This is a genomic window from Myxococcus sp. AB056, from assembly GCF_006547365.1.
Lineage (GTDB): Bacteria > Myxococcota > Myxococcia > Myxococcales > Myxococcaceae > Myxococcus > Myxococcus virescens.
Genome location: NZ_VHLB01000053.1, coordinates 1 through 57,671, shown reverse-complemented (window position 1 = coordinate 57,671; position 57,671 = coordinate 1). Strand labels below are relative to the sequence as shown.

Below are 57,671 nucleotides of genomic sequence, written 5' to 3'. Positions count from 1 at the left end.
GCGGAAAAGGCAGGCACCGCCGCGAGCATCACCAGGAAGGTGGCGGTGAAGAGCCAATCCAAGCCCTTCACGCTGCCCGCCGTGCCCATCTCGTTGCGGATGGGCCGGAGGATGGCATAGCCACACATCAGCGTGAAGAAATACAGGAACGACCAGCGGACGGCGCCGACTTCCTCGTCCCGAACGTCCACGAATCGCCTGAGCATGGAGGAATTCACGTGAGCGGCCCAACGAGGCCCCGGGCAACGTATTCCCAGGGCCTCCATGATGGAACGAGCGCGGCGGGAAGATGTCGCAAGGATTACGCGCCGGAAGAGAGGACCTCGCGGAGCGCCGCCTCCACCCGGGGCAGCGCCTCCTCGATTTCCTTCACCGACGTGGCCCCCACCGACAGGCGGAACCAGCCCGTGTCCGCGTCCAGTCCGAAGGCCTGGAAGGGCACCACGCCCAGGTTCGCCTTCTCCAGCAGGAGCTTGCGGATGTCATTGTTGGAGCGCAGGCCCCCCTTGCCCACCAGGTCGAAGCGCACCGACAGGTAGATGGCGCCCTGGGGCGCGATGTGCTGCACCGGCAGCCCCGCCTCGCGCATGCGCGTGAGCCCCTTGTGCAAGGCCTCCAGTCGCGCTTCCACGGACTTGCGCATCCCCTCCAGGAAGGTCTCCGTCGCCGCCGTGTCGTCGAGGTAGCGCGCCACCGCGACCTGCTCCGCCTTGGGGGCCCAGGCGCCCACGTGGCCGAGCACGTCCCGCATGCGAGCGATGATGGTCGGCGGCCCCACGCCCCAGCCCACGCGCACGCCCGTGGCGGCGAAGGCCTTGGAGATGCCGTCCACGAACACCGTGTACGGCGCCACCTCCGGCACCAGCGACACCGGCGTGACGTGCTTGGCCGCGCCAAAGCTCAGCACCCAGTAAATCTGGTCGTACATGAGAATGAGCGGCTTGCGGCCCTGCTTCTCGCGCTCGCGGTTCTCCGCGACGACGCGCTCGCAGATGGCGCCCAGCGCATCCGGCTCAATCATGGTGCCGGTGGGGTTGAGCGGGCTGCACAGGCACAAGAGGCGCGCGCCGCCCAGGTGCGGCGCCAGTTGCTCCACGGTGGGCATGAAGCCCCGCGCGGCGTCCGTCACCACCACCGCGCTCTTCGCGTCCATCATGTGCGCGTAGTGGTTGTTGTTCCACGAAGGCACCGGGTAGACGACCGTCTCCCCCGCATCCAGCACGCTGCGGTACGTGCCGTAGATGATGGGCCGCGCGCCTCCCGCGATGACGATGCCCTCCAGCGGGTACTTCAGGCCCAGCGAGCGCGCATAGAAGCGCTGCACGGCCTGACGGAGCTCCAGCACGCCATCCGACGGCGGGTAGTTCGTCTCGCCCGCCTGGAGCGCGGCGGTGATGTGCTCCCGCAGCGGGTCGGGGATGGGGAACTCGCGCGGGTTGAAGTCGCCCACGGTGAGGTTGCACACCTTCTGTCCCTTGGCGACCCGCTCGCGAATCTCCGCCGCGATGCGGAGGATTTCGCTGCCGACGATGCCACGCGCCATCGTTCCCACGGTGGCGTCGTCCTTGGAGGGGCGGGGAAGAGAGGTCAGGTCGAGGGGGGCCATGGGAGGATGCTCTCCGGTTCGTGCGCGTTCGGGGGCCGCGCGGACGACTTGCGGCGCGGACGATAGTCGCGGCCCCACCGTCCTGTGTCATCCATTCGTGGTGACGGTGGCCCTCCGGGGCAACCGGTCCTCCGTGGAAATTTCCAGCGCTCCCGGGGCCATCCACGGGTGTTATCTTTGCCCGCTTTCCCCTCGTGACACTGGCCCCCGGGCCGCCGCCCGTGCGAGACGAGGGGCCGCAGTCCCGAACTCGCAGGCCCTGGCAGGAGGGGAATGATGACGCGGTCCGGACGCAGGATGACGTCGCTGTGGTTGGCCGGGTGTCTGGCGTTCGCCGGGTGCTCCAAGAAGGAGGAACCCGCCGCGGCGCCCACCGGCGCGCAGCCCCAGCCCGAGGTCCAAGCGCCGCGCACCTCGCCGCCCCTGGGCACCATTCCCCGCGAGGGCGAGGCCGCCGCCAAGCCCCCCGTGCACACGGCCTCCATGGGTGATGAGGAAGTGGCCGGCGCGCCTCCAAGTGAGACAGAGCCGCCTTCGGACGCCCCCGCGGGAGACGCTCCCGCCGAGGACCCGAAGAACCGCGAGTGGACCACCACCCCGGTGTCGATGAAGCGGCGCCCGGCCCAGTCGGTGACGCTGCGCTCGGTGCGCGCTGGCACGCATGCCGACTTCGACCGCGTGGTGTTCGAGTTCGACGGGCCGCAGGTCCCCGGCTACCAGCTCCAGTACGTGGACAAGCCCATCATCCAGTGTGGCTCCGGGGACGAGACGCCGCTGGCCGGCAAGGGCTTCCTCCAAGTCACGCTGACCCCCGCGCGTGGCCATGACGACCAGGGCCGGGCCACCGTGGCCGCGCTGGAGATGAAGCCCAAGCTGCCCACCTTGCTGGAGCTGGTACGCACGTGTGACTTCGAGGCCGAGGTGACGTGGGTGCTGGGAAACAAGGCCCCCACCGACTTCCGCGTCATGGAGCTGCGCGACCCGACTCGCCTCGTGGTGGACGTGAAGCACTGAGGGCCCAGGCGTCACCCGGCCCGCAGCTCGCGGGCCAGCGCGTCCAGTCCTTCCAGCAAGCGCTGGTGCCGCGCGCGCGCCGGAGCCCCCTGCGCCCGCAGCGCCATGGCGAGCGCCGCGGGCAGGTTCACCGCGGCGTCCCCCTTCAACCGCTCGCGGTACTCCCGCGCCCAGTCCTGGGGCACGCGCAGGGACCAGTTGCGCTCATCCACCGTGCCGGGCGCGTTGTACGTCTCCGGCATCCCGAGCAGGTCGGTGAAGAACATCATCACGTTGCGCGCGCGGCTGGCGAACAGGTCCGCCACCTTCGCCTGCGCCAACCGTCCCGGGCTCGTGGACAGCTCGCGCGCGAAGGCCTCGCGCTCCGCGGGCTCGGGGCACAAGCGCGCGGCCAGGTACTCCGCCTGCGCGCGCAGCGTGCCCTTCCATTGCCAGTCCGCCACCAGGCGCCACAGGGACTTCGTGTCGTGGTTGCCCACCATCACCCAGTCCTCCGGGCCCACGTTCTCACTGCGGTACACATCCGACGGGTTGTGCAGGTCCGCCTTCTGCGTCACGCGGAAGCGGCCCAGGCCGTACTGCGCCAGCACGCGCTCCAGCGGGTACGGCAGCGTGCTGAGCACCTCCGCGAGCAAGTCGCCCACTTGCCGCCCGTTGCGCCGGGACGCCTCCACCACCGTGTCGAAGAGGACGCTGTAGCGGCGCACCTGTTCAGGCGTGAGGTCCTTCACCCAGCGGTCCGCGTAGCGCGGCACGGCGCGGTCCACCTGCTCCGGGCGCACGAGCGCGAAGTGCGCCAGCTCCGGGTGGTCCGGCAGGTCCGGTGACGAGAAGAGCCGCGCGCCATGTTGCACGGACCACAGCGCGTCCGGCAGGTCCGCGCGGTACACCCACGGGCACACCAGCCCGTGCGGATGGTCCAGCCGCAGCCCGTCGTATTCGCCGAGCATCTTGTCCATGCGCGCGTTCATGAAGCGCAGCACGGGCCCGTTGCGGCTCCCGGCGTTCGTTCCGGCGTCGTCCGGCTCGAAGTACTGCTCCGGGTCCATCACCGGATAGTTCCACGGCTGGCCGTCCGGGTTCGTCCGGCTGGGCGGCGCGCCCATGAGGTAGGTGCGCAGGAAGAGGCCCTGCCAGGCCCACGCGTCGCGCGGCGACAGGCCAATCTGGAGGTCGCCGTACAGCTTCAACCGCCATGCGCCCACGCGCTCGCGCAGCCCTTGGTGCTGCGCATGGACCAGGAACTGACAGAAGGCGTAGCGCTCCAGCGTGTCCGCGTAGCGCAGCTCCAACTGCGTCAGGCGCGCGACGGCCGCCGCCTCCTCCTCCGGACGGGGGTTCCACAGCCGTCCGTCCAGCGAGTCCGCCCAGCGCCGCCAGTCCGGCTCGCGCTTCTCCTCGCACAGCACGTCGAAGAGGGCGTCCCGCACCAGCCAGGCCCGGTGCTGCCGACGGAAGGTGTCGAAGCGCGAAGCCAGGGCCCGGATGGACGGAGCGGCGTCCGGCGCCGCACGCTTCTGTTGGAAGGTGCGCCACGCTTCGTTCAGCAGGGTGGTCTGCGCGCGGAAGGCGTGGCGGAAGCGCTCCCCGGGGGGCAGCGCCGAAGGGCGGCTGGCGGCGAGCTGCGCCACGCGGCCCGGTGGCAGCAGCGCGCCCCAGGGCTCGGGGGCCTCCAGCGGCGCGAGCGCCACGTTGAGGAGGTTTCGCGAGAAGAGCGTGCCGTCATACGGCGAGGCGTTGAACTCCGTCACCTGCCCCTGCGGCCCCAGTTGGATGCCGTTGAAGCCCAGCTCCCGGGAGAACGCGAGGAAGCGCGCCGCCCCTTCTGAGTACGGCGAGCCCCAGCCCGTGTCCTCTTCTGGAAGGCTGGGGAAACTCGGGTCGTGGATGCTGAGCACCCAGTTGCGGACGTCGAGCGCGGCCAGGGCTTCGGTGACGAGTCGGTGGTGGTTTTCAGGCAGCAAGGCGCGAGACATGGCGGAAGGGGCTGACCCTACGGCCCCTGGTGCGATGCGCCAACCGTCCTGTCGTCCCTAACGCGCCCGTTCGTTGTCGAGCCCTCAATCGTGCCGCGCCTGAGGAGCGGGCCGGGGCTCTCCACGGCCGCCGCCTCCGCCCGGAACGTGAGGCCGCTGTTCGGGAGGCTTCATCCGGAAGAGCTTGCGCAGCATGCGGGTGGACCATGTCCGGCCGTCCACCAGGATTTCGTACACCGTGGGAATCACCAGCAGTGTCAACAGCGTGGACGTCAGCGTGCCGCCAATCACCGCGCGTCCCAGCGGCGCGCGGAAGTCGCCGCCCTCGCCCGCGCCGATGGCCACCGGCACCATGCCCGCCACCAGCGCGAAGGTCGTCATGATGATGGGGCGCAGACGGATGCGGCCCGCTTCGATGAGCGCCTCGCGCAGGGGCATGCCCTTCTCGTGCGACCACTTGGCGAAGTCGATGAGGAGGATGGCGTTCTTCGCGACGATTCCCATCAGCAGCATGATGCCGATGAGGCTCATGAGGTTGAGCGTGTCACCGGTGATGAGCAGCGCCAGCACCACGCCGATGAGCGACAGCGGCAGCGAGATGAGGATGGCCAGCGGGTCCAGGAAGGAGCCGAACTGGATGACCAGGATGAGGTACATCAGCATCAGCGCCATGCCGAGCGCGATGAACACGCGCATGAACACCTCGGCCTGGTCCGCGGACTCGCCGCCCGTCGTCAGCGTGTAGCCCGGCGGCAGCTTCACGCCGTCCAGCCGCTTCTGGATGTCCGCGCCCACCTCCGACAACGAGCGCCCCTGCACGTTCGCCTGGACGTTGATGACGCGCTCACGGTTCAAGTGTGTGACCTGCGCCGGACCCAACGTTTGACGGATGTCCGCCACCTGCCCCAGCGGCACCAGCCGGGGCGGCCCACCCGCCGCCGCGCCCACGGAGACGGGCAACTGCGACAAGTCATTGGGGTTGTCACGCGCCCCCGGAGCCAGCCGCACCATGACGTCTCGCGTCTCCCCAATCGGGTCCACCCAGTCGCCCACGTCCAGGCCCGCGAAGGCCGGCCGCAGCACCTGGGCCACCTGCCCCACCGTCACGCCCAACTGTCCGGCGAGCCCGCGATTCAGCTCCACCTCCAGCTCCGGCTTCTGCCCTCGCGTGGACAGGCCCACGTCCACCGCTCCGGATACCTGCGCCACTTCCTTCTGGACCTGCTGCGCCAGTTGCGTGAGCACCCGCTGGTCCGGTCCGCGCAGCTCATACTGGAGCTGCTTGAAGGCCCCACCGAAGCCCGAGGTGAAGACGGAGACGGTGGCGCCGCCGATGCGCTTCATCTCCTCGCGGAACTGGACGCCCAATGCGTCCTGGCTCATGTCGCGCTCCGCCTTCGGCTTGAGCCGCACGTACACCAGGGCCTGGTCCACGCCGGGCGCGCTGAGCGCCAGGGGCACGCCGATGGTGGCGTAGGTGTAGTCCACCTCCGGGTGGGCGCGCAGGGTGCGCGTCACCTCGTCCACCTTGCGCCGCGTGTACTCCAGGCTGGAGCCCGGCGGCGTCTCCACCAGCAGCTCCACCTCCGCGCGGTCGCTCACCGGCACGAAGCCGGCGCCGCCCACGGTACCCTGGAGCACCAACGCGCCCACCAGCGAGCCCACCGCCACCAGCACCATCACCAGCCGGTGGTCCAGCGCCCAGGCGATGACGTGCTTGTAGCGCTCCGCCTGCCGGTCGAACCAGGCGTTGAAGCGGTTCAGCGTCCGGGTGATGAAGCCCGGGTTCTCCTTCCTGGGCGGCTCCGGCCAGTACGCGCTCAGCATCGGGTCCAACGAGAAGGACACGAACAGCGACACCAGCACCGCGCAGGCAATGGTGAGGGCGAAGGGTTTGAACCACTGGCCGGCCACGCCGTACATGAAGGCCACGGGCACGAAGACGGCGACGATGGAGAAGGTGGTCGCCGAAACCGCGAGGCCGATTTCCGAGGTGCCCTCGCGCGACGCCGTGTAGTGGTCCTTCCCCATCTCCACGTGGCGGACGATGTTCTCTCGCACGACGATGGCGTCGTCGATGAGGATGCCGATGGCCAGCGTCAGGCCCAAGAGCGACATGGTGTTGAGCGTGAAGCCGAAGGCCCACACGCTGATGAAGGACGCCAGCACGCTCACCGGTAGCGCCAGGCCGGTGATGACGGTGGAGCGCCACGAGTTGAGGAAGACGAAGACGACCAGCACCGTGAGCAGCGCGCCTTCCACCAGCGCGGACTGCACGTTGTGCACGGCGTTCTCCACGCGGACACCGGCGTCGCGCACGATTTCGAGCTTCACGCCCGCGGGGAGCCGCTGCTGGAGCGCTTGCACCCGCTCACGCACCGCGTCCGCGACCTCGGTGGTGCTGTAACCCCGGGCCTTGAGCACGTCGATGCCCACCGCCTGGGCGCCGTTGAAGAGCGCCAGTGTGCGCGGCTCCTCGGCGCCGACGAAGACGTCCGCCACCTGCTCCAGGCGGATGGCCTGACCGTTGCGCGAGGCCACCACCATGGTCCGGAAGTCTTCCACCTTCTCCAGCCGGCCCTTGAGGCGGATGGACTCCTCCGTCAGCGGCGCGTTGATGCGGCCCACCGGCGCCGCCAGGTTCTGCGCCTGAAGCGCCGCCACCACCTCCGCCACCGACAAGCCCGCGGCCTGGAGCGCCTCCGGCTTGAGCTGCACCGTCATCTCCCGCGCCACGTCACCGACGACTTCTGCCTGGGCGACGCCGGGCACCGAGCGCAGTTCGCCCACCACCGTCGGGTCCGCCACCAGGGACAGCGCCGCGACGTCCAGCCCTTCCGAGGTGAGCGTCAGCGACACGATGGGCTGGTCCGCCGGGTCGAAGCGCGTGAGGATGGGCTCCTCCATCTCCTGTGGCAGATCCGCGCGCTTGCTGGAGATGGCGTCCCGGATGTCTTGCGTCGCTTCCTGGATGTCCTTCTCGAAGTCGAAGAACACCGTGAAGGACGCCAGGCCGTCGGTGGCGATGGACGTCGTCTCCTTCGGGTCCACGCCGCTGATGGCGAAGATGGCATCCTCGATGGGCTCGAGGATTTCCCGCTCCACCGTCTCGGGTGAAGCGCCTGGATAGACGATGGTGACACTCACCACCGGGGGCTGGACGTCGGGAAACTCGTCGGTCTCCAGGAGTCCCAGCGACACGAGACCGAAGACCACCAGCGCCAGCATCGAAGTGATGGTGATGATGGGGCGCTTGATGGCGAAGTCTGAGATGAACACGGACGTGACTCCAGGCTTGGAGCATTAGTGGGACGGCGCAGCGTCCTCCGCCGGTGGTTGCGTGGACGCGGGCCGCGGCGAGGGCTGCATTGCTCCCGACGACGGAGGCGGCGGTGCCTCCGAGCCGCCAACGCCGGGCCCCGCCTCCTCCACGGGCTTCGATTCCGGCCGCGGGGGCGACACCTTCACGCGCCCGCCCTCCGCCACCTCGCTCCGCGCGGCGCCCAGCAGCACCACGTCGCCCTCCTCCAGGCCGGAGCGGACCTCGACCTGCCGCGCCACCTCGTCGCGCAGGCCCAATGTGACGTTCACCCGCTGCACGCGCCCTTCCTGGATGCGCAGCACGGCGGGCTCGGTCCCCGTGTCGTCGATGGCGTCGATGGGAATCGCGACCGCCTGCGTGCCCTTCGAGGCCACGCGCCCCTCCGCGAAGAGGCCGGCCAGCAACTGGAGGTCCGTGTTGGGAATGGCCACGTAGATGCGGACCTGGCCGGTGGCCGAGTCCACCACCGGGTTGATGCGCTCCACCGTGCCGCGGAAGGCGCGGTCCCCGTAGCCCGTCACGTGGAACTCCACCGGCGTGTCCACCTGCACCTGTTCGAGCTGCGCGGCGGGCACGGAGGCCTCCAGGCGCAACGTGCGCGGGTCCACCACCGTGAAGAGCGGCGCGCTGGGCTGGACGACGTCGCCCGCGCTGGCCTGCCGCTCGCTCACCACGCCCGCGAAGGGCGCCACGACGCGCGCGCGGTTGAGCTGCTCCTGCGCCAGGGCATGCCGGGAGCGCGCCTCCGCAAGCTGCCCCTTGGCCTGCTCCATGGAGAGCTCCGCCCGTTCGAAGTCGCGCTGGGTGATGACGCCCGCTTTGGACAGCCTCGTGGCGCGCTCCTGCTCGGCCTCGGCCACCTGGAGCGCGCTGCGGGCCGTGCGGACCGCCGCCGACGCCGCGATGAGCTGGTCCTTCAGCGTGACGTCCTCGATGCGCGCCAGCTCCTCGCCCTTCTTCACCACCTGGCCCTGCTGGGCCTTGATGTCGAGGATGGTGCCGCCCACTTCCGCGCGCACCGCCGCCGCCGTGCGCGCCTGCAGGTTGCCGGAGATGCCAGGGCCGGAGCGCAACTGCCGCACCTCGGCGCGGGCCACGTTCTCCTGGCCCAGCGTCACCTCCAACTCCTCTTGTCGAGGCGCGGGCGCCGCGTCCTCACCCTTGCGGCAACCGGACAGGGCGCAGAGTCCCATCAGAATCCCCGCCGAGGTTCCGCCGAAGACCTGTCGTATTCGAGCCCGTCTCACAGCGCGTCTCCCATCCCCGCCCCCCACGGCGAGCCGGCTAACCATGGTGTCGGCCCCCTGCCCCCGGTAGCCGAGGACAACAAGGCCCACCGCCAGCAAGCAGGCCGGGCTGACGGGCTGGCGAGCCTTCTCAGGCACGCCAAGCGGACGGCGCCTACTGCGCGGGAGGGACCTCGCTCATGATGAGCGTGCCGGCCTGGAAGTGGGCCCACTGGCCGCATTGGGTGAGCTGCGTCTGCCCCGGGCAGCTCACGGCCTGTGCCGCGCGCGTCGTCTGCGTGAAGCAGCGCGCACCGTCGGCGTCCCACTCGGCCTCGTGCAGCCACGCCTCCGTATCCGTCTGCACGTTCACGCCGTCATGAAGGTTCACCCACTGGCCATCCGTGGTGTGCGACGTGCCGTCGCCGCAGAAGTCCGCGCGCACCATGCGCGTGCACGCCTGGTGGTGGTCCGCCAGACTCAAGCCGTCCGCCGTGGTGCCCCAGGGCCGGTAGCCGAAGCGCACGCACTTGGCGATGGCCGCCCCCTCACAGGCGAAGGTGAAGCGCGCGGCGTCATCCACCTTCGCGCCGCCGCCCGCCACGCCCTGGCGGTAGTCCCACCGGCCCGCGACGGGAATGGCGCTCAGCCCGGAGCCGTCCGCCGCCGCGCACGCGGGCTTCCAGAGGGCATCCGCCGCGTCGTAGTAGGAGACGAGGTACGCCCAGACGTCCGAGTCCGCGCCCGCTCCAGGCTCGATGCCGTCAACGCGCAGCTCCACGGTGTCACCACTGCTCAGGTTGCCGATGAAGCGCGCGCCCAGGAAGGACTGGCCGGATACCGGACCGTTGGAGGCGACGCCGTGGAAGACGCTGCCCTCCAGCCGCACCTCGCCGAGCACTTCCTCCGCGATGCGGGCGCCCGCCAGGTCCACGGACACGAGCAGCTGTCCCAGCTCGGGGGTGTTCAGGTTGCGGCCATTCAGGTTGCGGCCATTCAGGTTCCGTCCGTTCGGCGCCACCAGCTCCGCCACGCCCGAGCGCAGCGCCACCGGCTCCGCCTCCGTCACGTTCCCCGCACAGCCCACCATGCTCACCGCGCTGACCAGCGCCGCCACCGTCTGCTTCCAAGCACCCATCACCCACCACCTTCCCGGCCCGACCACGGAATCAATGTCCGCAGCGGCCGCCCGCCCAGCAACTCGCCTGGGGACCCGCAGGCACTTGCTTCGTCCACTGTGCATCACCCGCCCCAGACGCCAGGGCGGACACAGGGTTCCTCCGTCCGGTAGCGCGCGGAGCGGATGTAGGGCAAGCAGGCGGGCTCAGGGGTGCGCGGTGGATGCCACGTCCGCGCACACCCGCATGCCCACCGTCACGTCGCGCAGGGACGGCTCCGGCAACTCGCGGTTGGAGGCGCGCGCCGAGGTCGCCGCGAAGGCGAAGCTGCCCCCACGCGCCACGGCCTTGCCCGGCTCCAGCCAGGAGCGGGTCCACTCCCACACGTTGCCGGACATGTCGTCCACGCCGAAGGGACTGCGCGATGCGGGGTGGCTGCCCACCTCGTCGGGGCCGAAGCCTCCGGGCTGCTTGCCGTAGGTGGTGTCGATGTTGGCGTCGTCCGGGACCAGGGTGTCGCCATGCGGGTACTCACGCCCGTCCACGCCGCGCGCCGCGCGCTCCCACTCCAGCTCCGAGCAGAGCCGAGCGCCGGGGACGCGGCCGCTCTCCGACAGCCACGCGGCATAGGCCTCCGCGTCCGCGAAGGTGATGCCGCTGACGGGGAAGCGCAGCCAGTCCTGCTCCGCGCGCGACGTGCGGTGGGCGTAGCGCAGCGGCTCTCCGGCCCGTGCCATGTAGGGCTCGTTCCCGGGCTGGAAGCGCAACCGCCAGACGCCGTCCACCTGCCCCAGCGTGAGCAGGCCCGCGTAGCCGCCCGTTCCCACGCGAGGCAGCCGCTGTGCACGTTGCGCGGGCGGCAGCGCCTCCACGTAGGCCAGCCACTCGGCATACGTCACCTCGTGCCGGGCCATGAGGAATGCGGGGACGTCCACCGAGTGCAGGGGCACAGCGTTGAAGAACTCGCGCACGCTGGCCTCGGCCGCGCTGCCGAACTTCACCTCGCCCGGCGGCACGAAGACGAAGCCCTCCGGCACACTGCCCATGCGCGGCAGCGGCACGCCGAGCCGCCGCGACTCGCCTCGCCGCAGCAGCACCCACTGCACCACCGGCTCGTAGCCGAGCGAGCGCGCGGAAATCTGGTACGTGCCCGGCGCCACCGCTGCGTTCAGCCAGCGCCCCGGGTCCGCTTGCAGGGGCTCTCCCAGCTGAAACCTGCCCTGCGCATCGCGCGTCAGTGGACGCAGCTCCACCTCCGCCCCTGGGACAGGTGTCTCCAGTGTGAGGCTGGCCGCGGCGTTCCAGCGCCGCCAGCGCGTGCCCGCCGTGTCATAGAGCCGCAGGCGCTGGAGCAACGCGGGCAGCGCCGAGGCGTCTTCGTCCTGCTCGGCCCACAGGGCGCGCTCGTAGAGGAAGTCCGCCAGGGCTTCACGCACGTCTGCGCGGCCGGGCGCCAACGCCAGCGCGCGCTCCAGCCGTCCGGCCACTTCGTCGAAGCGGCCGCGCAGTTGTCCCGCTTGCGCACCGGCCCGGTTCCAGTGCCGGTCCGCGTCGGCGCGGCGGCCGGTGCCGTAGAGGCGGAAGGCCTCGTCACGCTCGGCGCGCAGCGCGCCCCAGTCCTGACGCACGGCGCTCAAGGCCTGGGCCGCCTGGCCCAGCTCCTCGCGCACCTGCCGGTCCAGGCTCCAACGCTCCCTCAGCTTGAGCCCGCCGTAGACGAGCCCCAGGGACACGACGAAGCCCACCACCAGCGCATGCCGCGTCCGCCGGCTGCGCACCATGGTGCGGCGCGAGTCCTTCAGGAAGTCGCGCTCGCGACGGGTGAGCTCTCCCGTGTCGAGCACCCGCGTCTCCTCCAGCTGACGCGGGCCCCAGAGGGATTCGCTCGGGAAGCCCAGCTTCTCCCAGTGCGCGGCGGCGGCCTCCAGCCGGGATTGGACCTCGCGGCGCTCGGAGGCCTCGGCCAGCCAGCGCGCCAGCGTGCCCCAGCCGGAGAGCAGCGCCTCGTGGGCGAGCTCGTAGGACGTGCCCTCCTGGGCCTCGCGCGCCACGAGCAGCCGCGCGTGAACCAGCGCCTCCAGGGCGGCGCGGTAGCGGGCGTCGTCCCCCACCAGCTCGCGGTCCGTCTTCCGCGCGCGGGTGCCGTCCGCGGTGACGAGCCGCAGGAGCACGCCCCGGGCCGCCACCCGCTGGTCCGGTAGCAGCCGGGCCACCGCCGCATCCGCGTGCCGCGCGAGCGCGCCCTCCACGCCGCCCAGCGAGTCGAGCACCGCCTGCGTCATGACACCCGCCGCCGCGTCGCGCGCCTCCCACATCTCGGCCAGCGCGAATTGGAGCACCGGGAGGCCGCCCTCCGCCGCGGACAGGGTGGAGGTGACGAGCGCATCCACCAGCGCGTCGGATTCGAAGCGCACGCCCTTCACGCGAGCGGGGCCCGTCACGGCTTCCCGCGTCTCCTCGGGCGACAAGGCGCGCAGCAGATACAGCGCGCGCGGCACCTCCGCGCCCAGCCCGGGCACGGCGGACAGCCGGGTGAGGAAGTCACTTCGCCCCGTGGCGAGCAGGCGCACGCCACTGGCGCCCTCCGCGAGCGCCCCCAGGGCCTGTCCCGCCAGCTCCGCCTCGACCGGCGGCGCCAGCGTCACCAGCTCCTCGAGCTGATCCACGTAGACGAGCAGCCCCTCCTGGGCCCCCAGCTTCACGCGGAGCCGGCGCACCAGGGACGTGGGCTCGGCGCGCAGGGCTTCGGCCAGGGTCTCCTCTTCCGTCTCCAGCACGGGCGCGAGCGCCGCGACCAGGGCCGCCAGGGGCCTGCGGCCCGGCACCAGCCGCACGCTGCGCCAGCGACGGCCGTCCTCCAGGCCCCCTTCGGTGACAGCGGGGAGCAGCCCGGCGAGGCACAGGGAGGACTTCCCCACGCCCGAATCACCGGTGATGAGCAGGAAGGGCTCCGAGCGCATCCGCTCCAGCACCGCGCGCTGCTCGCGGCGGCGGCCGAAGAAGACGGCGCGGTGCTCCGCCTCGAAGGCCTGGAGGCCGCGATAGGGATTGCCCTCCGGCACCACCTGGACGGTGTCGTCACGCGTCAGTGCGTCCAAGGCATCGAGCAGCTGTGAGGCGGTGGCGTAACGCTCGGACGGCTCGCGACGCAGACACTTGTCGATGACGGCGGCGAGCCCGGCATCCACGCCGGACACCACCTGGGCCAGGGGGCTGGCATCCCGGTGGCGCACCTGAGCCGGAAGTTCGCGCCAGGGCACGTCCCGGAAGGGGCCCTTGCCCGCGCACAACTCGTACAGGACGACGCCCAGTGAGTACACGTCACTGCGCGCCGTCAGCGCCTCGCCCGCCCAGGCCTCCGGGGACATGTAATACGGCGTCCCCACCAGCGAGCCGCGCGGCAGCGATGGAAGGAAGATTCCGTCCAGCGAGCGCGCGCCCAGGTTCGGGCTGGCCTCCGGGTCCAGGTCAGGAGGCAGCTCCGGCGGCGGAGTCCCGGAAGCGGGCGGCGCGCCATCCCCCGCCCCCGCGGCCCGGTCCAGGAGCTTCGCGAGGCCGAAGTCGAGCAGCTTCACCTCGCCAGCCTCGGTGAGCACGGCGTTGCCGGGCTTGATGTCCCGGTGCAACACCCCGCGCCGGTGCGCGGCACTCAGGCCCCGTGCCAAATCCCGCCCCATGGACAGTACGCGCTCCCAGGGCTGGGGCTTGGGCAGCCGGTCCAGGCTCATCCCCCGGATGAACTCGGAGACGAGGTAGGGCTGCTCCTCCAATTGTCCCACCCGGTAGAGGGTGACGACATTGGGGTGCTGGATGCGCGCGGCCGCCCGGGCCTCCACGAGGAACCGCGCCAGGGCGTTGGGCCCCAGGGCGGGGATGAACTTCACGGCGACGGGGCGCTCGAGCAACGTGTCATGGGCCAGGAACACCCGCCCCGTGCGCCCACGTCCGATGGCCCGCACAAGGCGGTACTCGTCGAACTCCTGGGGAGGAGTCCACGCATCAGGAGGCGGCGAGGCGGCCGGAGAGCCCACACCCGGTGCCTATGCATCCGTCCGGCAGGGGTCAACTGAACGGGCCGAGCGGGAGGAGACTCCCGGACGCCAGGGCCGCTGGAGTGTCCGTTGCCGAGCAGTGGTGTTGTCCTTCGGCCTCAGCCGCCCCGGACCTTCCCCTTGCTCGGCTTGAGCATGTTTCGGATCTTGTTCTCCAAATCCTGCGGCAGGCAGGGCTTGGCGACGAACTCGTCCGCGCCGGCGTCCCGGGCATGCTCCGCGTTCCCCGCGAGCACATGGCCGGTGAGCGCCATGACGGGGATGTCCCGGGTGCGGGAGTCCTGCTTGATGCGACGCGTCGCCTCCCAGCCGTCCATGACGGGGAGGGACAGGTCCATCAGGATGATGTCGGGCTCGCCCTCGCTGGCCTTCGCCACCGCTTCCACGCCGTTGCGGGCGGTGTCCACCTCGAAGCCGACGAACTCCAGGTACTCCGCATACATCTCCCGGGCATCGTCGAAGTCGTCCACCACGAGCACGCGCTTCTTGTTCCCGCCCGCCGCGGGCTCCTTGGCGGTTGGCATGTCTTCTGCCGGGACTGTCATCGCCGTGCTCTTCATGGGACAGACGCCTCTCGGGTTGGAACGGGCGTTGAACAATCTATACACGCCCCTCCCGACGTGCCCACCCCACCCGGCTCTTCAACGAATGCGGACCGGAGTGCCAGTGCGTGTTCATTGGAGGACAAGTGGGGTGACAGGTGAAACGTTGACTGTGTATCAGTTGTTGGGACGGTAGACGTAGAGGTGGCGTCGGCTGGGAGTGCCTTCGGACTCCTCGATGCGGGCCAGCACCCATTGCTCGGGGCCCGTCATGAAGAACTTGGCGGGTCCCACGGGCGTAGCGCCTGGGCGGGGAAGCAGCGGCGCGCCCATAGGCAACCAGGAACTCTCGTCCCACCGGCGGACATAGTGGTTCACGGGACCACCCGCGATTTCAGGTTCGGAGAGCAGCGCGACCAACCGGCCCTCGGGGTCGAAGTCGAGGACCTCCACCGTCGCGTCTGTTTCACCGGGATACAGGCCCTCTTGGTAAAAACCGAGGAGCTCGGTCCCCAAGAACGGGTCATAACGGACGACAGAAGGCCGTCTCCCCTCACCGACGCTCTGAGCTGAACTGGCGAGGAGAAGGCGATCCGCTCCATCCAACACAGGTACAACAGGCGGTTCCCCTACCCCAATATCATTCAAAGGGTACATTCCCTCCCAATGTGTCCCCGTCCATCTTTTGACATGAGCGTATGTGGCCCCCCGCTCACCTGACCGAGTGACCCAGAAAACAACCAGACGCCCCAGCGAGTCGAACATCGCCCCAAAGTCAGAATAAACCAGACTCCCATTCAAAGAAAACGAATGCCCCAACTCCTCCCACCGCTCCGCCCCCCAACGAAAACCGTACACAACCATCGACGCCCCAGCAACCTGCGCCAGGACAGTCAGATATCGCTCTCCCTGAGAATTCACGGCAAAGCCGAACGAGACAAACCTAGCGTCCGGATTGACTGTCGTGACGGGGGACCCCAGGAGAGACCAACTGCTTCCATTCCAACGCTGGATATGAATACTGGAAGCCCCATCCACCGTCTCCCTACTCCAAGCCACAAAAATCTCATTCCCTGGCGCGATCAACAAGGAGCACTCTTTGAAGACCGATTCCTCAGCAATGGCCCCAAGTACGCCCCCCAACGGCTCCCACGCCGACCCTGACCACCGCATGACGTAGACACCATGGTCCGAAGGCGTGCGCCCATCGACAAAGGCGACGACAGGCCTTCCTCTGTCATCCAGCACAAGCGAAAACGTCGAGACAGCCGCTCCGTCGGCAGCATCGGAAGAGATTGCCCTGCCGTAGGGCAAGTACCTGGGGATGCTCCACTCCCAGCCAAGTGCCGTTATATCCAGTTCATTCCCCGCAATGTCTGTCACCGAAGGCGCGATGATCACGGATACTTCTGAATCCACGGGGAGTTGCGCAGCAGGCGCCAGCGTCACCGTCGTGCCCTCGGCTGACAGGCGTACCTCCGCGGCGACATCCATTTGATTGACCAAGAGCCTGACGGACTCAGCAGTCACCGTAGTCGGCTCAACGGCCTCGGAGAATACGGCCTGAATGGGGGAATGCACGGAGACTTCCTGGTCTCCGGACCGCGGATTCTGCGTCACCAACCGCGGTGCCGTCCTGTCGACAATGAGTGCGTTCGCCTCACTCACGAATACGCGGTCCCCCTGTAATACCCTTGCTGTGAAGACGTGCTGGCCCTCATCCAGTTCACGGGTGCTCCAACGCAGTTCGTAGGAAGGCCGGGGCAACGTCGCTGCCGGGACGCCATTGACCAACAGCTCGACCGACTCTGGCACCAACTCAGCGACCGAAACGCGTACATCGACATCACCATTCGTGATCGCACGCGACAGCGACAGCGTCACGACGGGATTCGAAGGTCCCGCGTCCGGCGTTTCAGGCACAACTTCGATTCCGGGCACGTTGATGCAAGCCCAGAACAATGAACTGAAACACACTGCAAAAACTCTGATCGAGTCCATAGGCTCGGCTCACGACTGCAGCGATTGTGCCAGGCAATGCCGGTTCTTTCCGAGAGCAATGCCTGGGAATCCAGCCATTTACCTCGCGAAACCAACCGGAACGTAATCCAAGGCATACAGCATCGCGGACCGTGGGTCCAAGCTGATGGACGCCACATGGACTGCGTGACCTTATCGCCTGAAATGCAGAGCCCTCCATGGACAACCATGGAGGGCCCTTGAAACAACTTATTGCCGTGTCAGCGACGCAGGCGCGTCACGGAGACGCAGCAAGTGCGGGCAGCTGAACCAGCCCGGTCTTCGCCAAGTCCAAGACAAGAGGCTGCCCCATGTAGTTCTCGTAGGTCCCATTGATGGAGCGCGACGGCAGGGCGGAGAACTTCACGACAATTTCGAAGTTAGCAAAGCTGGTGCTCGGAATCAGGTTCGTCCCGAAATACGTGAACACCCATCGCGTGGTGTAACCCGACTTGATGATCGAGAAAGCGGGGAGTTCCTGCCGGGTGCCCGTCCGAGGAGGAATAATTGGCTCCTCCTCGATAAGCGGGAATCCCGTCGGATGACCCACCTCTCCCGCGTAGTCTCCAATAACCCCAGGCGTAGTCCCCCCAATATCCCAGTTCACATGAGCATAAACGTGACCACTCACGTTCGACGGGCGTGTAATGGGGTGATTGAAGGACAGGAAGACTCGCTCGCCGGAGTTCAACTGGTCCGCACCAGGGGTGCCCACCGCCGACACCTCTTCATACTTGGACTCCACGATGGACATCTGGCGCACGGCCGACGCGTCACCCGTGAAGAAGTACCCGATCCGCGAGTACATGCTGCCGCCCTCTGCGGACACGGCACGCACGTCGATGTTGTACTCCTTGCCATCCGCAATGGCGCCACCCGGGTTGATGGTCGCGCTGTAGCCACCATTCGCCACGTTGGTCGTCACGGGCAGAAGTTCCGCTGCATTCTCGCCCGTCATCAGAACGGACAGCGACCCCTGCTGGATGGGCTGGTTGAAGAACAGATGGATGGGCTCACCCACACGGACCAGGTTGCGCAGAGGATGGAAGTCAGCGCCGCCGCCCCGGAGGCTGGCCACGTTGCTGCTCTCGATGCTCAACGGCACGTTCTGCGGCCGCGAGTACGGCAGGCTGATGAGCCGCGTGGTGCTGTTGGCCACCACCTCGGCCCCAGAGTACGTGCTGACGTAGCCGCCGGTCTCCGGGACGCCGTCAGCGTTGGCGTCGATGGGCGACACCCACAGCCTGTACTCGCCATTGCCGTTGCGCAGGCGCGCCAGCTCAGACGCGCTCGGGATGCCCGTGAAGGTGAGCAGGCCCTGCTCGTTCGCGGTCGCCTCCACCACCACGGAGCTCACCATCGACGAGGACTCATCGCCGTTGGAGATGGCACCCGCCGGCGTGGCCTCCAGCGTCGCCCGAGCCCCCGCCGCGGGACGGCCCTGCGGCGTCACCACCAGGAAGTTCAGCGTGCCGTCCAGCCGCGCCAGGGTGATGGGGCCGAAGCTCGCGTTGCCGTTGTTGATGGGGACGTTGCCCGCGGACGACGGAACCTGCGCCGTCGCGCGCAGGGTGGCATAGCCCGCCTTGGAGAACGTCAGCAGCACGTGCGAGCCGGCCGGGACGTTCTTGTAGGTGAAGTTGCCCTTCGCATCCGAGATGGCCGATACCGGCTCCGCCGAGCTGCCGATGGTCATCTCCACCGTGACCTCGGTCAGCGGCCGCAGGTCCGTGCTCAGCACCTGGCCGGACACCGTGCCCTTGGGATTGGCTGGCGTCACCACCGTCACAGTGTCCGGTTCGCGCACGCCGTCCGCGATTCCGTCTCCGTCCGCGTCAACCAGGTCGTCTCCACAACCGAACGCCAGGAACGGAACCACGGCCATTACCAGATGCTTCTTCATCATCCCCGCCTTGAAAGAAAAGTCCCCAAGTATCGCCGCCTCAACACTTCATGAGGCGTCAGCCGGACACTCTCCGACACTTGCCCGTTCCGTCAAGAAGCCCCCCTGATTCAGAGCGGGTTCTCATCGGCCGAGACGCCCGTAACCGGGTGTGTCACGGATCACTCGGAGAACCCCGTATGCCCTCATGGACATGAGTCACCGTTGACCCGATGGCGTGACCCACCCGGGCTTTCCCCGGACTGCTAGCGTGAGCCCATGCCGGATGTCTTGGATGTGAATGACCCATGTCTCGGCTGCGCCATCGTGCGCGGTGAAACACGACCCGTGGGAGGCGTCATCGCGCGCGCGCCGGGACTGGTGCTGCATGGCGTGGCGGGCCCCAGCCCCGTGCCCGGCTGGGTCGTCATCTCCAGCGCCCGGCACGTGCGCGCCTGGTATGACCTGGAGCCGGACGCGGCGAGCGAGCTCGGCCCCTTCGCCGCCCGGGTCATGCGCGCCCAGCGCGAGGTGCTGGGCGCCGAACACGCCTACGCCTTCGCCATTGGCGATGTGCTGCGCCACTTCCACCTGCACCTCGTCCCCCGCTATTCGCAGACGCCGCAGCGGCTCTGGGGCCGGGCCGCCTTCGACGCCCCCGCCTCCGACCACCTCCCCGCGCAGGAACTGGAGGCCGCGGCGCAGGCGCTCGCCGCCGCGCTGGCGGGCTGAAGCCCGGGCCCAGGACCACCCTCGCGTGATAGAGACAGCGGCCTCCCCTCCCGTCGAGAGGTGCCGCCTTGTCGCCCGAGCCCCGCAACCGCGTCCTTGAGAAGATGCTTGAGCGGCTCTACGCCGCGCTCGCATCCGGCCCCAGCCTCAACAGCCGGCCGCACAACAGCCGCCAGCGCGTGGACCTCGCCACGCTGAGCCGATTGGATGGCACCGCGCCCCACACCTTGCTGGCCGCCCTGCTCGGGGAGAAGGCCCAGGCCCGGCTCGTGGTGAAGCCGCCGCCTCCGCCCCCCGAGGCTCGCCCACGCAAGGGCTCCGCCCAGGCCCGCGCCGCTCGCACCCAGGACGACGCTGCCACGGGGACGGATGCCGACGACCTGCCGGACGCGGCGCCCAAGGCCGCGCACGCACTGGACGAAAACCACGCCCCTTCCCACGACGTGGATTCCGACGCCGCGCTTCCACTGGACACCCCCCAAGGGCCTTCCCGCCACGCGCGTCCCGACAACGCGCCTCCACCGGATGAGGCCCCCGCGCCTTCCCGCGCGGAAGAGGAACAGCAGGACCTGCTCCGCAAGCTGGCCACCATCGTCGAGGACGCCCGTACCTTCGAGCAGGACACCGGCGCGCACGTCCTTCACGTGGGCTTTCCCCTGCTCCACCTGCCACCGGGCGCCAAGGACAAGCGCGGCTTCGGCACCCGGCGAATCCTCGCCCCCATCGCCTTCATCCCCGTGCGACTCACGCTCAAGAAGGGCCGCGTGCCGTCGGTGGAGCTGGAAGGCGCCGAGGCCGGCGTGGACCGCGTGGCCCCCAACACCGCGCTGCTCGCCTGGCTGGAGCAGCAGACGGGCCAGCGGCTGGGCGACCTCTTCGCGGATGAAGCGGGCGAGGACCCGTGGCGCGAGCTGAACGAACTGGTGGCCGCCGTGTGCAAGGCCATGGAGCTGCCCGCGCCCGCCCCCTTCACGCCGGAAACCCTCCTGGCCCCCATTCCGCGAGGCGACGACGCCCAGCCCCAGGCCGCCATCCTCCCCAGCGCCGTGCTGGGGCTGTACCCCCTGTCCAACCAGAGCCTCGTGGACGACATGCGCGCGCTCCTGGACGGAGAGCCCATCTCCGGCCCGCTGGAGAGCTTCCTCCGCGTGGATGTCTCTCTCGGCCTGCCCCCAGGACACGGCGGTGGCGAGCCCAACCTGGAGGGGCTCAAGCGCACGGGCGAGGAGCGGCTCGTCACACTCGCGGACCCGTGCCAGGCGCGCGCGGTGCGGCTGGCACGCAGCAGCCGGGGGCTCGTCATCCATGGGCCTCCGGGCACGGGCAAGTCGCAGACCATCGCCAATGCCATTGGCGACCACCTGGCGCGCGGGGAGCGCGTGTTGCTCGTCTGCGACAAGCGCACCGCGCTGGACGTGGTGAAGCACCGCCTGGACCATCTCGGCCTGGGACACCTGTGCGCCGTCGTCCACGACGCCCAGCGTGACCAGCGCGACCTCTACATGGGCATCCGCGAGCAGCTCGACACGCTGCCGGAGACACGGACCGACGCGGCCGTGGCCAAGGAACTGGCGCGCATCGACACGGAGCTCCAGTCACTCCATGACGAACTGACGGCCGCCGACCGGGCCCTCTCCGAGCGCCCCGACGGAGGCACCGCGCCCTCCTTCCACGAGCTGGTGGGCCAGTGGTTCTCCGTGGAGGCCCCCGCCGCGCTCACGCCCGCCGTGTCGAGCCTCGCCCACGCACGGCTGGGCGACGTGACGCCGCACGAGCGCGAGGTGCGCGAGGTGCTGGAGCGCGGCGGCAAGGAAGGCTATCCGGAGAACCCGTGGCGCGAAGCCCTGGGCGGGGAGCTCGCCACGTACCTGGCGACGCCGCTGGCCACCTACCGCGAGCGCCTGAGTGCTATCGACAGCGCGGCGCGGGACGCGGATGCCCTCGTGTCACCAGACGTGCCTGTCTTCGGCGCGGACCCTCGGGCGGAGGGCGCGGCGCGCGCCGCCTTCGCGGAGAAGCTGGCACCACTGCTGGAGTCGGCCCGTCCGGACGTCCTCGCGCGGTGGGGCTCGGCGACGCCGGACGCGGTCCAGGCCGCGCGGACACAGCTCGACGGGCTGGCGGCACAGCGGCAGGTGCTCGCGGAAGGGCCGCTGGACGCGGAGCTGGCGCTGGTCCACCGCGAGCAACCCCAGGCCTTGAGTGTGCTGGCCACCGCGATGGCCGCGCTGGGCTCGTACCTGGACATCGCGCGCAAGTGGTACGCGTTCTTCTACTTCGCGCGGAAGGCCGGGGCGCGCCGGGTGCTCCAGCAGTTCGGTCTGACGCTGAGCATCCTCGCCGCGGAGCGCGTCACGCGGTTCTTCACGGGCGTGAAGGCCCGCGCGCTGCTCACCGAGTACCACCGCACCACGCTCGTCCCGGGCGACACCGCGACGCTCACCGACGACTCCTTGTCCCAGACGCTTCGCACCCACGCGGCGCTCTTCGAGCTGCTGCAGGAGTTGGAGCGCACGCCCTTGCTCGCGTCGTGCCGGGACGCGGTGCGGGCGGCCCTGACGGCGGACGCGGAGGCTCGCGCGGCGCTGCTGGCGGGCCTGCGGCTGTCCGCGGCCCGGGGCGACGCCGTCGCGCGGCTGGAGGCCCGGCTCACCGAAGCGGGGCTCTTCTCCGCGTCGTGGCTCGACTCGCGCTCGCGTGGGCTGCGCTCGGGCGAGCGTTTGGCATCCGTCACCACCGCCCTGGTGTCACGGCTCCCCACCGTGGAAGGTCTGCTGCGCATGCGCGCGGTGCTGACGGGCATGCCTCCGGCGCTGGAGTCCGCCGTGGAGCGGCTGGCGCGTCAGGGCGCGGAGGCCGAGGCCGGCTGGCGCGCGGTGCTGAAGGCGACGCTGGCGGCGGAAGCCTCCGCGCGCCTGAAGGAGGCTCCGGCGCTCCAGCACATCGACGCCGAGCGCGTGCGCACCACCCATTCGCACTACCGCATGCTGGAGGAGAAGAAGCGGGTCCTCGTGCGCGACGCCCTGGTCCATCGCTGGACGCAGCGCCAGCGCGAGCGGCTGCTCGCGGGCACGGGCGGCCGGCTCAACGGGCAGGGCGCGGAGCTCCGCCGACGACTGATGCTGCGAGGAGAGCGCGCCCTGCGCGTGCGTCAGGTCATCGCCACCGGTCAAGGCATCGAAGGGGGCGACCCGCTCTTCGACGTCCGCCCCGTGTGGATGGCCAGCCCGCAGACCGTGGCGCAAATCTTCCCCCGCCGCCCCATCTTCGACGTCGTCATCTTCGACGAGTCCTCGCAGTGCCGGCTGGAAGAGGCCCTGCCCGTCCTCACCCGCGCCCACCGTGTGGTCATCGCCGGTGACCCGAAGCAGTTGCCACCCACGCGCTTCTTCGAATCCGCCGTGGTGCAGAACGCGGAGCAGGAGGCCGAAAGCGAGCAGGGCCTCTTCGAGGAGCAGCAATCCGAGGTGGAGGACCTGCTGTCGGCGGCGCTCAACCTCGACATCGACCAGTGTTACCTGGACGTGCACTACCGCTCCCAGAACGCGGACCTCATCGCCTTCAGCAACGACCATTTCTACGACAAGCGGCTCCAGGCCATTCCCGCGCACCCGTCCCACAGCGTGCCCCACGCGCCATTGCGGCTGCTCCCCGTGGGCGGCACCTATGAGAAGCGCACCAACCTGGTGGAGGCTCGCGCCGTGGGCTCGCTGGTGAAGGAGCTGCTCTCACGGCCGCAGCCGCCGTCCATTGGCATCGCGTGCTTCAACCTCACCCAGCGCGACGCCATCAACGACGTCCTCGATGAGATGGCCGCCAGCGACGCGTCCTTCGCGTCGAGGCTCGCCGAAGCGCGCGTGCGCAGGGGCTCGGGCTCGTTCGAGGGGCTCTTCGTGAAGAATCTGGAGAACGTCCAGGGCGACGAGCGGGACCACCTCATCATCAGCACCACCTACGGCCCGGACCGGCACGGCCGCTTCTACCGGCGCTTCGGTCCGCTGGGCAGCGCGGGCGGAGGCCGGCGGCTCAACGTGCTGGTGACGCGAGCGCGGGAGCAGATTCACCTCGTCACCTCGATTCCGCGCGAGTCCTACCAGTCCGCGCCCCCCATCGAAGCGGGCCGGCAGCCCAACGGCGGCTGGCTCCTCTTCGCGTACCTGCGCTTCGCGGAGGCCTTGGAATCGGCCTACGCCCAGGACGCCCAGCGCGAGCCCGAGGACACCGTGTCCGAGGCGTCGCGGCCCGCCGAGACAGCGGAGGTGTTCGTGAGACCCACGGACGCGGGATCAGCCTTCGCGCAGGCCCTGGCAGGACATCTGGCCACGCAGCACCGCGTGTCCTCGGAGGTCCACTGGGGCAATGACGGCTTCTGCGTGGACGTCGCGCTCCGGCACCCCACCCGCCCGGGCGATGTCACCGTCGGCGTGCTGTGTGACGGCACGCGCTACCCCAAGGCCGCGGACCGCGTGGAGTGGGACCTCTTCCGCACGGGCGTGCTGGAGGGCCAGGGCTGGCAGCTCGTGCGGATGTGGACGCCCTCCTTCTTCCGCGACCCCGAGGGTGCCACCACCCAGGTCCTCCAGGCCGCGGGCGACAAGCTGATGCGCGAGCCTTCCGCCTCGCCTCAGGCGGCCATGTCCGCGCGGGGCGTGGTGCACTGAGGCGGAGGCGGCGTCACTTCGCCTTCGCCTCCGGCAGCCACAACACGCCGAGCTCCAGCTCCACCGCTTCAAAGGGCTCGGCGCGGACGCGCTCGTCATCCGACCACGTGCCCAGTTCGAGCCACCGCCCTCCGCTCAGCCGGAACACCTCCAGTGTCCGCGCCTGAGGGTCCACGAGCCAGACGTGCCCGACGCCCTCCCGCGCGTAGATGCGCTTCTTGCTCGAGCGGTCCACGGCCGCCGTGGAAGGTGACAGCACCTCGCAGACCCAGTCCGGTGACAGCGTGAAGTAGGGTGTATCCGGGACTTCCGGCATCCGGTCGCGGCGCCAGCCCGCCAGGTCCGGTACCAGCACGTCCGCGCCGAAACGCAGCTCCGGCTCATGCAGGAGCCACCAGCCTCCGGGACCGCCCTGTCCCAAATCGAAGGGATTGAACAGCCCACTGAGCAGCGCCGAGCTGGCCCGCGCATGTCGGCTCGCCGGTCTGGGCTGAGCGATGAGCTCCCCGTCGATAATCTGTCCCACCTGGTGTTCCGGCAGCGCCACCAGGTCCTCGTAGGTCGCCGGGCGCTTCGTCTCGTGGCCCATTCCCGTGTCCCGTTCCTCTCTCACCGTGATGGCCGACAGCTCCTGAATCATGGCCCCCGCCTCCCCGGAGTGGAACCCCACTCCTCGTTGCATGTCCAGGCTCGACACTACCCGTCAGGTCCGACACCCAGTTACCAACCCATAAGCCCCCATGGACCTCTCACCCCAGAGAGGGAAGAATGCTTGGCGTCCCATGCGTTCCTCCCGTTCTTTCGCGTTCGTCCTTTCGATGTTCCTCCTGTCCGCGCCCGTGCTCGCGGACAACAACGCGGATGAAGCGGACATCGCGTTCGAGCTCGGCAACGATGCCTATTCCAAGGGGCAGTACGCCGAGGCGTTGCGCTCCTACTTCACCAGCTACCGCCTGGTGCCCAACCGGAACGTCCTCTTCAACATCGCCCGCTGCTTCGAGGCGCTGGGCAAGTTCAACGAGGCGTACCGCTACTACAACGACCTGCTCGCCGAGGACCTGCCCAAGGAGGACGCCGCCGAGGTCTCCCGCTCCGTGGACCGGCTCCGTCCCAAGGTCGCGCTGGTGCGCGTCACCTCCAATCCCAAGGGCGCCGACGTCTACGTGGACCGCATGGACCTGGGCAGCCGGGGCCGCTCTCCGCAGACGCTCGCGCTGACGCCCGGCCGTCACAAAATCATGGTGAAGAAGGAAGGCTACCGCGCCGCGGAGGCCACGCTCACCCTGGTGCGCGGCCGTGAGACGGACCAGACCTTCGACCTCACGCTCATCACCGGCGGCGTGGAGGTGACGGGCACGCCGGAGGGCGCCGAGATTCGCGACGCCCCCAACGGCAACATCCTGGCCCGCGTGCCCGGCCGCGTGCGGCTGCCTCCCGGCCAGCGCGTGCTGCACGTGCGCGCCCCCGGCTACGCGCCCAGCCAGTACGTGGTGGATGTCCCCGCCGACGGCAACGTGCCTGTCGCCGTGGCGCTGCGTCCCCAGGACCGGCCCACCGGGCGGCTCGTCGTCACCGCCAACCGCGACGGCGCCACGGTGCGCGTGGATGGCAAGCCCGCCGGCTTCACCCCCACCGTCGTCACCCTCCCCGAAGGCGAGCACACGCTGGAGGTGGAGAGCCGCGAGGTGCGCCCGCTCCGCCAGACGGTGAAGGTGGTGGCCGAGGAAGAAGTGAAGGTCCACGCCGAGCTGCGCTACGCGCCGCCTCCGGTGCGCGCCGCATCGAAGAGCCTGGTCGCCGTCGACGAAGCGCCCGCCTCCACCACCGTGCTCACACAGGAGGAGCTGCGCGCCTTCGGCTGGCGCACCGTCGCCGAGGCCGTGGCCGGTGTGCGCGGCTTCTATCTCACCGACGACCGGACCTATACGTACATGGGCGTGCGCGGCTTCTCCCCGCCGGGCGACCTCAACACGCGCATCCTCATCCTCTGGGATGGCCACTCCATGAACGACGTCTGGGCCGGCCAGGGCTTCGCCGCCCGCGACCTCAGCGTGGACATCCAGGAAGTGGAGCGCATCGAGGTGGTGCGCGGCCCTGGCAGCGCCCTGTACGGCACGGGCGCCTTCTTCGCCGTCATCAACGTGGTCCCCCGTGAGTCGCTGGGTTCGGACAAGCACCTGGAAGTCACGGGCGCGGTGGGCGCGCTCGGCACCACCCGGGGACACGCCACCGCGTCGTGGGAGGACGGCAACCGCTCAGTGCTGGTGAGCGCCGCCGCCTTGACGTCCACGGGCGCGGACACCACCCGGCTGGGCTCCAGCGGTCCCATCATCACCGGGCTGGACGCGGAGCGCGCCGCCGGTGGCTCCCTCCGGGCCCGCGTGGGCGACCTGTCCTTCCAGGCCCAGTTCAACGTGCGCACCAAGGAGTTGCCCACCGCGCCCTACGGCACCGTGCCCGGCACGGAGGGCAACATCGTGGAGGACCTGCGCGCCTTCGCGGAGGCCCGCTACGAGCGCCAGTTCACCGAGCGCTTCAGCCTGTCCGTGCGCGGCGCGTTCGACATCAGCCGCTACGAGGGCACCTACGTCTACCCGGAGGAGGACGGCGGCGCCCGGACCGAGGGCGGCGCGGCGGACTGGCTCACCGGCGAGGCCCGCGCGCGCATCGGCCTGTTCGAGGGCAACGTCTTCACGCTCGGCGTGGAAGGTCAGGCGCAGCTTCGCGTCCGGCAGGACGCCGGTGATTTGCCCTTGGAGACCCAGGCGCGCACGCTGGTGTCCGCGTACCTGCTCGACGAGTGGAAGATCCACCCGCGGCTGAGCGTGTCGGCCGGTCTGCGCCTGGACAAGTACGTGGACCTGGACAGCACGCCCATCACCCCGCGCCTGGCCGTCATCGCCCGGCCCTACGAGCGGGGCCTCACCAAGCTGGTGGCGGGTAACGCCTTCCGCGCGCCCAACGTCTACGAGCTCTACTACGCGGACGGCATCTCCCAGGGCGCGGCGCTGAACCTGCGGCCGGAGACCATCACCACCTTCGAGCTGGAGCACTCGCACGACCTGACGGACGAGCTGCGCCTCACCGTCGCTGGCTACCACAACCGCATCTCCAGCCTGGTGCAGCTCACCGCGGAGGACTCGGCTTCAGGCGACTGCGGCACCGCCGCGTGTCTGCGCTTCATGAACACCGACGGCACCACACTCGCCTGGGGCGCCGAGGCCGGCGTGCACTGGCAGCCGGGCCGCTGGCTGCTGGTGGACGTGAGCTACTCCTACGTGACGCTGCGCAACGCCTCGGAGGAAGTGGCCTCCGCGGCGCCCGCGCACCTGGTGGCGGGCCGGATGATGCTGCCCATTGGCGCCGGCGACATGCGCGTGGCCACCCAGGCCATCTACCAGAGCGCCCGGCCCACCGGCCCGGGCGGCGCGGACAGCGGCGAGGCACTGCTGGTGGGCTTCGGCCTGTCGGGTGACTACGGCCCCCTGCGCTACTTCGCCGGCGTGCACAACCTGCTGGACGCCCGCTACTCGCTGCCGGTGTCGGACGAGAACTCCATCGCCCCCGTGCCCCAGTACGGCCGCACCTTCACGCTCCAGCTCACGGGGACTTTCTGACGTGACGGCCGGCGCCACCTTCACCTTCATCCAGCCCGGGCATCCGCTCTACGCGGGCGAGCTGGAGCTGCGCTTCCGCGTGCTGCGCGAGCCGCTCGGCTACACGCGTGACGACGTCGCCTTTCCCTTCGAGGCGGACAGCCTGCACCTGGTGGCGCACCAGGAGGAGGGGGTGCTCGGCTGCGTCCTCTTCAACCCCGAGGATGCCCACGGCGGACGGCTGTTCCAGATGGCCGTGGCCTCCCACCTCCAAGGGCAAGGGCTGGGTGCCCGGCTGGTGCGTACGCTGGAAGCGGAGCTGGTGCGGCGCGGCTTCACCCATGTCCACCTGCACGCGCGCGAACCGGCGGTCCCGTTCTATGAGCGGCTGGGTTACGCCGTCTTCGGCGCCCCCTACACCGAGGTGGGCGTCCCCCACCGCAACATGCGCAAGACACTCGGGGCCTAGCGGACCTACGAGCGCCTAAACCGCCTCGATGAATCCCCTAAACACCGGAGCGTTTGTTCCGATGAAAGGGGTGGTGATGGGGCAGCAGCCATTCAGCGGCGTCACCCGAGGAGCGGTGCCGCTGTGGTGCAAAGCCCTCGCGCAAGGAGGCGTCAGGAGGCTGCGGCGCAAGCCGCATCAGGGCCGGCCCTCACGGCTGAGCTCCTCGGAGTGGAAGCAAGTGGCCCGAGCATTCAAGGCCGGCGCCGTTCGGGCCGTCTTTCCCACGGAGCGATGGACCCTTCCACGCATCGCACGTCTCATCGAGCAACGCTGGGGCGTGCGGTACCAGCCGCGCTCCTTGTCGAGGCCACTGCATCGGCTGGGGTTCTCCGCGCACCGCCCTCGTCCCCAGGCTCGCGAGCGGGATGATGCGCTCATCGAAGCCTGGGGAAGAAGAGACTGGCCTCGCATCAAAAGGGGGCTCGAAGAAGCAGGAGGACGATTGCCTTCTTGGATGAGACGGGTCCCACGTTTCGGGCCCGCCTGGGCACCACCTGGGCGCCGGTGGGGCAAGTCCGAGTCCTCAAGCGTCTGAGCAGGCGCCGTAAGGTGTCCAGCGTCGTGCTGCTGACGCTGCCCCGCGGGGGCGTGAACGCCCCAAGGTGTTCGCTCGTCACTTCGTCGGCGCTGTCCACGACAAGGAAGTCATCGCCGCAATGCGGTACTTCCGTCGGCGCCTCGGACGCCCCCTCGTCATTATCTGGGACCGCCTTCAGGCGCACCGTTCCAAGGCGGTCAGCGCTTGGCACGAAGGGAATTCCGTGCCCTACAGCATCGTCCCGATGTCCTCCGCGTCCTCTTCGAGCATGCCGGGCTCCATGTTGAGCGGACTTGCCGAGGTGGTTTAGAGGTGCCGCTTGAAGTAGCGCGCGGTCTCCTCCCACATGCGCTCGGCCAGCACCGGGTCGAACACCATGTGTGGCATGCCGCTGAGGGGCAGGAACTCGTGGGGCTGGCCCGCCCGAAACAGCGCGTCCGAAAGCTTGAGGGCGTGGAAGAAGAGGACGTTGTCGTCCGCAGTGCCATGGATGAACAGGAGCTTTCCCATGGGCTGGTCGGCCTTCACGTGAGTGAGGAGCGAGGCCTGCTCGTAGGCCTGGGGGTGCTCGTCGGGTAGGCCGAAGAAGCGCTCCGTCAGGTGTGAGTCGTAGTCGCGCCAGTCCGTCACTGAGGACACGGCCACCGCGGCCTTGAAGACGTCCGGGCGGGTGAGCACGGCCAGCGCGGACATGTAGCCGCCGTTGCTCGCGCCAGTGATGCCCACGCGGCTCAGGTCCATTTCCGGCACCTCGGCCGCGAGCGCGCGCAGCGCGGCCACCTGCTCGTCCAGCAGCAGCCGGGGCCAGTCGTACTTCGGCTTGCGCAGCTTCGCGTCGGCGGTGGGCGAAACGCCTCGCCCGTCCAGTTTCACCACGATGAAGCCCTCGTCCGCGAGCCACTGGTTGGTGAGGTGCTGCTGCATGCTCTGGTACACCATGGGGATGCCGGGCCCCGCGTAGATGTCCACGATGACGGGCAGCTTCACGCCGGGCTTCGCGTCGCGAGGACGCACCAGCGACGTGGGGTAGCGCTCCTTGCCCACGTACCGCACCTCCACTCGCGGCTGGAACGGCGGCTCCTTCGCCACCGAGGGCAGCTCGCCCACGCGAGTGCCGTCCGCCTTCATCACAGTGGTGTGACGCATGCGCCGGGGGCCCTCGGACGTGATGGCCAGCAAGCCGCCCCGCTTGGACATCCGGGCCAGCTCCAGCGCCGGGCTCTCCGAGGTGACGCGGGTGGGCTTCCCGCCCGGGCTCAGGCGCCACACGTAGCGCTCGTCGGAGGTTGGGCCGCCGGTGAAGTAGACGGTGCCGTCCTTCTCCACGTAGCCCGCCATGTCATAGAAGCCCGCGCCGGGCGGCACGAGCGAGCGCACGAACTTGCCCGAGGCGTCGCGCAGCTCCACTTCGCCAGCGCCGTTGCGCTCTGTGTACCAGAGGAAGCCGCTTCCATCCTCCAGCCAGTGGGGGAACGTCTGGTGCAGCGTGAGCCATGCGTCGTCCCTCTCCACGAGCAGCGTGCGCGTGCTCCCCGTCCTCGGGTCCACCGCGAGCAGGAGCTCCTCCGTCTGGAGCCGGTTCTGCACCAGCACCGTCAGAGGGCCCTTCGCCGGCCAGCGCACCGTGGCGAGGTAGGGATACTTCTCCACGTCCCAGCGCACCCACGTCGTCTTGCCGCCTGTGATGGGGATGATACCCAGGCGCACCCGGGCGTTGGCCTTGCCGGCGCGCGGGAAGGCGAGCCGCCGCGCATCGTTCTCCGGGTGGAGCGCGTCCGCGATGGCGAGCTTCTCCACGCCGCTCGTGTCGGACTCCGTGTAGGCCAGGGCCTTTCCGTCCGGGCTCCACCAGTAGCCGGAGAAGCGCATCATCTCGCTCGTGGCGATGAACTCCGCCAGCCCGTGGCTCTTCTCCTCCGTGCCGCCCTTCGTCACTGGGTGCTCGGTGTTCGTGGCCAGGTCCAGGCGATACACGTCATGCCCCCGCACATAGGCCACCTGGGTGGCATCGGGAGAGAAGCGCACGTCCATGGCGCCGGGGCCCGTCTTCAGCTCCGTCACCTTCCCGGACGCGCGCGTGACGATGTACTGCTTGCCGGACAAGCCCACGAGCAACTTCTCGCCGTCCTCGGACAGGGCATAGGAACTCAGGCCCCGCGAGGACACACGCGCGGGCTCCTGGCGCGCCTTCGGCTCGACGGTGAGGTTCTCCCGGGCACGCTGCAGAAGGCTCTCCGCGGTGAGGTGCTCGCGCGTCTGTCCCGTGGCCACGTCGAACGCGTGGAGCGCGAGGGCGCGTGAGCCCTCCGGATTGCGCAGGAAGAAGAGCGTCTGCTCGTCCGGGGTGAAGCTCGTGCCCATGGGACGGCCGATGTTGAAGTAGCGCGTCTCCACGAGCTGGCGGATGAAGCCGTCCGACTTCGGCGCCGACTTCGGAGTGGGCACGGACTTGGGCTGGGCGAGGACTGGAGCGCTCAGCAGGACCAGAGCGGTGAGGAGGATTCGCATGGGGGTGTGGGAGGAGTCACCGGAATGATGGCTCATGACGCGGCGAGAGGATGGCATGGCCATGTTCCGGGAGAGTGAAGAGCCCATCGGCGTGGAGGGCAACGTGGCGCGTCAGATGATTGGCGTTGACCATGACAGTTCCATGGCACAGCCGCGAACGGGGAGAGCAATCGTCCGCAAGTGGCCAGTCCTGCTCGTTCAGACGATACGATCCGCTCAGCCGCCCCAAGCGCGCTCCGTTTACCCGGTCTCTGACACCCGTGGGGCTACTTCACGACTTTAGTGACATCCGCCAAGGGATACGCGTGCGCCACATCACCCCGCGCATCGCCCGCCGCGGTATCGAGTCGAGCGAGCGGCTGGGCCGCTACCGTTGGGTGGTGGAGCGCACCCTGGCCTGGCTCCACAGCTTCAAGCGGCTGCGCGTCCGCGAGGAGCGGCGCGCCGACCTCCACCTCGCGCTGCTTCAGCTCGGCTGCTGCATCGTGCTCCTGCGCCGAGTTGGACGGAGGTTGTGAAACGAGCTCTAAGCCGCCCGAGCCCCACGCCGGGTGAGCGAGGCCTCTGGCTCCTGCCTCTCGGGGCGAGCATGCCACGGCCTGCTCCTCCGAGAGGCGACCCGATGGATTGACGCACCCATTCGAGGTTGCTATCGCCGGGCGCTCCCCACCCTCTCAATCCGGCGCATGTCCCCGAGCCCACAGCACCGCCTCCGGCCATGGATCAAGAGACTGGGTGCGCCGCTCCTCTTCATCCTCGGCCTCTATGCCATCGCAGACGTGGACTGGTGGTGCCCGGCGCCCCTTTCCGAGAGCCCCCGCGTTGCCGCCGCCGACATGGTCAAGGGGCCGCTCCAGGCTGGCGCGGGAGTGGAGGACATCATCGCGCCCTTGCCGGTCGCTTCCGCCGGTTATGGCCCCTTGCGCCCCGCGGCCACGGAAGCAACCACTCCACTGGCCGTCAGGGCCCTGGTGCTCCAGTCTGGCGACCTCCGCGTGGCCATCGTCTCGACGGAGCTGTTGCTCCCCCCTTCCTCGATGCGACTCTCCCTGGCGGCCCTCCTCCAAGAGTTGAAGGTCACCGAACTGTTCGTGACGGCCACGCACACCCATTCCTCCATGGGGAGCTACGAACCGTCCTCCCTCTTCCAACTCGGCGGAGTCGGGCGGTTCCGCCCAGCCGCGAGAGAAGCCATCATCGCGGCGACAAGCAGCGCCTTGCGGCGGGCGGTGGACACACTCACCCCGGTCTCCGTCGAGCTGGGTGAGGGCATCGTCCCCGACCTCATCGTCTCTCGCGGTCGCGCCGAACCCCATGTCGATGCCCGGTTGACACGTCTGGTCTTCCGACACGAGCAGCGAAAGGTCGCGGAGCTCTCCATCTTCTCGGCGCATCCGACGCTCGCCCCCCACAAGTCCCGGACCCTTTCGGGAGACTATCCGGGGCGGTACAGCCGCACGCTGGAGGAGGAAGGTGGAGTGGTTCTCTTCCTCCAGGGCATGGTCGGGAATGCTCGGGCAACCCTCCCCTCACAGGAGAGCGACTCCCCCTCCCGGGATGCGCTCTTCGCAACGCTCCTGACGCACGCGGCTCGCGGCATCCATCCCACTCCCGTCCCGGCGGAGGGACTGGCCTACACGCGGGTCCAGGTGAAGCTCCCGCGCCCCGATGCAAGCCGACTCGTGCCCGTCGGCCTGCACGGCGTCACCGAGAACGCCCTGTGCCACCTGGGCCCTCGCCAGGCCGAGGCTTCTCGACTGAGCCTGGGGGCCGTGAGCTTGCTGTTCGTGCCAGCCGAAGTGACGCTTCCAGCGGGCCGCCTGCTCGAGGCAGCGGGCGGCGCAACCCGCGTCATCTCGCTCACGGGTGACTACATCGGCTATCTGGATTCGTCCGAGCACGTCCGGAATCGGAGCGGTGAGAGTCAGCTCCAGTACTTTGGCCCCGAGCTCCTCGAGACCTTCGTCCGGGCCGCCGCGTTGACGGCCTCCAGCCTCGAGAGCCCCTGACCCTGCGACGTCGGCTGTCCGCGGGACGCCACGCACCGGCCGCGACGCCCTCAGCCAGCATCTTCGAAGCCACCCGGGACGCCCCTGCAAGCCAGGACCCGATGCTATGACAGACGCATGTCGACGCTGAAGGAGTGGCTCCTGGCGGTCCTGCCGTTCACGGCGCTGGTCCTGCTCTGGCGCTTCTCGGTCTCGCGCGAGAAGCGGCACACCCAGACGCTCTACCGCGCCATCGACGAAGGGGCCGTGAGCGAGGTCCAGGCCATCCTCTCGAAGCAGGCCTTCCCGAACCTGCGCTCGGTGGTCGTCGCGAGCGCCATCGTGAGGGCCGTCGAATCCAGACAGGTTGCCGTGCTCGACTTCCTGCTCAGCCCCGAGCTGAAGCCCGTGACGCTCACCCAGAAGCTCGATTCCTTCCTTCACGACCAGGCGATGAAGGGTGGCTGGAGGGGCGTGGTGCTCTGGCGCTCGCGGAACTCGCACCTGTTCTTGCCCTGGAGGGACCTGAGCAAGCGGGACAAGCTCCGGCTGAGGGCCATGGCCACCCGCGTCGTCGAGGCGGAGCCCTCGAATGTCTTTCTTCGCCACGACGTCCGAGGATGGACCGTCGCCTGAAACGACGAAGGGCCCGTGCGTGTGCACGAGCCCTCGTGGAACGTCACCCGCGCGAGGCGAGGCCCTCGCGCCGCCGCTCCCCCAGGGTCATCGACTGGACGCGGGCTGCAGGAACAGCAGGTAGTGGTCCGGAAGGCCGTCGTACTCGGACACGATGGAGTAGCCCGCCTGCTGGGCGGCGGCGACGAGCGGCGGGCGCATCGCCCGAAGGTGCGTCACCGCGATACGGCCATTCGGGGTGAGGGCGAGACGCAGCCTGGTCAGGTAGGCCACACGGTCCGAGAGGAAGTGGTCCACCTCGGAGAGAAGGATGAGGTCGTACGCGCCGGGTTCGAGGCCTGGCTCGTCCGGTTCCACCTTGCGCACCACGACGTTCTTCCGCTCGGACATCCGTGCGCGAAGCCGCTTGATGGCCTCGTCGTTGATGTCGGTCGCGACCACCTGTCCCGCCGGACCGACGGCCTCCGAGAGTCGCTGCGTGAAGTAGCCCAGGCCCGCTCCGACATCGGCAATCCGCTGTCCCGGCGTAATTCCCAGCGCGGCGATGAACCTGGCAGGCTGACGGGACTGGTCATACGAGGCCTGCACGCCTTCGACCCCTCCGAGGCCATGGAGGTCGGCGGGCTGCTCCGCCGCGGGGGCCTCCGTCGGCGTCCGGGATGGCTCGGGGCGCTTTTCCTCTCCGCCCTCGGAGCGACATCCGCCTGTCGCGGCCGTCACCAGACAGAGCAGCAGCCGCGCGAGACGACGGGGCGTTGCATGGGCACGAAAGAGAGTCATTCCGGGCGACCTCTTCGGAGGGGAGGAGCAACGGGTGCTCCTTCGAGGATTACACCCCATGCTGGCTCATGGCGTCAGGGGAATCCACTCCGACGCCGCGACGAGCCCGCCCGTGGCCACGTCCAGCGCCGCGAACTGCGCGCCCTGCACGCCCACGCGCCGGTTGATGCCGAAGGTGACGGACGGAGACACGCCCGTGTCGAAGTCGCGCAGCGCCTCCAGGTGCTGCACCATGCTGGCCCGCGTCACGTCCGCGCCAGTGCGCGTGAGGGCCTCCACCAGCACCCGTGCCGCCGCGTAGGCCCGAGCTGGAAGGCCGTGTGTCCCGGCTCCAGGCCATGCCGCGCCATGAACGCGGCGAACGCCTTCAAGTCGGGCGCGCGGGCTCCCAGCCCCGCCGGGTACACGAAGCGCACGCTCCCGGCCGGTGGACAGGCCGCTTGAGCCCCCTTGGGGCACACGCCTGCCCAGCCCCCGCTCCCATCAGGTGCGTGGCAGGAGCCTTCGCCTGTTGGCTGTCTTGAGCCTCAACACCCCACAGCCTGGGGTGGCCCTCCATCGATGCGCCGTACTCGCCGCGTGCGCCGTGCTCGGACGCTGACAAGAAGCCTTCGGGCACGCTCCAGATCACAGGATGTCAGCACCGTTCTGCTGACGTCACGAGCCGGTCACAGCCACGGTCACGAGGCTTGCCTGGATGCCCGCCCCTCGGGGTGCCGACCGCCCTTCGGCCCTTGCACCGTGCGCAGATGTCTTTGGGCTTCGCGTTCTCCAAGGACTCCGCGTGACCGCATGGACAGGACTGCCACCTTCTTTCGATCCCACCCGACGATCCCAGCTGTTTCACGGCAGCTTTCCCGTGTCATGACAGTCGATTGCGCTTCTCGCTTCGGGGTCCTTCTCATGGCCGATTCCCGGACCTCCAGTCCGGTGAGTCGACACCCGATAAAAACCCCATGCCCCCATTCCGAAGTCTGTGGATCGCGGCCGCCCTACTGATGGCCGCCTGTGGAACGACTGAGCTCGCGCAGCCCGACGACGTACAGGATGCGACGACGGCCCAGGGCCTCTCCACGCTCTCCGTGCGAGGAACCACCAGCGCGAGCGGCCTGGCCATCACCGCCCTCTCCATCCCCACCCCCGTCGGTACGGCCGCCGGAGATGTGCTGGTGATGCAGCTGAGCAATCGCGAGGCCGTCGCCGCCGTCGCCACCCCACCCGCTGGCTGGACGCTGCTGCGCTCCGAGCAGAGCGCCTCGGCCATCAAGTCCTGGCTCTTCCTCCGCGTGGCCAGCGCGGCCGAGCCGAGCAGCCACACCTTCACCCTCGACCTCGCCAGCTCCATGGCGGCCACCCTGGTCGCGGTGTCGGGCGCGGATCCACTCCAGCCGATCGACGTGCACGTGGGCCAGAAGAATGGCAACAGCGCGAGCCTCGCGCTGCCCGTCGCCACCACGTCGTCCGCGAACGGCCTCGCAGTGTGGTTCTCGGCCCAGGTCTGGGGAGGCGCCGCGTGCCCCGCGGTCCACACCCCTCCGACGGGCTTCACCGAGCAGCTCGACACCTGCCTCGTCTCGTCGTCGCGCGGCGTGCTGCACAGCGCCGCCACCTCGGAGCTCGGGGCCGCAGGTGCCCAGCCCGCCTTCACCGGCAGCTCCACGCTCCCCAACACCAACATCACGCACGCGGTGGTGCTGCGTCCCGTCCAGCCGCCGGCCACTGGGGAAATCACCCTCGTCGGCACCACGCACGCGAGCGGCAAGACGGTCACCAGCCTGACCCTCTCGACCCCTACGGGCGTCGCCGCCGGTAACGTGCTGCTGGCGCACCTTGCGAACCGGAACCAGATCGGCGCCGAGCTCACCCCGCCTGCAGGTTGGACGCTGGTGCGCACCGACATGAGCACCTGGAGCATCCGCGGCTGGGTCTTCGTCCGCGTCGCCACCGCCAGCGAGCCCGCGAGCCACACTTTCCAGAGCTCCATCGCGAGCTACCTCGTCGGCAACCTCGTGGCGTATGCCGGCGTCGATCCGGCCAACCCGATCGACACGCACGCCGGCAAGAGCAACAGCGGCTCGACGGCCTTCACGACGCCGCAGCTGAGCACCTCGACCGCGGGCGGGGCTGCCGTCTGGTTCGGCGCGCAGGCGTGGACCGGCGCCGCGTGTCCGACCCCGGCGATCGAGCCCCCCGTGGGCTTCGCCGAGACCTACGACACCTGCCTGGTGTCCTCGTCCCAGGGCCTCGTCTTCAACGCCGCCTTCATGCCCCTCGCCGGTGCCGGCCTCCAAGGACCGTTCAACGGGAGCTCGACGTTCGCCGAGACCAACATCGCGCAGGTCGTCGCCCTTCGCCGCGCCGAGGTCGCGCCGTCCTCGGGGGTCGCGTTGCGTGGGAGCTCGCACCACAGCGGCCTGTCGATCGCTTCGCTGTCGATCCCCAAGCCGTCGGGGACCGAGGCCAACGACGCGCTCATCGCGCGGGTGACCGTGCGCAACAACATCTCCGCGACCGTCACGCCGCCCGCCGGCTGGACGTTCCTGCGCTCGGAGCAGAGCGCATGGGCCATCCGCACCTGGATCTTCTACCGTGTCGCGGGCGCCTCCGAGCCTGCGAGCTACGCGTTCGAACTGGACGCGACCACCCACATGGCGGGGAGCGTGGAGGCCTTCAGCGGCGTCGATCCGGTCCAGCCAATCGACGTGCACGCAGGCCAGAAGAACGGCGACTCCGCGTCGTTCACCGTGCCCGACGTGGCGACCGGCAGCGCGGGTGGCCTCGCCGTCTGGTACGGCTCACAGGTCTGGCCGGACGCCACCTGCCCTGCCACCGGCATCGAGCCGCCGCTCGGCTTCACCGAGGCCTTCGACGCGTGCCTGGGTCACACCAACGGGCTGCTCTTCAATGCGGCCTACCGGTCGCTCACCGCGCCGGGCCTTCAGACGGGCCTCTCCGGCAGCTCCGCGTTCGTGCAGACCAACACCGCGCACGTGATCGTCCTGCGCGCCGCCAACGCCCCCGCCTGCATGGTCGGCGACACGTACGCGAGCACCTTCACGCTCCAGGGCACCGTGACCGCGCCGGAAATCGTGGAGCCCTCGGGCCTGGCCGCGAGCCGCGTGGTCGGCAACGCGCTCTACGTGCACAACGAGGACACCACCGCGATCGTCGCGATCGACACGCTCAACGCGAGCACGATCGGCACGTTCAACGTGACCAACGTGACGCCGGCCGACTGGGAGGACCTCGCAACCGGGCCCTGCCCGAGCGGCTCGTGCATCTTCATCGGTGACATCGGGAAGTGGAGCGCCAACTTCCCTCCGGGTGGCAGCCCCACGTCGTTCACGATTTACCGCGTGCCCGAGCCGGATCTCGCCAACGGCCAGACCTCGGGGGGGCTCGTCGCCGAGGCCTTCCCATTCGTCTATCCGGACGGCGCGAAGGACGCGGAGTCGCTGATGGTGCACCCCACCACCGGGGACATCTACGTCGTCACCAAGAACGGGGGCACGGGGCAGAGCGGCGTGTACAAGTTCCCCCAGCCGCTGACGCCGGGCGTGCAGGCCACGCTGATTCACGTCCACACGATCCAGCTGCCGCTGAACGGAGACGCCAACTTCTCGGCCGCGACCGCGGCGGCGATCCACCCATGCGCGGATCGCTTCCTCCTTCGCACCTACCGCACTGTCTACGAGTTCCGTGCGACGCCGGGACTTGGCTTCGAGTCGGCCGTCTTCGCGACGCCCGTCACGCTGACCGACACCACCGAGGGCCAGGGTGAGGCGATCGAGTACGAGGCCAACGGCGCGAGCTACTTCACGATGAGCGAGAGCCCCTCGCCCTTCAAGCTCAAGCGCGTGCCCCTGCAATAGGACCGCGTCGACACGCCGAGGAGCAAGGCCGGTCGTGGGGCACGTCCCCATGGCCGGCCTTGCTGTTCCGAGTTGGGAGCTCGCGCTCGGTGCCGCCGTTCACGCGGTCGTACACACGGCATCCCGCCTGAAGCCCAGGCACACCCGCGGGCTGCTGACGGCCCCGGTGCGCACCTGGCGCGCGTTCGTCCGCGGGCTCGACGAGCAGTCCACCTACGGGCGCGACTACGAGGCGCTGCTCGAGCGCAACGTCGAGGACCTGCGCGCGGAGCTCGGGATCGGAGCGGGTCCCCACCGAGCGGGCCTCGGCGCCGCGCTTCGCTTCGCCGCAGCGATCACTGCGGGCGCGGTGGTCGGCTCGCTGATGATGCTGGTGCTCGTCTCTCCCATCACCCTCGCGCTCTGGTGGCGGGGCCGAAGGGCCAAGGCCCAGGCGCTGGCCGCCGCGCCCTGAGGGACGCGCCGGACCGGACGCGGGTGAACCGCGCTGACCCACCACCTCGCCGCGCGGGCGCGTGGCGTTGAACCGCTTGGCGCTGTCGTGTGACGTCAACTCGTACGCCAGCCCACCGAACAGCGGCGCGCCGACTGCGGACACCAGCACTCCCCAGTCGGCGTACTCGCTACGGATGAAAGCGCTCGCGACGACGCCGAGGGTCACGCCGACGGCCACACCAGCCAGCATGCTCCACCAGGCGCCGTCTCCGTCCATCCAGTGGCCCACCAGCAGCGAGCCAGCCACCAAACCCGCGGTGGCAGCAAAGAGGCCACCCAGGCCCCCGAGGACGGAGCAGAGCATGTTGACACCGCACGTGCCGCTGATGACGAGGATCCCGGTCGCGCCCAGGAAGGTGCCACCAACCGCTCCCCCCAAGGACACGAGCACGAGGCGGGGCAGGTTCACGCTCAGCAACCATTGGTCCGCGTGACGCGTGTCTTCGGGCTGCAGGCCCGATGGCTCGAGCGTCACGGGGGCCTCTTCCGACACCTGCGCCGCGCCCTCGTCCTGGGGCAACGCCTGTGACTCGGCTCGCGCAGCCATCGGCGCGAACACCATCGCCACGGCTACCATCATCCATCCGCTCAACGGCATCGCGTGCACCAGGCGTCCCCGTGGGACGCGAGTCCATTCGCGCATCAGGACCGTTTAGGTCCAGACAGAATCGCGAATCGACACAGGCGCTCGAAGACATGGTGCGATTACCGCAGTGCGAACGGCCTGAGCCGCTTGAGCTGGGTTGCGGTATGTCTACCCCTCAAGCACCAACATTGAGCGACCCTCAGGCTCCCACACGCCGACAGCTACCCTGCCAGGTTCCAGGCTTTTGAGTGACTCGATGTCTCCACTTTCACGCAGATCAATGGGGAAGTCCGCGCGCACGGGGCTCCCAAGGTCTTGATCGGTGAGGATGAGGGAGTCTTCGACCGCGTACAACGCAATGCGCTCCTCGTCGACCCAGCAACCCGGAAGACCGATGCCGTTTTCTGCATCCAATTCGTCCGCAGTGAGGCGACCTGTTTCTTCTAACGAAGGCCACGCAAAGACGCGAGCAACCTCAGGATCGTCCGGGTAGGGGGTTACGAGGAGCTTGGTGCCAGATGGATTGAAGCCCGCGATGACAGGATCCTGCCCAGCCAGAATTTCTTCAACGCGCAGTGAACCACCAGCGAGTTCGATCTTGTAGGTGCTGGATCCTGACTGCCCCATCGGCAGCTCCACGAGGAGCGTCGGTGATGATGGATGGCGGGTGATGAACGCGGTCGCATCTTCAGCCGCCACCTGAACGTCGTCCAAGATCTTCCCCGAAGCGGGATCGATCAGCAGGATACGGTGCGTGCTGTCGCCAGGCGCCGTAGCGATGATCAGTTCCTCGACACATGCGGCAGCATCACAAACGAGATCAGGAACCACAACTGCGTGGTCACCTACGATGAGCAGGTTCTTCCCGTCTGACAACACGAGACGTTCGAGGCCGCGGGCGGCGAGGAGAAGCGTGGCATCGGTGTCGTAAGCGGCAATCACATCAAGATTGCTGTTCAGTAGCCTGACTGCCCCCTCCTGCAAGCACGCGTAGCGGTGCGGTTCTGGACCCGTGCCTGCGGGAACCAGGGTGATTGGACCCGCAATCATATTGACCAATACCGGAGAGTTGTTCACCCGAATACTGTAATCGCCCCGCAGTAATTCGTGCCTCAAACGTTTTTGCCGGGGATGCCAGCCAGCAAGATTCGAAGCTCGGAAGGCCTCGCGGACTGTTACATTGTCTGCGCTGGGGACTTCTCAGGTCTCCGGGCGATACGAGACGATGGCCGGACGCGTCGCCGTCCTCCATCCGGACCCGGTGACTGCACGCGCAGGAGTTGGCGAGGTGGCGCGAGAGCTCCGGGAGTGGGGGAACCATGAGGCCCCGTTCCGTTGCGCCTTCGCGCTTCTCTCCGCAGCGGAGGGCCTCGAGCGCTCCGCCGAAGACGAGGCCCTCCACGCCGCCGGGTCCACCGCTGCGGACCTGTCGCCCCGTCTACGCCAGTGCCTGCACGGAAACGCCCTTTTGCCGCCTGTAGGGATGCCGGCAGCGGAAGGCCCAAGGAGGTCATCGTCGAGCGACGCTTCTTGGCCGCGCGGCCCCGGCGCCGGGGCCCCTCCCTCCGGGGCCCCTCACCCGGTCCTGCGCACCGGGGCCTCGGCGAGGAAGTTCTCCGCCGAGTCGTCCAGCTCGTCCATCCACTTGCGACGGTGCGGCGTGGCGCGGGTGCCGGTGACGATCGACGTGAAGGTGCGGTCGCGGTAGCCGAGGATGTCCTCCTGCTTGTCGCGCAGCCACTGCTTCAGCAGCTCCGCGACCTTCTCCACGCTGAAGCCCGGGTAGTCGGTGCGGTCGAGCAGGTCCCGGATGTAGTCGGTTTGGAAGTCCACCGCCCCGAACGAATCCTGGATCCCCTCCTCACGCTCGACCCACGCCGCGATGTCCGCCTCGCGCTCCTCGGCGGACGGCAGCGCGGTGCGCCCCATGATCACGTCGCGCACCAGCCATGCCTGGGCGTCGAACATGTTGAAGGTGTAGTACTGGTCCTGCATCCCCAGGTAGGCGAGCTCCGGCTGGCCTTGCCAGAACACGCCCTTGTAGAGCCCCGGCGGGTAGAGCCGGTTGTGGCTCTCCAGGCGCAGCGCATTGGGAAGGAAGCGGTACTTGTGCTGGTAACCCGTGCACAGGATGACCGCATCGAGCGTCGCGGAGGTCCCATCCGCGAAGTGCGCGCGGTTCCCCTCGAACCGCTTCACCAGTGGTACCTCCTTCATGCCCATAGGCCACCTGAAGCCCATGGGGGCGGACCGGTAGCTGATGGTCACCGACTTCGCGCCCAGCTTGTGGCACTGCACGCCGATGTCCTCGGCGGAGTAGCTGCTCCCGATCAGCAGGAGATTCTTTCCCGCGAACTCCTCGGCGCCGCGGAAGTCGTGCGCGTGCAGCACGCGACCGGGGAAGGAGTCGATGCCCTCGAAGAAGGGCACGTTCGGCGTGGAGAAGTGGCCGGTTGCGTTCACCACCCGGTCGAACGACTCCTCGCGGACCTCGCGCTTGGCGAGGTCGTCGACCACCACGGTGAACTTCCGGGTCTCCTCGGACCAGGAGAGCCAACGAACGATGGTGTTGAACTGGATGTACTTGCGGACGTCGCACTTCTCCACCCGCCCGCGGATGTAGTCGTAGAGCACCTCGCGCGGCGGATAGGACGGGATCGGCCGGCCGAAGTGCTCGTCGAAGGAGTAGTCGGCGAACTCGAGCGCCTCCTTCGGACCGTTCGACCACAGGTGCCGGTACATGCTGCCGTGCACCGGCTCGCCGTAGCGTCCCAGGCCGGTCCTCCACGTGTAGTTCCAGAGCCCGCCCCAATCCTCCTGCTTCTCGAAGCAGACGATTTCCGGGATCTCCGCTCCCTTGCGGGCAGCGGATTCAAACGCACGCAACTGGGCCAAGCCACTGGGGCCAGCTCCGATGATCGCGACACGAAGAGCCATCTGGACACACCTCGAGCAGGGGCGCTGCCCGGCGCAACTGGGCGCCGGCGACCGTCCCGCAGGTTCATGCACGTGGGCGCACGCGCCCCATGCACCGGAGTCCGTGGACTCCGGGTGGATGGAATGCCGAGCGGCGCAGAGGCCGGGGCAAGGAACGTCGGACGCGAGCGAGGGCGCCATCGACGCAGGAGCGTTTCGCATACCTGAGCGCGCGAGAACGACTTCCTATGGGGTCAAACCTTCAGCAGACTTGACCGTGGATGTCAACGCTCGAGCTGCCTTGCGCCCTGACAGCGTCCGCTCGCCCGCCCGCTCGCCCTGCAAGCGCACTCTTGGTGTCTCGACCGTCGACCGCAGGGATGCGCCATCGCTCAGCCAGCGCACCGACGCCTTGGGGACGGCGTCACCACAGCGAGAGCTCGGTCAGACTCAGCGACAGCCCGCCGTTGTCGGTCTTGCTGCGCAGGCGGATGTAGCGAGCGCTGGTCGCGGGGATGAACAATCCGACCCGACGCCTGCCCAGGACTCGCCGTCGACCGAGGTCTCGGCGACCACATCGGCGGTGATGCCGCGCACCACCAGCAGCGATGCAGGGCGAGCTGCGTCGAGGTCGACCGTCAACACGCGATCGGCTCGCGCGGATCCACACCCCTGGCCCAGGTCATCCGGCACGCAGCCGGTGTCCACGGGCGGCTGGAACCTGTTCACGAAGTCGCCGTCGGTCAGGGCGCACGCGGTGATGGCCACCGGCACACCGCTCCTGCGCACCTGCTTGAGGGACCAGAAATGGCCGCAGTCTGACGCCTGGAGCGAAGACGCCGTGGAACCTCGTGAGGTTTGCCCGAGGCGGAGGTACCAGGGACGCTACACGCCGTAACCGTTCCAGCCCGGTGAAGAGCAGGTGCGTGGTGCCGTCCGGCAGCGGGCGCTTCATCCGATAGGCGATGCGGCCGTCCTCCGCTCGTGACAGCCGCTCCAGCGCCAGCGCACCGCGCGCCCCGTAGCGGCATCGCCGTTCCAGTCCCTGCCTGTCGTTGGCATGCAGGTCCTTGCGTGGGCGGCGGCAACGCCTCGAAGCGCACGCCGCCCTCCCCCGGCACGAAGACGCCTTCCGGCACCAGCGCATGGCAGTGAGGCGTTACTTGCAAGGCCGAGCCGAAAAATTGCGTTCTTCGTGGGTTCGAATGCTACCGCACCCAGCCCACGAAGCCCTGAAGCTCTGGTCCCATCTGCGATGCCGGCACGTCGAGCCGGATGCTGGAAGCGGAGAGCGCGGTCAGGGTGGGGCTGTTCTCCAACTGGACGCGTTCCATCACCAGGAGCGAATCGAAGGTGTCCGGCCAGCACACCTCGCTTGCCTGGGAGCGCAGCAGGACCGTCGCGGCGAGGACGTGTGCGTCGTCGGGTGAGAACGCGAGGACCATGAGTCCACCCAGTCCCGTTCTCGGCTCGATGCCCGGTCGCGACGCGTCGAAGTTCGCCTGGAAGAGCGCTGGCGCGGGCACACGGTCGAAGGCGCAGGAGCGAGGCTGTCCTGAGTAGGTCGTGAGATAGGCCACGGGTTGGTGCTGCATCCAGGCCACGTGGCGCAGGAGTCGGGTGTCGACCTCGGAAGGGGCATCCACCTTCCTTCCATCCAGCAATGCGGTGGGAACCCCGGCTTCCGGTGTCGCTGGCAGCAGGAGCGTATGCACCCCGTCGGAGGAAACCGCACCGCGCGCGTGCGTGTCTCGTATGCCTCTTCCTGGCTCGAATTCGAAGAAGCGGCCGTCCTTCCCGACCTCGGCGGTTGCCTCACAGGAGAGCAGCGAGAAGGAGACGGCCCCCTGTGCGCTCCACCCTCGGGGGGTGAGCATCCCGTGCGTTGGACTCTCGAAGAGCCGCTCCACCTTGCCTGAACCCACCTCCACCGTGTGGACCTCCGCGAGCGGGCAGGGCCGCGACTCCGGACCGGTTCGCGCGAAGGACTCCAGGGAGAATGCGATCCGGGCGCCATCCGAGGACCAGAGGATGGGGCCCGCGCGGAACGGCCCCGGAGTCAGCGCGTGCTCGCGAAGGTCCAGCAGCATGCGTCGACCCGAGCCATCCGAATTGACGATCCACAGGAGGGCCCATCGGCCCGGGGATTCGTGCTCCTGCGCTTCCGGGCGTTCGACATAGGCCACCTGGCGCCCATCGGGAGAGATGGCGACGCCGCTCCATCCCAGCCCGTTTCCGTAGGGCCGGGTGGCCACCACCCGCCCGGTCCGTGTCAGTGCGTACTCGCTGTCCCCAGCAGGGGTGCGGACCCACAAGTCCTGTTTGCGGACCTGAAGCAGCCAGGGCCCTCCGCCCATGCGCCTGGCGGGCGAGGCTTCCTGTCCGGGGAGGGCTTCATGGGTTCGCCCGTCGGTGAGAAGGGATGGGCTCCGGCATCCTCCGGCGAGGAGCAGGAGCAATGCGGCTGTTCTCAACCCCCTTCGCACCGTTGATTCCAGTCTCACCGACGGCCTCGCTGACTCGGGGGAATAGGAGCCCCCGGTGGACATCGGACTTGGACCGATTTCCACCGAGGAGGGCCCACCGTCGCTCGCCACGGATGGACCCGTTTACTTCGGAGCACCTAGGGGATGACGGTGATGCTCAGGTCCGCGGTGTTGTTCGCATCATTGATGTCCACCAGCGACCCGGTGGCCTCCACGGAGGTGGTGATGCTCCCAATGCTCAGCGGCTGCAAGACCACCGTCACGGTCAAGCTGGCGCTCGCGCCCAATGCCCCCAGATCACAGCCTACCGCCGAACCGTTGCGTTGGCAGCCTCCCTGCGAGGACGTCACAGCGACGAAGGTCACGCCGTCGGGTAGGAGCTGTGAGAGGAAGACCTGACCTTCGGGACTGGTTCCGCCATTTGTCACGGTGAGCGTCAGCGTGAGGTTGGAGCCCACTTGTGCCGTCGATGGCGAGGCGGAAATCGTCGCTGACAAGTCGGTCGCGCGCATAAGAGGAATGGGGGCCCTGTTGAGGGGGAGGGAGGGTGGCGAACACGTCGAAGTCGAACGTCCTCCTGAGCAACTCGGCGAAAGTCCACTCGCGGTGTCCTCTCCTTCACCCGCTCTTTCCTGGCCGCTGCCTCATGCCCCGCGCTCGCCTCCTGCGCACCTGCTTGAGGGACGCTCGCGCTTCACGGGCGTCCACCGCTCGTGCGGCCCGATGAACCACTGGGCCTGGGTCTCCACATCGGACCAGGTCGCGAAGACTCGGGCTGGATTGGCTCGCGGCAATGTGGCCGTGGTCAGCGCGCCAGGTCGGGGCAGCACGTTCTGGTTCACCCCGCCGGGAGCCGTCGGCGGGGGCGCCGTCGCGAGGCGCGAGACGAAGAGGCCCGGTGGTGTCGGAGCAGGACGCCGCGACACCCCGGGGTGCGCCGTGAAGGCTGGCGTCAGAGAGACCCGCCGCCCCAGTCTCTCATCTCCTCACTCCGAATCCGGGAGGCCTCGCGGACCAGGTCCTTGCAGGACATGCCGAGATCCTTCGCGGTGATGTTCCTGGCCACCTGCGGGAGGATGTTCTTCTCCTCGTCCGCGATGTGTCGCTTGACCACCTTCTCCAGCGCGCCGACCTTGGCCTTCACCGCGTTCATGTCGTCGTGCATCCGCACGATGTCACCCAGGAGCTTCGTCATCTCCTGGTGCTCCTACTCCGCGTGCTCGATTTTCTCGTCGCCCACCACCCGCGAGGCCTTCGGGGAGACCCAGCGCGCCTCGATGGTGGAGTGCAGCATGAGCGCCTCCGCGAGCTGGATGCACAGTTCCCTGCGGCTCGTGTCGTCCGAGGCGTTGCGGAACGCCAGGAACAGCGCGTCGACTTCGCGGCGCTGCTGAATCAACAGGTCGATGACGTCCACGGGTGCGCTCCTTTCAATGGGATCGCTCCCCAACGGTCCGATGCGCCCCTGCCGCGGCAATCGCGCGCCTCGCCGTGCAAGCTCCCTCGCCCCGTCCCGTGCGAGGAGGAGGCAGAAGAGCACTTCCGCTGGGCCGCGGCGGGGGGCTCAAAGAGCCACAGGGCCCGCCGCCGAATTCTCAAGAACCGACGAAACTTTCGCAGCAGCCTCAGGAAAATGACGGAAGTTCCTCGATGCGAATGCCCATCCCCCGGGCAGGAGCCTTCCATGTCGTGGTCCACGTCCTCGCATCCCGCGGGGGGCCTCAGTCCATGGTGCTGAACCCGCATGCGTCCAGAGGACGAAGGCCGTTGCTGAAGCTTGAGGAGGGCGTGTCGGGGCGGCATGCCTCGCACTCCCGCGCGAACGGGCGACGCGCTTCATGACGCCCCTCGCGCTCCCACCCCAACCCCAGTGAACCGGCGGTGCCCGCGTCACTCCGTGAGGAGCAGGAGGACGCGGACGCCCGCCCCAACCAGGACATCCCATGGCAATCGGCGGAATCATCGGTGGCGCGGCGGATGCCGCTCGACGCGCGGCGGAAGCGGCGAAGCGCGCGGCGGAGGCGGCCGCGAAGAAGGCCGCGGAGGCAGCCGCGAAGAAGGCCGCGGAGGCGGCGGCGACGGCGACGAAGACCACGGAGCAGATTGAGTCGGTCGCCAAGAAGCACACGCAGGACGTCTTCGAGCGACACGAGGCGCCGGGCGACAGCGGGCGCGACGTGAAGCAGAAGGACCGCGAGACGGTGGGCGACTTCTTCGAGGACCTGAGGACCAAGGCGGGCGACGCGCTCAAGGACACGGCCCAGAAGGTGGGCGAGGAGCTGGGCAAGGCGACGGACGTCTTGGCCAACGGGCTGGACCAGTTGGGGCAGGCCATCCAGGACGCGCCGGCGCAGAATCCGGTGCAGGACTTCGCCCAGGACCTCGCCGGGGGCATCCTCCAGGGCGCGGCCGGCGTGGTGCGCGACTCGGCGAAGACCGTGGGCGCGGCCAAGGACGCGCTCAACTTCAACACGCAGGTGGAACAGCTCAAGCCGGGCGAGAGCGTCTCCGTGGGCCTCAATGCCGAGGTGGATGTCTACGCCGTCGGCATCACCGGCAAGGGTGACCTGACCGTCAGCCGTAGCGCCGAGGAGGGCGGGGGCTACACCGTCTCCGCCAGCGGAGATGTGGGTGCGGGCATCATCGGGAAGATGGGCGGCAAGGGGGCGGCGGACGCGAGCGCCAGCGTGTTCGGTACCGCGGGCGGCACGGTGGAGTACAAGTTCGACACCCTGGAGGAGGCCCAGCGCGCCGCCGGCATCATCGCGGCCAACGCCGCCGTGTCGGGCGCCTCAGGGCAGAACCCCCTGCTGGGCCTGGGCTTGAACGTCGTGCTGGGCGACCCGCGGTCGGAGCTGGAGGGCCTGCGCGACAAGGTGAGCGCGGTGGAGTTCGAGCTGGGCGCGGAGGGGAACCTCGCGGGCGACCTGGGCATGAAGGGCCTGCAGGACGTGCTCAGCGCGGGCGCGAGCGCGGGCGTGGACATCAACCAGTCCACCACGGCGCGCATCGAGATGGAGGGGGGCAAGCCGACGTCGCTGACGCTCACCCAGTCGCAGGAGGTTTCGGCCGACGCGGGCGCGAGCGTGGGCCTGGGGGTTCCGAGCCAGGGCAAGGGCGGCCCCAGCGCGTCGCTGCCGACGAGTGCCTCGGCCGGAGTCGAGGGGGCGCTCAAGGTGGAGCTGGAGCAGAGCATCGACCTGTCGGGGAACTTCAACCTGGACGACTTCCTGAGGGACCCGAAGAGCACCGCGCAAGAGCTGGGCCAGTCGAGCGAGGTGAAGGTGACGCTCACCGACTCGCGCCAGGGCTCCGCGCAGGCGCTCGGCCTGGGCGGGAGCATGGGCCGCGAGGTGAATGTGGAAATCAGCGGCAACCTCGAGGACATCGCGAACAGCGGGGCGTTCACCAGCATCGCCAACGGCGACGTGGGGCAGGCGGTGACGCAGCTTGGCGGCAAGGTCGACATCAAGGCCACCGTGCAGGACAAGACCACGGTGAAGGGTGACATCGGCGTCGGGGTCCACGCCGGCGTGGTCGGCGCCGAGGCGGGGGTCACCACCGAGCGCACCACGGTGGGCGAGGAGCACGAGCTCACCGCCGCGCAGCTCGTGGAGCTGTACCTCACGCAGCGCTGGTCCGCCGGAGTCGCCAGCTGAGACCGGTCCACGGCGAGGGCTGCTCGCGCCATGCGGTGCGCTCAGCCCTCGCCCTTGCCTCCGGACTCGTACTTCTTGCACTTGCACCACAGTGTGGGCGCGTCGATGCCGAGCACCCTGGCGGCCTCGTCCAGCGTGGGCGCGGAGGCCATGACGCGCAGCGTGTGCTCGCGCTCCACCTCCTCCAGCGTGTGCGGCCCGCCCAGCGCCACCACCGAGCCCGCCGCAGCGGCGATGCGGTCCGGGAACGCCTGCGGCTCCAACACCTCCGCCGGCCACACGATGAGCGCCCGCTCCACCGCGTTGCGCAGCTCCCGCACGTTGTCCGGCCATGGAAGATGCGCCAGCAGCATCTTCTCCGTCGCGGGTGACACCTCTGGCGTCACCTCGGCCGCTGCGCCGTCCTTGCGAAGAAAACGCCACGAAGCACCGCGCCAGCTCCACCTCGCCAGGGCACACGCTACCGTCAGGCTCCCAAGGGCTTCTCGTGAGCCCTGCGAGCCTGTGGAATTCGGGCCGCTCGCGTCCGTGAGCGGGTTGCCCCTGGTGGGCCGCATGTGTCCCCAGTGTGCCCCTCCAGCGGGACTGAGAACGGGACAAGACGGGGCGAGACAGGCTCGGGCGGCACAACGAACCGACGTGAGTTCAAGGCGATAGCGGGTAACAGCGCTTCCTGCCTGGGGTTTGCTTTTGCACTCCCCCCCGGGTTCAAGTCCCGTACTCTCCAAGCCCGGCGCGCGGCTGTTACCCGGCAACCAACCTGGAAGGCCCTCTTCCGCTCCCCGCCTCTAGGCCGAGAGGGTTGCTGGTAACCTTGGAGAAGCCGAAGAGCCCGCCAGCTTCAGGAGACCCGATGAACGGAGCGAATGACGGACGTTCCCCGCCCTCTTCCCGTGAATCCGAGCCCGACGACGAGCGCAGTGACTCGAGTCCTGAGCCCCGGCGGCCTCCGATTTATGTCCTGGAAGGCAACACCCTGCACACGCGGCTGACGCGTGAGTTGGGGGTGAACTATCCGTTCGTCAGCGACGGCATGGCCTTCGTGTCGCTGCCGCCGCTGGTCATCGCCGTGTCGGAAGCCGGCGGCGTGGGCATGCTCGGCGCCGCGCCGGAACCGGCGGACGTCCTGGATGTCCGGCTCCAGACCATCCAGGCAGGCACGCGGCGCCCCTTCGGCGTGAACTTCCTCATGGCCCAGCGGGAGGGCCGGCATTCCACCACGCGCGAGCACATCGAGGTGTGCATCGCCCGGAGCGTGCCCGTCGTCTCCTTCCACGGCGCCCTGCCTCCCTCGGAGTGGGTCGCGGCGCTGCGGGCCGCGGGCATCCGGGTCTGGGTCCAGGCGCCTTCGGGAGACATGGCGCGGCAGGCCCTGTCGCTCGGCGTGGACGGGCTCATCGCCCAGGGCCGGCAGGCGTCCGGCCTCAACCAGAGCACCACGCCCACCCTGGCGCTGGTGCGTGAGCTGCGCGCGCTGACGGACTCGGTACCGGTGCTGGCCGCGGGCGGCATCGCCGACGGGCTCAGCGCGGCGCGCGCCCTCTTCCATGGCGCGGACGGCGTCTGGGTGGGCACGCGCATGGTGGCCTCCGTGGAAGCGCATGCCCACCCGGCCTACAAGCAGCGCATCGTCGATGGGGACGCGGGAGACACGGACGTCACCACCGTCTTCGGACGGGAGTGGCCGGGTCATCGCATGCGCGTGCTGCGCAACCGCGTGGTGCGCGAGTGGACGGGACGAGAGGGCCGTGTGCCCATGCCCATGGCGACACCAGAGCGCGTCGGCACCACCCGGCTGTTCCCCGGCACCCCAGGCGGCGGCCCCCTTGTCGACGTGCCGCAGCACAGCGCCTTCGTGCCCACCCCGGACACCGAAGGAGACCTGGAAGAGATGGCCATGCCGGCCAGCGGCGCCAGCATGGCGCGCATCGAGAGCGTGCTGCCCGCCGGCCAAATCGTGGTGGAGCTGATGGAGCGAGCGCGCCGGGTGCTCGCCGATCCGCATGGCCTGGACGCCGACGCGGATGAGGACGGCCGGGGCTGAATTGGAGTAGAGCGCCCTCATGGGTGCAAGGTGGCGTCGAGCGACACAGGTCGGGTGGCTGGCTTTCGCGCTGTGCGGTGCCATCGCGGTGGTGCGCGCCTCCACGGCCGAGCTGCCGCCGCGCGAACGCACCCTGAACGCGGCCGAGCGCAAGCTGGTGGGCCGCGCCGCCGCGAGCCAGGAGCCAGAGTGGCGCCGCAAGTCGCGCCAGTCCTTCCCTGGCGACCGCTGGTCCCAGGACGATGACTTCGGCGCGTCCGAGCGCCAGTGGGCGATGGACGAGGCCCGCCGCCGCCGCGTGCCGGTGACGGACGTCCTGCGCGCCATCGACGAGGAGCTACACGGCCAGCCCGTGCTGCCCCCGCGCAAGGCCACCGCCAGCCCCTGCAAGCCCCGCCCCTTCTACGACTGAGCTCCGGCGCCTTCCGCTCATGATGCCTTCCCCCCGCAGGCTGCTCCGCTTCGCCCACCGCGCCGCCACCCTCACCAGCGTGCGGCTGGCCCTGTTCGCCGCGCTGGCGCTGGCCGCCGCCTGGCGTCCACTACAGCAGGCCGGAGGCATGAACGACTTCCGCGACGCGCACCTGCTGCACTCGTACGAGGACGCGGGAACGCGCACGGTGACGCACTACGGGCAGCTCCCGTTGTGGAACCCGTGGGCCTGCGGCGGACAGTACGCGCTGGGCAGTCCGCAGACGCGCGTGGCGTCTCCCACGCTGCTCGTGTCCGCGCTCATGGGCGCTCGGCCAGCGGAGCCGCTGCTGCTCTGGGCCTTCCTCGTGCTCGGCATGGAGGGCTTCTTCCACTACGCGCGGCGGCGCGTGGGCTCCGCGCTGGGGGCGCTCGGCGCGGCGCCGCTGTTCGGCCTGGCGGGCTTCACCGCGCTGTCGTGGTCCATTGGCTGGCTCAACTTCGCGGGCTTTCTGCTGCTGCCCTGGCTGCTGTGGGGCACGCGCCGCGCGGCGGAGGGCCATCTGCGAGGCGCCGCGGTGGTGGCCGGCACCTTCGCGGTGCTGCTGGGCTTCGGCGGCACGTATCCCGTGCCCATGGGCGCGCTCTTCGTCGCGCTGGAGGCCGGGCGCACGCTGTACGGGCTGCGCGGGACGCCGCGGCGCAAGTCCGCGCTGTGGGCCCTGGGAGCCACCGCCGTGTTCACCCTGGGCGCCTGCGCGTTCCGGCTGTGGCCGTTGGTGGAGACCATGCGCTCGGCACCACGCATCATGGCGGGCACGCCGGGCAACTCCGCGGAGGAGCTGGCGCGTATGCTGCTCCAGATGCCGGCGAGCTCCGGCTATAGCGACCCGGGCAACTTCTTCCTCGCGCCCGCGGTGCTCGCACTGATTCCGCTGGCCGCGTGGGCCTGGCGCCGCGCGCTGTACCCGGCGGTGCTGGCGGCGCTGTGCGTGTGGATGGCGGCGGGCTACGCCGCGGTGCCCTCGCTGTTCGGCGCGCTGCGGCTGCTGCCCGTCTTCGGAACGCTGCGCTATCCGGAGCGCTTCCTCGTGCCCGCGGGACTCTTCCTGGCGGAGCTGGTAGCGCTGGGGCTCGCCGTGCTGCTGGTGCGCGTGTGGCGCGTGCCGGCCGCGCGCACGGCGACGTCCTGGTGGCCCACCGCCGCGGTGGTGGCCTGCGTCGTCCTCGCCGTGGGCTGGGGCTTCCAGGTGCGCGCCTTCGACAGGCTCAGCCGCTGGTCGCAGATGGTGCCCGCGCCCGGCCCCATTCCCGAGGAGGCGGAGCGCCCCTTCGCCCAGGCCCGCGGCAACCGCTGGGCACAGGGTTACTTCCTGGCGCTCAACCGGGGCTCCATCGCCTGTGGCGAGGCGTGGCCGGTGCCCATGTCCGAGCGCCTGCGCGGCGACCTGCCCCAGGAGGAGTACCTGGAGGACGCCTCCGCGGGCACCGCGCGCCGCGTGGAGTGGACCCCCAACCGCGTTACGGTGGACGTGACGGCGACGCGTCCCACGGTGCTGCTGGTGAACCAGAACTGGCACCCGGGCTGGAAGTCCTCGGAGGGCGAGGTGGTGTCCCAGGACGGACTCCTCGGCGTGCGCGTGGCGGAAGGGACACACCGCGTGGTGCTGCGCTTCCTGCCGCGCTCCGGGCTGGGCGGAGCGCTGGTCTCCGCGCTCGCGTGGCTGGGCCTGGGCTTCGTGGCCTGGCGGCTGCGGGGGCGGCTGGGGCCCGCGGCCGTCGGCGTGGCGTGTGTGCCGCTGGTGGCCTGGGGCGTACTGCTGGCGACGTCACCCGAGCCGCTGGCGCGCGCAGTGCCCCTCAACGCGGATGGCTCGCCGATGCGCGTGGCGGCGCTGCCGCCCACCGCGAAGCCCGTGGACGCGCGCTTCGACGTGCCAGTGGAGCTGGTGGGCGCGGAGATACCGTCGGCGCCGGACGCGGAAGGGCTGCTCCACCTGGTGCTCTACTGGCGCGTCACCGGGCCGGTGCCTCGCTCCGCGGGCATCTTCGTCCACTTCCCTGGCCCACCCGGCAGCAAGCGGAAGAATGCGGACCACCCGGTGCTGGGCGGCACCTACTTCTTCGCCGAGGCGCCCCGGGACACGCTCCTGCGGGATGCCTTCTCGGTGTCCACGAAGGACTGGGACGCGGGCGAGCGGAAGGTCCTGGTGGGCCTGTGGCACGCCGGGGGTGATGGCTCACGCATCGGCGGACGGGGCGCGGACGGCAAGCCGCTGACGTCGTCCCATGTCGAGGTGGGCACACTCGCGGTGCCGCCCAAGGCACAGTCCGAGGAAAAGCCCTGAGTCTCCGGGGCAGCGGGCGGCGGGGACGCATGACGCGACGCGATGATGGCGTTATGAAGCCCGCATGCGAATCCTGCACACCATGCTCCGCGTCGGTGACCTCGAGCGCTCGCTCGACTTCTACACCCGGGTCATCGGCATGAAGTTGCTGCGCCGTCACGACTACCCCGGCGGCAAGTTCACCCTGGCTTTCGTGGGCTTCGGCCCCGAGGACACCCACCCCGCCCTGGAGCTCACGTACAACTGGGGCGTCGAGAAGTACGAGCTCGGCACGGCCTACGGCCACGTGGCCCTGGGCGTCAGTGACATCCATGGCACGTGCGAGGCCATCCGGAAGGCCGGTGGCAAGGTGGTCCGCGAGCCCGGCCCCATGAAGCACGGCACCACCGTCATCGCCTTCGTCGAGGACCCGGACGGCTACAAGGTGGAACTCATCCAGAAGGACCGCTGAGCCCACTGCCGCCACAGGCCCGAAGCTCACGCAACGCCTGCACACCCGGCCCGGGCCCGTTAGTGTGGCCCCGTGAGCTCCGCCCCCCTCTTCGTCCCCGACCACATCCCGCCCGACCGGCCCCGCGAGGGCGCCCTGCTCTTCCTCGCCCGGGGCATGGACGTGCTCGTCCAGGAGCATTCGGACGGCGTCGCCATTCCCACCGGCGCGGCCTTCCCGGAGCTCGCCGCCGCCGCGCACTTCCTGGGAGCGCTGGACGGCGTGGACTGCTACGCGGCGGGCTTCACCCAGGACTTCGTCCCGCCGGAAGGCTACAAGGCCGTCGCCGCCCGCTCGCTCTACAAGCGCGTGGATGACGCCCGCTTCGCCGTGGCGGGGCGCGCGCTCGCGATTGTCGAGTGGGACCTCACCCACCGCTTCTGCGGCCGATGCGGCGAACCCACCCATTTGGTTCCGGGGGAGCGCGCCCGCCGCTGCCCGGTGGACAAGACGCCCTTCTATCCCCGCATCGCCCCCGCCATCATCGTCCTCATCACCCGCGGCGACACGATGCTGCTGGCGCACAACGCCCAGTTTCCAGAGCCCATGTTCAGCACGCTCGCCGGCTTCGCGGAGCCGGGCGAGTCGCTGGAGGAGTGCGTGGCGCGCGAGGTGAAGGAGGAAGTCGGCATCGACGTGAAGAACATCCGCTACTTCGGCTCCCAGCCGTGGCCCTTCGGCCGCTCGCTGATGGTGGGCTTCACCGCCGAGTACGCGGGCGGCGACATCACCGTGGACCAGAAGGAAATCTCCGAGGCCCACTGGTTCAGTCCGGACAACCTGCCGCGCATCCCCCCGAAGCTCAGCATCGCCCGGCAGCTCATCGACACCTTCATCGAGCGCGTGAAGGGCCCCGCCGCCCCTTGACCCCTCCCCAGGCGAGGCAGCAGGCCGCGCTTGACCTGGCGCGGCAGGTTGGGGTTGAAGCACGCCTCCCCCGAATCAGCGAAGAAGCCATGCCCGCAGCGCGCCCACACATCGAGCCCCGACGCGTCCCCACCGCGGACTCCGTGGTGGTGAAGGAAATCTACCTCAGCGTCCAGGGGGAGTCTTCCCACGCCGGGCTGCTGTGCGCCTTCATCCGCCTCACGGGCTGCCACCTCCGCTGCACCTACTGCGACAGCGAGTTCGCCTTCCACGGCGGCGCGCGCCGGAAAATCGCGGACATCGTCAGCGAGGTGCGGGACCTGCGCACGCCCATGGTGGAGGTCACCGGCGGCGAGCCCCTGCTCCAGCCCGGCGTCTACCCGCTGATGGAGGCGCTGCTCGACGCCGGCTTCAAGGTGCTGCTGGAGACGAGCGGCGCCATCGACGTGCGGCTGGTGCCTCCGGCGGTGCACAAAATCGTCGACATGAAGACGCCCTCCTCGGGCGAGCACCTGCGCAACGACTACCGCAACTTCACGTCGATGAACGCCAACGACGAGCTGAAGTTCGTCATCGGCTCGCGCGAGGACTACGACTGGGCCAAGGCGCTCATCGCCGAGCACCAGCTGCTCCAGAAGCCCTACGGCAGCCTGTTCTCCACCGTGTTCGACAAGCTCCACCCGCGCGAGCTCGCCGAATGGGTCATCGAGGACAGGCTCGCCGTGCGCTTCCAACTGCAGATGCACAAGTACATGTGGGACCCGAACGCGCGCGGCGTGTGAGCGCGGCCCTCAAGGTCCGAAGCCCCAGAACACGACGGCCAGCCAGCTCGAGGCCAGCCCCAGGTTCACCCAGCCGAGCCCCGTGGTCACCCGCGCCAGGGTCCGTCCGCGCACGGCGCCCTCGCCCCGGGCAATGCGCCGCAGCTCCCGCAGGCCCAGCACCACACCGGCCAGCCCCGCCACCAGCGTGGGCAACGGCAACGCCAGCGAGCATGGCAGACACGCCAGCCCCGCCACGTTGAGCACCAGCGCCACCTGAATCACCCGCGACGGACGCGCCTCCCTGCGCAGCACCGCCACGCAGGGCGCGCAGTAGGGCATTTCGCCCGCCAGCTCCGTGCAGTCCCCGCACAGGAAGCCACCACAGCGCGTGCACGTGGCCACCGCGGCCTCGTCCGGGTGGGTGGCGCAGACGGCGCCGACGGGTGTCCGCACGCGGCCTTCCACGCCGGGCGCCCCGCCGTCAGAAGCCCGTGGGCGGGGCGCGCGAGGCCAGCGCCGAAAGGCTGTGCAGGCCCAGTCCCAGGAACACGGCGGCCAGCACGGTGCTGGCCATGAAGCCCGCGACGATGAGGCCCTTGCGCCGGTGCTCGAACTGGCTGAAGGCGTAGAAGAGCATGTAGCAGGGAATCAGCAGCACCATCACCCCCGTGCCCACACTCCGCCGGAAGGCGTGGACGAGCAGGGTAGCGGCGCAGCCCAGCGCGAGAGCGGCGAACAGGATGGCGAGCGGGAGCAGCGGCACGTCCACCCCCTTAACACGTTCCACGCTTTGCAGCGCTGGCGTGCACATATTAAGCACGCCCCGACGTCAACCAGCCGAGGTGCCTGCCGATGAACGCCGCCAAGACGCTGCTCAACTTCATCCTCGCGGGCGCCCTGCTGGGCTTCGTGGTCGCCTCCTGGTTGGGGCCCAACTACCTGGGCTGGTACAACGAGACGCCCTACGCCACCCAGACGATGTGCAACCTGCCCGAGGTCGTCCGCAAGACGTCCGCGGACCTGATTTCGTACCAGGTCATCGGCGGGGGCGTGGGCGCCGGCCTCTTCCTCATCCTGGGCGTGGTCGTCGTGCGCCGCTCACACCGGAAGGCCCGGGTGCAGGCCGGCCAGACGCCGCCCCCCACGGAGCCACGCGCCACCGCCTGACGCGCGGCCCGGCGGCGCTCAGGGCGCCTGGGACTCCGCCGCGTGGACGATGACGCCCGGCCCCTGGGCCAGGATGGCATCGCCCTCGCTGTCCTCCACGGTGACCATGATGGCGAAGGTCGTCGTCTCCGACACCTCGGGCGCCACCCACGTGGGGTTGCGCGCATTCGCGTCGCTGAAGGTGCCCGCGGGCTCCGCGGGGAGCTGCTGCCATTGGAAGGTCATGGCGTCCCCGTCCGGGTCTTCGACCTCGAAGACGAAGGACACCACGCCCCCCGGCCCGACGACCTGCGGCGAAGGCCGAGGCCCCGTGGAGACCTTGGGAGCGTGATTGGCCCGGCAGGACACAGCGAGCCCCAACAGCACCAGCGCCCCGAACACTTTCGAGTACGAGTGAGACATGAACCGGCCCCTTTGGATGGTGGCGCCAGAGTAACGCGCCTGCATCGGGAGAGGTATTGCCCCACTGGCGTGCCACCAGCGCTCAGGGGCGCCCCAGCATGCGCAGCTTCTCCGCGCGCGAAAGCCGCTTGATGGCGGCCTCCCGCCGGAGCGCCGCGCCGCGGTCCCCCGCGGCCTCGCTCCACACCAGGGTGACGGGCAGCCGCGCCCGCGTGTACGCCGCCCCGCGCCCCCGGCCATGGGTGGCCAGCCGGCGCTCCAGGTCGTTGGTGGCGCCGGTGTACAGCGTGCCGTCACGGCACCGCAGGATGTAGACAGTCCACGAGGGCGATTCGTCCGGCACGGCGTGCCGCACTCTACCGCCCCCGCGGACCGCCGTCTCACCCCGCGCCGTGAGGCAGGGCGCCCTGGAGCCGCGACCGCCGCGCCCCCGCCCTCGCCTCGCCGGGAACCCCCG

Annotated in this window: 46 protein-coding genes (1 of these 46 running past the window's edge); 19 read left to right on the top strand and 27 right to left on the bottom strand. The window is 69.5% G+C overall.

Annotation, left to right across the window (positions count from 1 at the left end; all coding sequences use genetic code 11):
* Together FMP39_RS22630 and FMP39_RS22625 are read right to left on the bottom strand one after the other, a co-directional pair.
* On the bottom strand, positions 1-206 hold the beginning of the coding sequence (locus FMP39_RS22630) for an NTP/NDP exchange transporter (RefSeq protein ID WP_228558238.1). It extends 1,093 nt beyond the left edge of the window; only the first 206 of its 1,299 coding nucleotides appear in the window; its start codon is at positions 204-206; its stop codon lies off the left edge, out of view.
* A gap of 95 nt (positions 207-301) precedes the next feature.
* A complete protein-coding gene (locus tag FMP39_RS22625; protein ID WP_141592345.1) occupies positions 302-1,606 on the bottom strand; it encodes a pyridoxal phosphate-dependent aminotransferase in 1,305 nt (434 codons plus the stop codon).
* A 273-nt stretch (positions 1,607-1,879) separates the two neighbouring features.
* On the opposite strand from FMP39_RS22625, the gene FMP39_RS22620 reads away from it, so the two are divergent.
* A complete protein-coding gene (locus tag FMP39_RS22620) occupies positions 1,880-2,620 on the top strand; it encodes a hypothetical protein (protein WP_141592344.1) in 741 nt (246 codons plus the stop codon).
* Between the two features lie 11 nt (positions 2,621-2,631).
* On the opposite strand, the gene FMP39_RS22615 is transcribed toward FMP39_RS22620, so the two are convergent.
* From FMP39_RS22615 to FMP39_RS22580, 8 genes are all read right to left on the bottom strand, one after another.
* Entirely contained in the window at positions 2,632-4,596 is a 1,965-nt protein-coding gene (locus FMP39_RS22615; protein ID WP_141592343.1) for a 4-alpha-glucanotransferase, read from the bottom strand.
* A gap of 84 nt (positions 4,597-4,680) precedes the next feature.
* On the bottom strand, positions 4,681-7,875 hold the full coding sequence (locus tag FMP39_RS22610) for an efflux RND transporter permease subunit (RefSeq protein WP_141592342.1): 3,195 nt from the start codon (positions 7,873-7,875) through the stop codon (positions 4,681-4,683).
* Positions 7,876-7,899: 24 nt separating this feature from the next.
* Entirely contained in the window at positions 7,900-9,111 is a 1,212-nt protein-coding gene (locus FMP39_RS22605; protein WP_228558237.1) for an efflux RND transporter periplasmic adaptor subunit, read from the bottom strand.
* A 208-nt stretch (positions 9,112-9,319) separates the two neighbouring features.
* Entirely contained in the window at positions 9,320-10,390 is a 1,071-nt protein-coding gene (locus FMP39_RS22600) for an ADYC domain-containing protein (RefSeq protein WP_141592340.1), read from the bottom strand.
* 78 nt (positions 10,391-10,468) lie between these two features.
* On the bottom strand, positions 10,469-14,293 hold the full coding sequence (locus tag FMP39_RS22595) for an SUMF1/EgtB/PvdO family nonheme iron enzyme (RefSeq protein WP_141592339.1): 3,825 nt from the start codon (positions 14,291-14,293) through the stop codon (positions 10,469-10,471).
* A gap of 119 nt (positions 14,294-14,412) precedes the next feature.
* Positions 14,413-14,874 (bottom strand): response regulator, encoded by a 462-nt coding sequence (locus FMP39_RS22590; RefSeq protein ID WP_141592338.1) that lies wholly within the window; start codon positions 14,872-14,874, stop codon positions 14,413-14,415.
* A gap of 159 nt (positions 14,875-15,033) precedes the next feature.
* Entirely contained in the window at positions 15,034-16,740 is a 1,707-nt protein-coding gene (locus tag FMP39_RS22585) for an Ig-like domain-containing protein (protein ID WP_228558235.1), read from the bottom strand.
* Positions 16,741-17,113: 373 nt separating this feature from the next.
* Positions 17,114-18,781: a carboxypeptidase-like regulatory domain-containing protein gene (locus FMP39_RS22580; protein WP_141592336.1), complete on the bottom strand. Its 1,668-nt coding sequence runs from the start codon at positions 18,779-18,781 to the stop codon at positions 17,114-17,116.
* 255 nt (positions 18,782-19,036) lie between these two features.
* On the opposite strand from FMP39_RS22580, the gene FMP39_RS22575 reads away from it, so the two are divergent.
* Positions 19,037-19,489 (top strand): HIT family protein, encoded by a 453-nt coding sequence (locus FMP39_RS22575; protein WP_011550653.1) that lies wholly within the window; start codon positions 19,037-19,039, stop codon positions 19,487-19,489.
* A gap of 68 nt (positions 19,490-19,557) precedes the next feature.
* Positions 19,558-24,150, top strand: a complete 4,593-nt coding sequence (locus tag FMP39_RS22570; RefSeq protein ID WP_141592335.1) for an AAA domain-containing protein — start codon at positions 19,558-19,560, stop codon at positions 24,148-24,150.
* Between the two features lie 13 nt (positions 24,151-24,163).
* Here the strand turns inward: FMP39_RS22570 and FMP39_RS22565 are convergent, their stop codons facing one another.
* The gene (locus FMP39_RS22565; protein WP_141592334.1) at positions 24,164-24,790 is read right to left on the bottom strand and encodes a Uma2 family endonuclease; all 627 of its coding nucleotides are present in this window, start codon (positions 24,788-24,790) and stop codon (positions 24,164-24,166) included.
* 142 nt (positions 24,791-24,932) lie between these two features.
* On the opposite strand from FMP39_RS22565, the gene FMP39_RS22560 reads away from it, so the two are divergent.
* Genes FMP39_RS22560 through FMP39_RS22550 form a run of 3 tightly spaced genes read left to right on the top strand, consistent with a single transcriptional unit; the run spans position 24,933 to position 28,792 of the window.
* The gene (locus FMP39_RS22560; protein ID WP_228558234.1) at positions 24,933-27,767 is read left to right on the top strand and encodes a TonB-dependent receptor; all 2,835 of its coding nucleotides are present in this window, start codon (positions 24,933-24,935) and stop codon (positions 27,765-27,767) included.
* 1 nt (position 27,768) lies between these two features.
* Positions 27,769-28,215, top strand: a complete 447-nt coding sequence (locus tag FMP39_RS22555; protein WP_141592332.1) for a GNAT family N-acetyltransferase — start codon at positions 27,769-27,771, stop codon at positions 28,213-28,215.
* Between the two features lie 28 nt (positions 28,216-28,243).
* Positions 28,244-28,792, top strand: a complete 549-nt coding sequence (locus tag FMP39_RS22550) for a winged helix-turn-helix domain-containing protein (RefSeq protein WP_368667074.1) — start codon at positions 28,244-28,246, stop codon at positions 28,790-28,792.
* Between the two features lie 309 nt (positions 28,793-29,101).
* Here the strand turns inward: FMP39_RS22550 and FMP39_RS22545 are convergent, their stop codons facing one another.
* A complete protein-coding gene (locus tag FMP39_RS22545) occupies positions 29,102-31,339 on the bottom strand; it encodes a DPP IV N-terminal domain-containing protein (protein WP_228558233.1) in 2,238 nt (745 codons plus the stop codon).
* Positions 31,340-31,434: 95 nt separating this feature from the next.
* Between FMP39_RS22545 and FMP39_RS38705 the strand changes: the two genes are divergently transcribed.
* The 3 genes from FMP39_RS38705 (at position 31,435) to FMP39_RS22530 (ending at position 33,927) form a co-directional block, all read left to right on the top strand.
* On the top strand, positions 31,435-31,821 hold the full coding sequence (locus FMP39_RS38705) for a transposase (RefSeq protein ID WP_368667073.1): 387 nt from the start codon (positions 31,435-31,437) through the stop codon (positions 31,819-31,821).
* 168 nt (positions 31,822-31,989) lie between these two features.
* Positions 31,990-33,312 carry a neutral/alkaline non-lysosomal ceramidase N-terminal domain-containing protein gene (locus FMP39_RS22535; protein WP_141592328.1) on the top strand — a complete coding sequence of 441 codons (1,323 nt, stop codon included), beginning with the start codon at positions 31,990-31,992 and terminating at the stop codon, positions 33,310-33,312.
* A gap of 117 nt (positions 33,313-33,429) precedes the next feature.
* Entirely contained in the window at positions 33,430-33,927 is a 498-nt protein-coding gene (locus tag FMP39_RS22530) for a hypothetical protein (protein ID WP_141592327.1), read from the top strand.
* An 87-nt stretch (positions 33,928-34,014) separates the two neighbouring features.
* Here the strand turns inward: FMP39_RS22530 and FMP39_RS22525 are convergent, their stop codons facing one another.
* Positions 34,015-34,707, bottom strand: a complete 693-nt coding sequence (locus FMP39_RS22525; protein WP_228558232.1) for a class I SAM-dependent methyltransferase — start codon at positions 34,705-34,707, stop codon at positions 34,015-34,017.
* A gap of 66 nt (positions 34,708-34,773) precedes the next feature.
* Positions 34,774-34,992, bottom strand: coding sequence for a hypothetical protein (locus FMP39_RS22520; protein WP_141592326.1), 219 nt, complete (start codon positions 34,990-34,992; stop codon positions 34,774-34,776).
* A 671-nt stretch (positions 34,993-35,663) separates the two neighbouring features.
* Here FMP39_RS22520 and FMP39_RS22515 point away from each other — a divergent pair.
* Positions 35,664-38,579, top strand: a complete 2,916-nt coding sequence (locus tag FMP39_RS22515) for a cell wall anchor protein (RefSeq protein WP_141592325.1) — start codon at positions 35,664-35,666, stop codon at positions 38,577-38,579.
* A 49-nt stretch (positions 38,580-38,628) separates the two neighbouring features.
* On the top strand, positions 38,629-39,033 hold the full coding sequence (locus FMP39_RS22510; protein ID WP_228558231.1) for a hypothetical protein: 405 nt from the start codon (positions 38,629-38,631) through the stop codon (positions 39,031-39,033).
* A gap of 795 nt (positions 39,034-39,828) precedes the next feature.
* Here the strand turns inward: FMP39_RS22510 and FMP39_RS22505 are convergent.
* The 8 genes from FMP39_RS22505 to FMP39_RS38105 all read right to left on the bottom strand — a co-directional run bounded on the left by FMP39_RS22505 (position 39,829) and on the right by FMP39_RS38105 (position 46,479).
* Positions 39,829-40,737, bottom strand: coding sequence for a hypothetical protein (locus FMP39_RS22505; protein ID WP_228558230.1), 909 nt, complete (start codon positions 40,735-40,737; stop codon positions 39,829-39,831).
* Positions 40,738-41,235: 498 nt separating this feature from the next.
* Positions 41,236-42,597, bottom strand: coding sequence for an NAD(P)/FAD-dependent oxidoreductase (locus FMP39_RS22500; protein WP_141592324.1), 1,362 nt, complete (start codon positions 42,595-42,597; stop codon positions 41,236-41,238).
* Between the two features lie 429 nt (positions 42,598-43,026).
* Positions 43,027-43,344, bottom strand: a complete 318-nt coding sequence (locus FMP39_RS37525; RefSeq protein ID WP_194858522.1) for a hypothetical protein — start codon at positions 43,342-43,344, stop codon at positions 43,027-43,029.
* Positions 43,259-43,723 carry a transposase gene (locus tag FMP39_RS38115; protein WP_228558229.1) on the bottom strand — a complete coding sequence of 155 codons (465 nt, stop codon included), beginning with the start codon at positions 43,721-43,723 and terminating at the stop codon, positions 43,259-43,261. Before FMP39_RS38115 ends, FMP39_RS37525 begins: the two co-directional genes overlap by 86 nt.
* Before the next feature lie 61 nt (positions 43,724-43,784).
* Positions 43,785-44,933, bottom strand: coding sequence for a hypothetical protein (locus FMP39_RS22490; protein ID WP_141592323.1), 1,149 nt, complete (start codon positions 44,931-44,933; stop codon positions 43,785-43,787).
* A 266-nt stretch (positions 44,934-45,199) separates the two neighbouring features.
* The gene (locus FMP39_RS22485; protein ID WP_141592322.1) at positions 45,200-45,574 is read right to left on the bottom strand and encodes a DUF11 domain-containing protein; all 375 of its coding nucleotides are present in this window, start codon (positions 45,572-45,574) and stop codon (positions 45,200-45,202) included.
* A gap of 440 nt (positions 45,575-46,014) precedes the next feature.
* The gene (locus FMP39_RS38110) at positions 46,015-46,257 is read right to left on the bottom strand and encodes a hypothetical protein (RefSeq protein ID WP_228558228.1); all 243 of its coding nucleotides are present in this window, start codon (positions 46,255-46,257) and stop codon (positions 46,015-46,017) included.
* Between the two features lie 12 nt (positions 46,258-46,269).
* Positions 46,270-46,479: a hypothetical protein gene (locus FMP39_RS38105; RefSeq protein WP_228558227.1), complete on the bottom strand. Its 210-nt coding sequence runs from the start codon at positions 46,477-46,479 to the stop codon at positions 46,270-46,272.
* Positions 46,480-47,005: 526 nt separating this feature from the next.
* Between FMP39_RS38105 and FMP39_RS22475 the strand changes: the two genes are divergently transcribed.
* The gene (locus FMP39_RS22475) at positions 47,006-48,721 is read left to right on the top strand and encodes a hypothetical protein (protein WP_141592321.1); all 1,716 of its coding nucleotides are present in this window, start codon (positions 47,006-47,008) and stop codon (positions 48,719-48,721) included.
* A 41-nt stretch (positions 48,722-48,762) separates the two neighbouring features.
* On the opposite strand, the gene FMP39_RS22470 is transcribed toward FMP39_RS22475, so the two are convergent.
* The gene (locus FMP39_RS22470) at positions 48,763-49,095 is read right to left on the bottom strand and encodes a helix-turn-helix domain-containing protein (RefSeq protein WP_228558226.1); all 333 of its coding nucleotides are present in this window, start codon (positions 49,093-49,095) and stop codon (positions 48,763-48,765) included.
* Positions 49,096-49,574: 479 nt separating this feature from the next.
* On the opposite strand from FMP39_RS22470, the gene FMP39_RS22465 reads away from it, so the two are divergent.
* From FMP39_RS22465 to FMP39_RS22440, 6 genes are all read left to right on the top strand, one after another.
* Positions 49,575-50,765 (top strand): nitronate monooxygenase family protein, encoded by a 1,191-nt coding sequence (locus tag FMP39_RS22465; protein WP_141592320.1) that lies wholly within the window; start codon positions 49,575-49,577, stop codon positions 50,763-50,765.
* Between the two features lie 19 nt (positions 50,766-50,784).
* The gene (locus FMP39_RS22460) at positions 50,785-51,177 is read left to right on the top strand and encodes a hypothetical protein (protein WP_141592319.1); all 393 of its coding nucleotides are present in this window, start codon (positions 50,785-50,787) and stop codon (positions 51,175-51,177) included.
* 19 nt (positions 51,178-51,196) lie between these two features.
* Complete coding sequence (locus FMP39_RS22455; RefSeq protein WP_141592318.1) at positions 51,197-53,524, top strand: YfhO family protein; 2,328 nt, start codon at positions 51,197-51,199, stop codon at positions 53,522-53,524.
* A 64-nt stretch (positions 53,525-53,588) separates the two neighbouring features.
* Positions 53,589-53,975 carry a lactoylglutathione lyase gene (gene gloA, locus FMP39_RS22450; protein WP_141592317.1) on the top strand — a complete coding sequence of 129 codons (387 nt, stop codon included), beginning with the start codon at positions 53,589-53,591 and terminating at the stop codon, positions 53,973-53,975.
* A 72-nt stretch (positions 53,976-54,047) separates the two neighbouring features.
* The gene (nudC, locus tag FMP39_RS22445; protein WP_141592316.1) at positions 54,048-54,881 is read left to right on the top strand and encodes an NAD(+) diphosphatase; all 834 of its coding nucleotides are present in this window, start codon (positions 54,048-54,050) and stop codon (positions 54,879-54,881) included.
* 89 nt (positions 54,882-54,970) lie between these two features.
* Positions 54,971-55,663: a radical SAM protein gene (locus FMP39_RS22440; protein WP_090486520.1), complete on the top strand. Its 693-nt coding sequence runs from the start codon at positions 54,971-54,973 to the stop codon at positions 55,661-55,663.
* A gap of 9 nt (positions 55,664-55,672) precedes the next feature.
* On the opposite strand, the gene FMP39_RS22435 is transcribed toward FMP39_RS22440, so the two are convergent.
* Entirely contained in the window at positions 55,673-56,098 is a 426-nt protein-coding gene (locus tag FMP39_RS22435) for a hypothetical protein (protein ID WP_228558225.1), read from the bottom strand.
* A 28-nt stretch (positions 56,099-56,126) separates the two neighbouring features.
* The gene (locus FMP39_RS22430; protein WP_228558224.1) at positions 56,127-56,456 is read right to left on the bottom strand and encodes a hypothetical protein; all 330 of its coding nucleotides are present in this window, start codon (positions 56,454-56,456) and stop codon (positions 56,127-56,129) included.
* A 41-nt stretch (positions 56,457-56,497) separates the two neighbouring features.
* Between FMP39_RS22430 and FMP39_RS22425 the strand changes: the two genes are divergently transcribed.
* Entirely contained in the window at positions 56,498-56,812 is a 315-nt protein-coding gene (locus tag FMP39_RS22425) for a hypothetical protein (RefSeq protein ID WP_011550608.1), read from the top strand.
* 18 nt (positions 56,813-56,830) lie between these two features.
* Here FMP39_RS22425 and FMP39_RS22420 read toward each other — a convergent pair whose 3' ends face one another.
* Together FMP39_RS22420 and FMP39_RS22415 are read right to left on the bottom strand one after the other, a co-directional pair.
* Complete coding sequence (locus FMP39_RS22420; protein WP_228558223.1) at positions 56,831-57,214, bottom strand: hypothetical protein; 384 nt, start codon at positions 57,212-57,214, stop codon at positions 56,831-56,833.
* Positions 57,215-57,296: 82 nt separating this feature from the next.
* The gene (locus FMP39_RS22415) at positions 57,297-57,569 is read right to left on the bottom strand and encodes a GIY-YIG nuclease family protein (protein ID WP_011550605.1); all 273 of its coding nucleotides are present in this window, start codon (positions 57,567-57,569) and stop codon (positions 57,297-57,299) included.
* Positions 57,570-57,671 lie beyond the last annotated feature (102 nt).

Bases quoted from the DNA above. Each gene is read 5' to 3' on its own strand.
- FMP39_RS22515 (WP_141592325.1), top strand. From the start codon at position 35,664: ATGCCCCCATTCCGAAGTCTGTGGATCGCGGCCGCCCTACTGATGGCC.
- FMP39_RS22565 (WP_141592334.1), bottom strand. From the start codon at position 24,790: ATGATTCAGGAGCTGTCGGCCATCACGGTGAGAGAGGAACGGGACACG.
- FMP39_RS22465 (WP_141592320.1), top strand. From the start codon at position 49,575: ATGAACGGAGCGAATGACGGACGTTCCCCGCCCTCTTCCCGTGAATCC.
- FMP39_RS38110 (WP_228558228.1), bottom strand. From the start codon at position 46,257: ATGACGAAGCTCCTGGGTGACATCGTGCGGATGCACGACGACATGAAC.
- FMP39_RS22545 (WP_228558233.1), bottom strand. From the start codon at position 31,339: ATGAGCCATCATTCCGGTGACTCCTCCCACACCCCCATGCGAATCCTC.
- FMP39_RS22615 (WP_141592343.1), bottom strand. From the start codon at position 4,596: ATGTCTCGCGCCTTGCTGCCTGAAAACCACCACCGACTCGTCACCGAA.
- FMP39_RS22510 (WP_228558231.1), top strand. From the start codon at position 38,629: ATGGCCGGCCTTGCTGTTCCGAGTTGGGAGCTCGCGCTCGGTGCCGCC.
- FMP39_RS22580 (WP_141592336.1), bottom strand. From the start codon at position 18,781: ATGATGAAGAAGCATCTGGTAATGGCCGTGGTTCCGTTCCTGGCGTTC.
- FMP39_RS22425 (WP_011550608.1), top strand. From the start codon at position 56,498: ATGAACGCCGCCAAGACGCTGCTCAACTTCATCCTCGCGGGCGCCCTG.
- FMP39_RS22460 (WP_141592319.1), top strand. From the start codon at position 50,785: ATGGGTGCAAGGTGGCGTCGAGCGACACAGGTCGGGTGGCTGGCTTTC.
- FMP39_RS22420 (WP_228558223.1), bottom strand. From the start codon at position 57,214: ATGTCTCACTCGTACTCGAAAGTGTTCGGGGCGCTGGTGCTGTTGGGG.
- FMP39_RS22475 (WP_141592321.1), top strand. From the start codon at position 47,006: ATGGCAATCGGCGGAATCATCGGTGGCGCGGCGGATGCCGCTCGACGC.
- FMP39_RS22455 (WP_141592318.1), top strand. From the start codon at position 51,197: ATGATGCCTTCCCCCCGCAGGCTGCTCCGCTTCGCCCACCGCGCCGCC.
- FMP39_RS22625 (WP_141592345.1), bottom strand. From the start codon at position 1,606: ATGGCCCCCCTCGACCTGACCTCTCTTCCCCGCCCCTCCAAGGACGAC.
- FMP39_RS22560 (WP_228558234.1), top strand. From the start codon at position 24,933: ATGCGTTCCTCCCGTTCTTTCGCGTTCGTCCTTTCGATGTTCCTCCTG.
- FMP39_RS22550 (WP_368667074.1), top strand. From the start codon at position 28,244: ATGAATCCCCTAAACACCGGAGCGTTTGTTCCGATGAAAGGGGTGGTG.
- FMP39_RS22440 (WP_090486520.1), top strand. From the start codon at position 54,971: ATGCCCGCAGCGCGCCCACACATCGAGCCCCGACGCGTCCCCACCGCG.
- gloA (WP_141592317.1), top strand. From the start codon at position 53,589: ATGCGAATCCTGCACACCATGCTCCGCGTCGGTGACCTCGAGCGCTCG.
- FMP39_RS22530 (WP_141592327.1), top strand. From the start codon at position 33,430: ATGTCGACGCTGAAGGAGTGGCTCCTGGCGGTCCTGCCGTTCACGGCG.
- FMP39_RS22590 (WP_141592338.1), bottom strand. From the start codon at position 14,874: ATGAAGAGCACGGCGATGACAGTCCCGGCAGAAGACATGCCAACCGCC.
- FMP39_RS22605 (WP_228558237.1), bottom strand. From the start codon at position 9,111: ATGGGACTCTGCGCCCTGTCCGGTTGCCGCAAGGGTGAGGACGCGGCG.
- FMP39_RS22575 (WP_011550653.1), top strand. From the start codon at position 19,037: ATGCCGGATGTCTTGGATGTGAATGACCCATGTCTCGGCTGCGCCATC.
- FMP39_RS22525 (WP_228558232.1), bottom strand. From the start codon at position 34,707: ATGACTCTCTTTCGTGCCCATGCAACGCCCCGTCGTCTCGCGCGGCTG.
- FMP39_RS38115 (WP_228558229.1), bottom strand. From the start codon at position 43,723: ATGCGCTGGTGCCGGAAGGCGTCTTCGTGCCGGGGGAGGGCGGCGTGC.
- FMP39_RS22500 (WP_141592324.1), bottom strand. From the start codon at position 42,597: ATGGCTCTTCGTGTCGCGATCATCGGAGCTGGCCCCAGTGGCTTGGCC.
- FMP39_RS22430 (WP_228558224.1), bottom strand. From the start codon at position 56,456: ATGTGCACGCCAGCGCTGCAAAGCGTGGAACGTGTTAAGGGGGTGGAC.
- FMP39_RS22490 (WP_141592323.1), bottom strand. From the start codon at position 44,933: ATGGGCGGAGGGCCCTGGCTGCTTCAGGTCCGCAAACAGGACTTGTGG.
- FMP39_RS22485 (WP_141592322.1), bottom strand. From the start codon at position 45,574: ATGCGCGCGACCGACTTGTCAGCGACGATTTCCGCCTCGCCATCGACG.
- FMP39_RS38705 (WP_368667073.1), top strand. From the start codon at position 31,435: ATGACAGTTCCATGGCACAGCCGCGAACGGGGAGAGCAATCGTCCGCA.
- FMP39_RS22620 (WP_141592344.1), top strand. From the start codon at position 1,880: ATGATGACGCGGTCCGGACGCAGGATGACGTCGCTGTGGTTGGCCGGG.
- FMP39_RS22535 (WP_141592328.1), top strand. From the start codon at position 31,990: ATGTCCCCGAGCCCACAGCACCGCCTCCGGCCATGGATCAAGAGACTG.